Source organism: Aliivibrio sp. 1S128 (assembly GCF_001691065.1).
Lineage (GTDB): Bacteria > Pseudomonadota > Gammaproteobacteria > Enterobacterales > Vibrionaceae > Aliivibrio.
In genome coordinates, this window is the sequence record NZ_MAJV01000102.1 from 1 (window position 1) to 57,671 (window position 57,671).

Here is a 57,671-nt window from a genome sequence, read left to right on the forward strand (position 1 = left end):
AATTCACTATGCCACTACACTAGAAAGCAGATGATCAAGCAACCATTTAGACTATGCTAACAATAATGTGTATATTGTTAGCATTTTTGACTATCGGGCACATGTTTATGAGTTTCTGGTTAAACTTTTAAGTAAAGGTCAGTAGGTACTTTTTTAGTGGATAAGAGAATTTGGTCAGCCACATAGTTGCAATACCAAAAGTAATCCGAAAAGTCAGAATGTTCTATGGCTCGTAACTTGGAATTGTCCAATAACGAGTTAAGCCTAAAAAATAAATAGCACAATTTCACCACCCACAAAAAAGGGATCCAGCCTAAACCAGATCCCCTAACATCAGCCGCATTCCCTGCGGCTTTTTACTGTCTATTATTTAAACCTAAACCAATCCCTTAAGGCTCTTCAGAAATAGGTTTCGGCTTGTAGTGATCCGAGTTCAAACCAAAGTACTCAGGTAAACTTGTACCTACCGAGATAGAAGACCAAGTACCTGTCACGATACCGATGAACATCGCAATCGCAAAGCCTTCTAATGGACCGCCACCTAATAGCCATAAAGAACCAACAGTGATTAGAGTTGTACCAGATGTCACCATAGTACGAGAGAAGGTCGCGGCAACCGCTTGGTTATTAATCTCTTGAATAGATAACTCAGGTTTGGCAATTAATAGCTCACGGATCCTATCTGCAATGATAATAGAGTCATTCAACGAGTAACCTAAAATCGCCAAAATAGCGGCTAGGGTGGTTAAGTTAAACTCCATTTGAGTCGCAGCAAAGAAACCAAGCACAAACACGATATCGTGGGTTAAGGCAAACAGAGAACCAGATGCCAAACGCCATTCAAAGCGGTAGCTCAAGTACGCTAAGATAACCAAAACAGAGACTAATAACGCCATGCCGCCTTGCTCAGTTAGCTCTTCGCCAACTTGTGGACCAACAATACTGGTATTCAATACTTGAATATCAGAATGCAGAGGAGCAAGTACTTCAGTCAATGGTGGAAGCTCAACGCCTTTTGGTGGAATCGCATAACGCAACACCCAACGGCCCGGCTCACCAGAGGCAATAACCGCCACATCTTGTTTAAAGCTAGCATCTAATAACGGCGCAATTTCACTGCTTGTGATTTTGCTATCAATTTGAACTTCACTCACGATACCGCCAGTAAAATCCAAGCCCCAGTTAAGGCCTTTCATTGCTATCATGCTGAGTGCAAAAATCATTAAACCGATAGAAACCACACTCGTCATGTGACGCCATTTTGTTGCATTTTTCATATTTATAAACATAACTTAAATCCTAACATCATGACGAGAATCACGACCCCAAACTAAATTGATAATGGCACGTGACGCGAAGATGCCTGTGAACATACTGGTTAATAGACCTAAGCCCAGAGTTAATGCGAAGCCTTGGATAGGGCCGTTACCGATAGTGTATAGAACCACTGCGGTAATCATTGTGGTGAAGTTGGCATCGAAAATGGTACCAAATGCACTACTAAAGCCTCTATCAATCGCTTGTGCTAATGTTCGACCTTCTTTCTGTTTATCTTTAATACGTTCAAAAATAAGTACGTTAGTATCAACCGCCATACCAACCGTCAGTACTAAACCTGCAATACCGGGAAGGGTAAGAACCGCACCAGGAATAAGCGCAAGTAGACCAAACAGCATGATCATGTTGCCAACAAGGGCAATGTTAGCCACCCAACCTAAACGACGATACCAAAACGCCATAAACAGTAGAGTTAGACCAAGACCAAGACCTAAAGCAGCAAAACCATTTTGAATGTTCTCAGCACCCAATGTTGGGCCAATAGTGCGCTCTTCAACGATAGTCACAGGCGCAGTTAGTGAACCAGCGCGAAGAAGCAGAGCAAGCTCTTGAGATTCTTGAAGTGAGCCAGAACCTGTGATTCTAAAGCGGCTACCAAGTTGACTTTGAATTGTCGCTACACTGATGATTTTGTTACTTTGCGTGGTTTCACCTTTGCTGTTACGACCGTACTCGTTGTACGACGTTGCCATTGGTTTACCAACATTGTGACGAGAGAACTCAGACATGATTTTGCCGCCTGAACTATCAAGAACAATGTTTACTTCTGCCATGCCCATTTCGCCTAAGCTTGCGCGAGCATCAACAATATGGTCACCACTTAGTACGGGTTTTCTACCTACACGTATTGGGCGGCCATTCTCATCAGGAACTTCCATTGTGCTGCCAGTGCCTTGTTCTTTCACGGCATAGAAAGCAAGACTCGCGGTAGCACCGATAACATTTTTTGCAGCAGCAGGATCTTGAACTCCCGGCAGCTCGATACGAATTCGGTTTTCACCTTGACGTTGAACTAAGGCTTCAGTGATACCTAACTCTTCAATACGGCTACGCATGGTTTGTAAGTTTTGTTGAACGGTAAGGTTACGAACTGCAACTTTCTCTGTTTCTTTTAGCGTTAGCTTAAGATCAAAGCCGTCACCGTTTGATACTTGCCAAGTAGGGTAGTTTTTATGGATAAACTCACGAGCCGCGTGACTTGCTTCTTCTGATGGAAGACGAACCACTAAGCTATCACTGCCTTCTTTTTGGAAGCGAACAGAGCGTATGCGTTCATCTCTCAATTCTTGTTTTAGTGAATCAGACAGTTCATTACGTTGTGCTTGGAAAACTTGGTTTACATCAACATCGAGTAAGAATTGCACACCGCCACGTAAATCCAAACCAAGTTTGATTGGCTCAAATCCCATATTTTGTAACCAAGCAGGGGCTGCTGGCGCAAGAGATAAAGCTAACGTTGTGCCTTTTTTACTGTCATCAATAACAGTAGACAGTACATTTTTTGCTGCGGCTTGCTGTGCTTCATCTTGCAAAATAACGATGGTTTTATCGCCTTTTTGTTCGATGCGTTTAACGGTTATTCCTTGGTCGGTTAGCGTATGTTGTAATTGAACAATAGAAGGAATTTGTCCGTCTTTATTGGTAATTTGAACGGCTGCATCTTCGCCATACCAAGTCGGGATAGCGCTTAATAATAAAATAATAAGCGTGGTAATAAGAACAACGTATTTCCATTTTGAATAATGGTTCAGTCGTTGTATCGGTTGTTTTCTTTGCATAATAATTTCACCTCACATACGAAGTTGCGTATGCGAAAAAGTCACAAATCTAGTTAGTTCGTAATAAACGAATAATAACTAAGTGATAAATCAATGGATTTTGAGTGTGAAATTAAGAGTGTGGGTATAACCGCTGGCTGTAGATAAGGTTACTTTCCTTCCAAGCCGAAATTCGAGAAGTAGATGAATAGGTGTTTAATGCCCAATTGACCGTCGGTTTTGGTTTTTCTTGATAACCAATGGCTAATTGTTCAGAGGGAATAGCAGGGATCTCTAATGCCAGTTCATAAACCGGAAAGACTTCTTCAGGATCATGGCGCGCCAAGTTTGCCATGCGAGAAGCGTAGGCGATGCCTAAATTTACATCGTGGCTTTGAGAGGTGCTTTTAGAATGTAGTGTGGTTGAGTCTGTTTGAGCCCCATTGATGTTGCAAGTGACAAAATCAATAGATTGAATAGGAGAGTTATCAACGGAAATCGTTACTGGAACCGCAGAGTGCTGTTCAATTGTCAGTTCTACAAAGTGGCTGTTGTCGTTTTGATGATATGCAGATGCCTGAGCAAGCGAACTTACCCCAAAGCAAAGACAAATTATCAATAATCGAAACAGTTGCACCACGAAAAATCCAGTGATTATATTAATAGACCATCGCATCGTATTCGATGAATGACCTTACTGGCAAGTGAAATTAATAGATTCAGAAAAATTGATGTAATTTTAGTGAATTATTCAATCTTATTTCTTTCAGCTGCTGTTAATTCAAATAGCTCAAGGACATGGTCAATAAACACCCTCAGACGTTTTGGTATTAATTTATTTTGTGGAAAGACTAAGCTAATGGCAGCTTTCGGTAGATCCCAATCTGGAAGAATTTGTATTAATTCTCCATTTTTAATGTGCTTTCGACATAAAAACTCAGGTAAAGAAGCAATCCCTAAACCACTTAAGCAAGCTGATTTACAAGCGGTAATGGTATTTACTTTTAAGCGGTAGGGTAGGTTGACGCGAATGGCTTTATCTAACTGATTAAAATACAGATTAGGAACTTTTACCGCGTTAACCACTTTTATTTGATGATGAGGCGCATACAGATCTTCTGGTGTTTCAATGTTGCCATAAGTCTTTAAGTATTCAGGGCTTGCAACAATCACACGCTCGGAAAAATCAATGGTTCTTGCTACTAAAGAGGAATCATTAATTTCGCCAACTTGTACATAGAGGTCAATACCATCACCAATAATGTCGACTTCTCGATTGGTCATTTCTACGTTAATTGAGACTTCTGGATAACGGATAAGAAAGCTATTGATGTAATCCGACATGACGTTGTGGCCGATCTCTACGGGCATCGCTAAATTAAGGTGTCCACGGATTAAGTTTTGATTTGCGGTCAGTTCTAATTCGGTTTGTTGCATAATATCAAGCACTTTTACGCTAGCTTGATAAAAAATCTCACCCTCTTGGGTTAGCCCTAATTTTCTGGTTGAACGAGTGATAAGCTTCACACCTAGATGTTCTTCAAGTTCAGCGAGCTTTCTGCTTACTGTTGATTTTGTCATTCCTAGATTAATAGCGGCTTGAGTAAAGCTTCCAGAATCAATGACTTGATTTAATATAGTTATGTTATTTAAATCCATCATTAGGTCGTCCCTTATTGATTGGTAAGATTTGTGCAACAGTGTTTCCCTTTTTTCCTATCTAATCAATAAATCTTTTTTGTTTTATACTCCTTCTCTCTTATTTATTACATTCATGTTCAAGTGGGTACGCGCAGTGGCAGAGCAACAAAAGAAAAAAAATAAAGCACCTTTGATTGCGACAATCGTTATTATTTTATGTGGCCTTGCCGGTGGTGGTTATTGGTATGGTTATGGTCAATATTTTCAATCAACAGACAATGCGTATCTGCAAGGTGACATTACGACAATCAGCCCTAAAGTTGGCGGCTACATTGCAAAAACATTTGTTGAAGATAACCAAGTGGTTAAAGCGGGAGATTTATTGGCAACGATAGATAGCCGTGATTTTGTGGCTGAAAAAGAGAAAGCAGAAGCCAATGTATTAGTCAGTGCGGCTGCAATTAAAAATTTAGCGGCAGAGCGTAAGCTACAAGACATTCGTATCCGTCAGGCGGCGAGTGAAATTGAATCTGCTAAAGCTGAATATGAACGTACTCAACAACAAGTTAAACGTACTAAAGCGTTAATTAAAAAGAATTATTCATCACAAGATGAGTTAGATAACAACGTGTCTCACCTTAAAGTCGCATTAGCAAATGTTGACGCAGCAAAAGCGAATTATCAAGCATCGAAAGAGCAAATTAACGTTATTGAAAGCGAAATAGCGCAAGCGGAAGCCGCATTAAATCAAGCAAAAACAGCACTAAAACAAACAGAGCTTAATCTGTCTTATACTAATATTTACGCGCCAATTGATGGTGTGGTTGGTAAACGCAGTTTACGCAGTGGTTTATTAGTTCAAGCGGGTATGCCTTTACTGAGTTTAGTACCAACGACTGAAGTATGGATAGAAGCGAATTTTAAAGAGACACAGCTTGGTGATATTCATAAAGGACAAAAAGTATTTGTCGATTTAGATGCGTACCCAGACCTGCACCTAAAAGGGATTGTTGATAGCTTCTCTCCTGCAACAGGCGCTAAATTTGCGTTGTTACCACCAGAGAATGCGACCGGTAATTTCACTAAAATTGTGCAACGTGTGCCCGTTAAAATCAGTATTTTGAATGCGGACTTATTAGAAGGTAAGTTAATCCCAGGCCTTTCTGTGGTTGCTACGGTTGATACTCGAGGCTAATCATGACTCAAGAATTAACTGTTGTGGATCAAGTAAAAGCTACTGATGTCCCCCTAGAAACTGAGATCCCAAGACGTAATTGGATCGCCTTATTTGGTGGTCTACTTGGTGCCTTTATGGCGATATTGGATATTCAGATCACCAACTCGTCTTTAAAAGACATTCAAGGTGCATTATCGGCTACGATGGATGAAAGTTCGTGGATCTCTACGTCTTATCTTGTGGCTGAAATGATTGCGATACCGCTGAGTGGTTGGTTGTCTGTTGCTATTGGTAAACGTCGTTACTTAACGTGGACAACCATCATTTTTGCTGTGGCATCGGTGCTGTGTTCTTTGTCTTGGAACATGGGGTCAATGATTGTCTTTCGTGCCATTCAAGGGTTTAGTGGTGGGGCGTTAATTCCACTGGCTTTCTCTTTGGTTGTTCAGTTATTACCGTTAAATAAACGTGCGGTTGGGATGGCGTTATTTGGGGTGACAGCGACGTTTGCGCCATCAATTGGTCCTACATTAGGTGGCTGGTTAACTGAAAATTTCTCGTGGCACTATATTTTCTATATTAATATTCCACCAGCTATCGCACTGATCTGTATGGTTAACTACGGCCTTGATGATGAACCGTTAAAATTAGACAGTTTATTAAAAGCGGATTGGTTTGGTATTACGACAATGGCGATTGGTCTTGGTTGCTTAGAAGTCGTACTAGAAGAGGGGAATCGTGAAGAGTGGTTTAGCTCTAGTTTCATCGTTACCTTATCTATTATTTCAGCCGTTAGTTTGATTTATTTTGTCATTAATGAATTGCAGCATAAGAACCCCTTAGTGAATTTACGGCTACTGAAACAAAGCCAGTTTGCAATGTCATGTGTGGCGTATTTGATTTTAGGGATGGCGTTGCTGGGTTCTATTTATGTATTGCCAATGTATATGATCCAAATTCAAGGGTACAACGCATTAGAAATTGGCGAAGTATTAATGTGGATGGGGTTCCCTCAGTTATTAATCTTTCCATTAGTGCCTAAATTAACGCAAATTATTAAAGCTAAGTATTTGGTGTTCTTTGGATTTTCGATGTTCGGCATCAGTTGTTTTGTGAATACGCACATGAGTTATTTATTTGGTGGTGATCAACTGATTTTTTCAATGCTACTGCGTGCTATTGGTAGCCCATTTATTATGGTGCCATTATCATTAGTTGCGATGGAAGAGATTAAACAACATCAAGTATCTGATGCCTCAACCATTACTAATGTGCTGCGTAATTTAGGTGGGGCATTTAGTATTGCTATCATAGCGACAATGCTTGATAACAAAACTCGTGAGCATTTAGGCCATATTAAAGAAACATTAACGACGGTAAGTACTGACGGTTGGTATCAATTACAGCAAAGTGCGGCGATGTTTGTTTCAAAAGGAAGTGATCCTGCTACGGCGATGTTGCAAGCTAAAGCTTCATTAACGATGACCATGCAGCGAGATGCGGCAATTATGGCGTATAACGATGTGTTTTTAATGATGACGTGTTTCTTAGCTTTTGCTGCATTTATGATGTTTTTTGTTAAATCTAATTCTAATCCGGGCTCAATGGCAGGTGGGGCACATTAATTTTTTATGTGCGCTCGCTTCTTTAGGTGGTTTGGGTATAATGCGGCTGAATATTGAAATGAGGTTCTCATGCGTTTAGATAAATTTTTGTGCGAAACATTAGGTGCTACCCGTAGCGAAGCTACTCGAATTGTTAAAAGTGGTAACATCACAGTTAATGGCGTAAAGACAAAAGTTACTTCAGTAAAAGTAACGGATGATTCAACCGTTGAGTTGGATGGCCGCGAGCTTAAATTTCATGGTCCTCGTTATATTATGCTATTTAAGCCAGATGGTTATGTATGTTCTCATGAAGACAGTACGCACCCATCGGCATTAACATTATTAGATGAAGTGAATGTAGAAAAACTGCATTTTGCGGGTCGCCTTGATGTTGATACTACAGGATTAGTCCTAATTACTGATGACGGCCAGTGGTCACATAAGATCACCTCACCAAAACGTAAGTGTCCAAAAACTTATCGTGTATGGTTAGATGAATCGATTGGTGCAGATTATGCTGAGCAATTAGCAGAAGGCATTCAACTTAAAAGTGAAACTGGGTTAACGATGCCAGCAGTGATGGAAATCGTTAATGAAGACGAAAACGAGCTTCTATTAACGATTCAAGAAGGCAAGTACCACCAAGTTAAACGTATGTTCGCAGCGCTTGGTAATAAAGTTGAAGGTTTACACCGTTCTCAAATTGGTGGTCTAGGTTTAGATTACTCACTTGAGCCAGGTGAATACCGTTATTTAACGGCTGAAGAAGTTGAATTGGTATTTAGTAAATAATTCATACTAATTATTAGTGATAATAAAAAGCGGTGTGGCAGCGATGTCACACCGCTTTTTGTGTAAATTCTTGCAAAGAATTCGAATATAAAAAGCATGTTGTAATAGAGCATGATAATATTATCAATCCTATCTTGTTTCTAATTATTGCTTGGTCACTTGCCCTATGCCATCTACTGCTACCGATCAACCTCAACCGCCTACATTAAGTATATTATTGATCATCATTTTAGGTGCTATTTCTGCGCTTACACCTCTTGCTATTGATATGTATGTTCCTGCGATGCCTAGTATAGCGGCCGATCTTGGTGTGTCTGCGGGTTCGGTGCAAATGACATTAACGGCTTACACGGCAGGGTTTGCAATCGCCCAATTAATTCATGGACCACTCGCTGATAGTTATGGCCGACGTCCAATATTAATAATAGGTACGGTCTTATTTGCGATTTGTGCAGTGATCGGCGCGCAAGTCGATGGCATTGAATCTTTAATGTATATTCGTGTATTACAAGGTGTTGCTGGTGCGGCATCTGCGGTGGTGGTTCAAGCCATTGTTCGAGATATGTTTAATAAAGAAGACTTTGCTCGCATGATGGCGTTTATTACGCTTGTGATGACGGTAGCTCCATTGGTTGCGCCTATGATTGGCGGACACATGGCGGTCTGGTTTGGTTGGCGTTCAATTTTTTGGTTATTGGCTATTTTTGCGGTTCTTATTATTTTTGCGATTTTATGGCGCATTCCTGAAACGCTAACAGAAGAAAATCGTTCCCCGTTTAATCTGGTAACCTCATTAAGAAACTACCGTTCATTGTTTAAGAATCCGGTGTCTCTTGGTTTGATTTTTTCTGGTGCTTTTTCTTTTGCTGGGATGTTTTCATTTTTAACCGCAGGCTCTTTTGTCTATATTGATATTTATGGTGTCAGTGTTTCTAACTTTGGCTACCTGTTTGGTTTGAACGTCGTTTTCTTAATTGTAATGACCACGATTAATGGTCGTATGGTTAAGAGAATGGGGTCACATAATATGATTAAATTTGGGCTTTCAATTCAGTTATTCGCTGGTGTCTTAATGATGGTAGGGCAGTTATTGAATTGGGGCTTATGGGGTACGGTTGTTCCTGTTGTTTTATTTGTTGGTTGTATTTCTACAATTGGCAGTAATACCATGGGGCTATTATTAAGCCATTACCCTAAAATGGCAGGAACGGCATCATCATTAGCAGGTACACTCAGATTTGGTACTGGTTCACTTGTCGGTGCGTGTATCGCAATGTTTCCTGCTGATTCTGCTTGGCCTATGGTGAGTTCCATGGCAGCATGTTCAATCTTATCTTTTGGTTTTTATTTTGTTTTTGGACGTAAAGCGTAAATGAGTAAAGAAACAAACACAGTGAATTATTATCAAGAAATTCAAAAAGTAGTGAATGAAGCGTTAACAGACTTACAAGAAAGTAAGGATAGCGGACGTTTACCTAAGAATCCGGTGAGCGCAAATCACTTTTTAATTCGCTGGGTGACAACTGCGATTAAGTCTCAACGTTTTTCACGTTGTGTCGCAAAAGATTTGATGACGTGGCAGAAAGAAGGCCGCACTAAAGGAACTGGCACTCAATTACCAGTTCGTTTTGAGCATTATTCTCGTTTGTATGCAGCATTAGCTCCAGTTGAGACAGTAACGCCGATTACAACATCAGGATTGATGGCGTGGTGTGAGTCACTGGAAGAACAAGATTGGTGTGTAACGACAGATTATGAAGTGTTAGAAAAGGCGTCTTTATTTTCAGACGGTGATCACTCTTTAATTATTTGTGCTACGCAATTGGCTTCTTGTTTTGAAGGTGATGATGAAGAGAACCAATCTCTAGTTAAACCATTAACGTGTTATGTGCGTGGTAATCACCATGAGTTCGTTGAATCGGCTTTTGAGCATGGTTTAATGGTCCATAAACGTTCTGATTATAAATCAAAAGTGAAATATCACGGTGAGTACCTGATTTTCCCGAATAATCATGGTTTACAGTTAGGTGAAACTCCATTTTCATTTAATGTGAAAAAATAGAATTTATTTTTCTGTTTATTTATAAAAGTGAAAAGCGCAGATCTTCTGCGCTTTTTTTATGTTTGATAGTGAGCGTTTCTTAATTGCTTTTTATTCTTCAGCTTCAGCTTTTTTACAAATGGCTTTAACCATACCTTTAAAAATAAATAGGTGAGCAGGAAACATAGCAAACCAATACATTAATCCCCAGAATCCTTTTGGATGCCACCATGCTCGAACATCTAGTTGACGATGGTTACCCTCCAGTTCTTTGATCGAAAATTCTAGTCGCCCTAACCCTGGAGCGGTCATCCCAAAAAGTAGAGATAAGAATTTATTTTCTTCACAGCGGATCACTTTCCATGAATCAATATGGTCGCCTAATTGAACTTTACCTGACTCTGGTCTTCTTCTGATTGGAAATGAACCGCCGAGTAAAGGGTCTAACCATTCTCTGGTTCGCCATAATGCATTAGCAAAGAAATAACCTTCTTTACTGCCTAGGCGCTCAATTACAGTCCAAAGCTGTTGAGCTGAAGCGGTTGTGGTAAAACTTGCGCCAGCTTGTTTTGGGTAAAATCCATAGTCGGATTTCCAGCGCTTTAAAGCACTTGGGTCAAATCCCCATATCTCACTTTTGATGGTTTCATCATTGGTTTCTTGTGCTCTGTTTATGGCGTTAGATAACGAGAGTAACGGTTGGGGGAATTCACGTTGTATGTCTGTATTATCAGCAATAAGGTCATGATCAATTCCGGCTAATAAGGCTCGGCCTAAATCGGAAGGAACAGAAGTAACAATACCAAGCCATAAGCCTGCGAAAGAAGGGCTGATAAAGCGTGTAGGAATAATCTTAATCGAACGGTGATTTCGTGTAGCAATAAGCTGAAATAGGGATTGGTAACTAACCGTTTCAGGTCCACCCGCTTCAAATGTGATGGATTCGGTCAGAGGATAATCAATACATTGGATTAAGTAATAATTGAGGTTTTCTATCGCAATTGGATTGGCTTGCGAGTTAATCCAAACAGGGCAGATCAATACAGGAAAATGATTGACAAAATCGGTCATTATTTCAAAGGCGGCAGATCCCGTACCAATAATGATCCCTGAGTTTATTTCAATCGTGGGTATACCTGTTGAGCGTAATAACTCTCCTGTTTTCTTGCGAGCCAGTAAGTGTTGAGATTGATAGCCTTCAGGTTGTAATGCACTTAAATAAATGATTTTTCTAAGAGAAGATTGCTCAGCAGCGGTTTTGAAATTTTCAGCAAGAGAGACTTCATAATCAATGAAATCATGACCATGTGACATTCCGTGAACCAAAAAATAGGCAATGTCACAACTTTCCATCATAGGAAGAATAGAACCTGCGTCTTCTAAATCAAGGTAATAACATTGCAAATTTGGATGGTCAACAACCCTATCAAGTAGATAGTCAATATTACGAGCACAGGCAATGACTTGGTGCCCTTGTTGTAATAATTGTGGGATTAATTGTGAGCCAACATACCCTGAGGCACCAACGATTAGGATTGTGCTTTTTTTATTCAAGATTGCTCCTTTACCTTGTGAATATAAATATTAATTACGGTTTGATTCTAGTACAATTTGTAGGCATATACCTAATGGATCTTGTGTAGTGCAAATAGTTAATTTGTTGTTTATTTGAGGTTCTTCATGTCTGTTTTTCTTTCTAATGTCATTGGTCACACTCGAGGTGACTTTCTTAAGCGATTAATTATGATCGCAATCCCGATTGCACTGCAAAATATCATGTTCTCAAGTCGAGGACTTGTTGATGTACTCATGCTTGGCCAATTAGGCGAAGCCGAGATTGCGGCTGTTGGCGTTGCCAGCCGAGCGACGTTTGTTACGACTATTATGTTAGTGGGCGTGACTACCGGTGGTGCTTTATTAACCGCTCAATATTGGGGTGCACAAAATAAAGAAGGTGTACGTCAAAGTACAGCATTAACTTGGATGGTTAGTATGGCCATGGCAACGGTTCCTGTTGTGCTGTTTTTGCTTATCCCTCATCAAATAATGTCATTGGCGACCAATTCACAAGAAGTTATCGATTTGGGTGCAGAGTATTTATTTATCACTGCGTTAACCATGTATGTTGTGTCTTGTGGCAGTAGTATGGCTGTTGGCTTGCGATCTATCCATCAGCCAGGAGTAAGTACATTTTTTAGTGGTATTGGTATTGTCTCTAATGTCTTTTTTAACTGGGTATTAATATTTGGTAATTTAGGCGCTCCTGCTATGGGAATTAAAGGGGCAGCATTAGCGACATTGATCAGTGGCGTTATTGAGATTATTTTCCTTTATAGCTATCTCTATAGTCGCTCGCATTTATTAAGCTTTGGTTTAGAAGAAATAAAAGCAGTGTTGAATTGGCCTAAAATTTCTAAGTTCCTTTCCCTTTCTTTGCCAACAACATTTAACTTTTTAGTCTGGGCTGCGGGTATTTTTACTTACCATGCAATTATGGGTCAATCAGGTGTACAAGGTTTAGCGGCGTTATCTGTTATTTCACCTATAGAATCTATTGCGCTGAGTTTCCTTATTGGTGCTGCAGGCGCGGCATCGGTATTGATCGGTAATCAATTGGGTGCAAAAAAATATGAAGCTGTTTATTACCAAAGTTGGGGAGTACTTGCGTTAAGCGTCGCGACCAGTATGGTTATTGCGTTATTTGTTATGGTTTTCCAACACCAGATCCTAGATATGTTCCCGGCGTTAACGGAAGAAACTCGTGCGATTGCTGAGAAATTCATGGCAATTTTGGCGATTATTATTGTGATCCGCAGTGTGCCACTTACGGCTATTGTTGGGGTATTACGTGCCGGTGGAGATGTTAAATATTGCTTATATCAAGACATAGTATCTCAATGGTTTATAGGGATCCCAATAGTAGCAATTGGTGCATTAGTCTTAGGATTTCCTCCTGAGTATGTTTATGCTCTATTTGTTGTGGAAGAAATAGTGAAATGGTTTGCTTCAATTTCTCGAATGAAATCAAAAAAATGGATTAAAAATCTGGTAGATGCGTAACAAAACTTCGGTTTTTGAGTGGTATCGGTGAACCGTCCCCCCCTAAGGTATAAAAAGCTTTATGAAAGAGGGGTTATAGTGTAAGTTCTGTAACCGATATCACAAAACACCGTTTGAGAGGGGACATGTTAAAACTGACAAACCTGAATAAGGGATATTTGGATGGTGGAGAATTTCATCCAATCCTTCAAGGTGCAGAATTAACAATTGAGCAAGGCGCTCAAATTGCTTTAATGGGTGAAAGTGGCTCAGGCAAAAGTACCCTTTTAAATCTTATTGCAGGTTTAGATAGTGTGGACAGTGGAGAGATAGATCTTGCTGGTTTTGCTATGCACTCTCCAAAGCAAAGCTCTCGAACGTCTTATCGTCGAAATAATATTGGACTTGTTTTTCAACAGTTTAATTTACTTCCAACGCTAACTGTTGCTGATAATATTCGGTTTTGTCGTCAACTCAAAAGCTTGAGAGACGATGATGCTTTGTGGCGTCAAATTATTTCAGCGTTAGATCTTATGCCTCTATTAGGCCGTTATCCTGAAGAAATATCTGGTGGTCAGCAACAACGTGCTGCGATTGCTCGTGCCTTGTATATGGAACCAAAGTTATTATTGGCCGATGAACCGACTGGCAGCTTAGACGAAAAAAATGCTGAAGCAGTAATGCGTTTGTTGACTCGATTATCTCGTGATCTTCATTGTACGCTATTGTTAGTGACACACAGTGAGAAAGTGGCAGGTCATATGGATGGGTTAGTGAGGCTTCAGGGAGGACAATTAAATGTTATTTCCGGTAGCTAAAGCTCTCTTTGGACACTACCGTAGACACCCATTACAAATATTTTTAGTGTGGCTTGGTTTAACCCTTGGTGTGGCACTTCTTGTTGGTGTTCTTGCTATTAATCATCACGCTAAAAGTAGTTATAGCGAGGGTGAAAAATTATTTTCAAATCCTTTTCCCCATCGTATTCGTGCGATTCAAGAAAATATCTCTGTTCCTCAGGCGTTTTATATTAACTTGCGCCGTGCAGGTTATACCTCTTGTATGCCAATTCAAACGTTGCATCTAGCAACGAAAAACGACATAGACATCTCATTGATAGGGATAGATCCGGTCGCTTTAATGCAGATATCAGCGAATAACCTGGCAAGTACCACGGATATGTTGGCATTAATGCATCCACCTTTTCCTATCATTGTTAGTCAGCCACTGGCTTCTTATTTTAACCTTGATGATGGCGATTACATTGAACTTGAAAACCAATCAAATGTAGGGCCTGTAGTTGTTGATAAGGACCAACGTTTATCTGGTTCTAACATTTTTTCTGATATAGCGTTAACAAAAATGTTAGGGCATAAACCGGGTTTCGATCTCATACTTTGCGGTGCAATGTCAGAGGCTAAAATAAAACGTCTTGAGAGAATGTTACCTAGAGGGTTGCAATTAGATACCCATAAAGAATCAGGGCTTACTGCATTAACAAGAGCATTCCATACCAATTTATTGGCGATGGGAATGCTGTCTTTTGTGGTTGGTTTATTTATTTTCTATCAAGCTATGTCACTTTCGTTTGTCCAACGACAACCATTGGTCGGCACCCTTAGACAAATTGGTGTATCGACAAAAGAACTTGTTTTTGCGATGAGTATTGAAGTGGGCTTATGGGCTATCATTGGCTGGTTAAGCGGCAATTTCTTCGGTTTACTTTTAGCCAATCAGCTCATACCTGCTGTTTCAAACAGTCTATCTTCACTATACAACGCTAATGTGGACCTTTTGATAACTTGGAGCTGGAGTTGGAGCTACCAAAGTTTATGGATGGCTGTTTTAGGTTGTATTTTAGCGTGTGGCTGGCCACTTTATCGCTTACTCAGTATTGAACCCATTCGTTTGACTGCTCGTTTGTCTTTAGCTCGTTTTGCTGGCAAGGAATTTCAAGTTCAAGCAATCGTTGCATGCGTTTTTTGTGTGGCGGCTTATGTGGTTAATTTATTACCCCAAAATCATGAAAACGGATTTATTTTGATTGGGTTTTTAATGATCAGCGTAGGATTATTAACCCCTTATATTTTATGGACGTTTTTTGATTGGCTATCTTATCGCTTACCTTCAGCTAAAGCGCGATGGTTCTTCTCTGATTCTGCAGCAAGCTTAAGCTATCGTGGTGTTGCTGCAATGGCTTTCATGCTTGCTCTTTCTTCTAATATTGGCGTTGAGACAATGGTTGGGAGTTTTAGATCTACGACTAACAATTGGCTTGAGCAACGTCTTGCTGCTGATGTTTATATTCAGCCAAGTAAAGCATCTGCAAGTAGAATAAGTTATTGGTTAGAAAAACAACCAGAGGTTGAATCGGTTTGGAGACAGTGGACCATCGATTATCCAACCGAATATGGAAAATTAGAAATTTTAAGTACCGGTTCTACATTGGGTGAAAAAAGCGCGTTGACAATGAAGGTCGCCATCCCTGATTTTTGGTATTCACTTCACCACCAACGTAGTGTATTGATTAGTGAATCGATGGCATTAAAATGGGATTTAAAACCGGGTGATTATTTAGATTTACCGGTGCCAATGGGTGACAATTGGCAGATCTCAGGTGTGTATTATGATTATGGTAATCCTTACAATCAGCTATTACTTTCTCACCATGCTTGGCTAAAAGTATTTGGCGGGCAAGGTAAAACAGGGATAGGAATTGTTTTAACGGATAAAGATAAGCGAACAGAGCTTATCGGACGTATTTTGAAGAAGTACAGGCTGCCTATTGAGCAAATTAACGATAATAATAATATCCAAACTCAAGCAATGAAAGTCTTTGACCGTACGTTTATAGTGACTGGAACATTGGGTAATTTAACCTTAGTTATTGCGGTATTTGGTTTGTTTTTTGCTACTTTAGTTGGTGAGGTATCACGACAACGGCAAACTGCATTATTGCGTTGCCTGGGACTCTCTGGAAAAGAATTGATTTTATTGGGAGGCTTACAATTATTGATGATTGGGGTGTTTACGATGCTTATCGCTTTGCCATTAGGCCTTGTTCTTTCTCAGTTATTAATTGATATCGTAATGAAATACGCGTTTGGTTGGACAATGGAAATCAATTATTTCCCTGTAGAATATATCACCACGTTCTTCTGGACGTTACTGGCATTAACTGCTGCTGGCTCTGCAACGGTGTGGAGAGTGACAAAACGACAAGCGATTGTTTCACTTAGGGAATCGTTGTAATGCAATCAAATAATTTAAATAAAAGTAGCATTAAAGTATCGCTTTTTATATTTGTGTTGATTTTGGGGTTTTCTGCTGTTTATTACATTAATTGGAAAGATGCAGATACGAAAGAATATAATGAAATTAATAACATTTTTTCTCAATCGGATTATTCATATTTTGCACCTGTCCTTCCGGATTCACCTTTAAGCTTTCCCAAAGATTTTTATGAACATGCTAATTTCCAACACGAAAAATGGGTAATGACGGTAAATGCCTTTAATCAGAAAGGGGAAAGTGTTGGAATTCAGTGGACGATATTTCGTATATCAAGTGATGATCGAGAAACAAAAGGGTGGTTAGATCCTCGTTTATATATAGCTAAAGTGATTATTACAACAAAGGATAAAAAATGGATAGCTGAGCGTTTAGCTCGTGGAGGAATTGGACAGGCAGGTATTAATCAGAGACCTTACCGGGTTTGGATTGATGACTGGCAGTGGCGAAGTTTAGGTAAGGCTCCTTTCCCTGGGATATTATCAGTTACAGCAAAGGACTTTTCTTTAACGTTATCGATGAATTCAAATAGCAAACCAGTTCCTTTAGGTGATCATGGTTACTCTAAAAAACACGATTTGCTTCCAGTTGCTTCTTATGAGTATATTTTCCCCTTTCTTACTGCTCATGGAAAGATGACCTTAGATAATGAAACGTATACGGTTTCTGGTGACGCAATTTTAGAACATGAATGGGCTAGTGGTTTTCTAGATGAATATCAACAAGGTTGGGATTGGTTTATTATTAATTTAGATAAAAACCGTAAGCTTCTTGTGGCTCAATATAGACATAAAGAACAACTTTCTTACCAGTATGGAGCTTTATTGTATAAAAATGGTAATTCAGTTGCATTAAGTGATGCTGATTTTACGTTACAAACTTTGCCAGTTAGTGAACTGAGTAACGGACGTAAACTACCGCTTCAATGGATAATAAACGCACCAAAATACAAAATTAATCTAACTACGCAAGTGGTTAGAAATGATCAATGGTTAGATACATATATACCTTATTGGCAAGGACCGATAACAACAACAGGTTCTCATCGAGTAACAGGGTTTATGCAACTAACAGGGTATTGATACAAGGATGGCATTATCGATACGAATAAATCTGAGGATATCGGTCAACACTTCGGTATTTCCGATGTTTTAACTCTGAACAAGCGATTATTCTTGGTCTTAAACAACGGTTAGACTTTATTTTTCGTTTTTCCGTAAACTATAATTATAAGTGAAGGACATCTTATGAGTGATGTTATTAAGAATTTTTTTAAACTAGAATCAGCTGGCGGCATCCTTCTTGTGATTGCTGCAGCTATAGCGATGATGATCGCGAACTCTTCTTTTGCTCCAATGTACGATACTTTTTTACATACCTATATTGGTGGTATGTCTGTTTCACATTGGATCAATGATGGCTTGATGGCTGTGTTCTTTTTATTGATTGGCTTAGAAGTAAAACGTGAACTTCTTGAAGGTGCGTTAAAGTCGAAAGAAACGGCAATTTTCCCTGCTATCGCCGCTGTTGGTGGCATGCTTGCTCCAGCTCTGGTTTATGTTGCGTTTAATATGGGTGACCCTGAAGCCTTATCTGGTTGGGCTATTCCTGCGGCAACTGATATTGCGTTTGCTTTAGGTATCATGGCATTACTTGGTAACCGAGTACCTGTAAGCTTAAAAGTATTTTTACTGGCACTTGCAATCATCGATGACTTAGGTGTTGTTGTTATTATTGCTTTCTTCTATACCAGTGATTTATCAGTGTTAGCGCTTGTGATTGGTTTTGTAATGACAGGGATTTTATTCCTACTAAACTCAAAACATGTATCTAAGATCCGTTGGTATTTACTTGTTGGCTTCATTCTATGGGTTAGTGTTTTACAGTCTGGCGTTCATGCTACGTTAGCCGGTGTTGTACTCGGTTTTGCTATTCCACTTAAAGGGAATAAAGGTGAACGTTCTCCGTTGAAACACATGGAACATGCTCTGCACCCATACGTTGCATTTGGTATATTACCGCTGTTTGCATTTGCGAATGCGGGTATCTCATTAGAAGGCGTATCATTTGATAGTTTAACAACAACGTTACCACTAGGTGTTGCGTTAGGCTTGTTCCTTGGTAAACCATTAGGTATCTTTAGTTTTAGTTATATTGCAGTAAAATCAGGAATAGCGAAGCTGCCTACCGGCGTGAACATGAAGCACATCTTCGCGGTTTCAGTTCTTTGTGGTATTGGTTTTACAATGTCGATCTTTATTTCATCACTGGCATTTGGTGGTGCGAATCCAGAGTTTGATAAGTTAGCTCGACTTGGTATCTTAATGGGGTCAACATTAGCCGCTGTTGTTGGTTATATCTTGTTAAGTATTTCACTACCAAAGAAAGCGTAATGTTAGTTTGATTTAGATTAGATACCTCGCTTAGGCGGGGTATTTTTTTGTCGGTATATTTATTTGCTCAGTGATGTTAATTTCTATTAACTTAGGTTTGTTTCAGGTAAAAAAAAGCCCAAACAAATAGATTGGGCAAAGGAATATAGGAATTATGAAAAAGCTATGCAGTTGATGATAGAAAACTTGGCGGCCTGCTAAATTTCAATCATTAATCATCAACGGGTACTTATTCAGACTTGCGATAGTTAAGTTAGTTCAACTTTTTTCTTTTTCTTTTTTATAATGGCTAAAAAAGAAAAACCCGTTATCTATAAGCGCTAAAAGCGAGATAACGGGTTACTTGAATGAATCAAGAAAAAGCAGTGGAATTATGAACATAACATCAGACTTCACTTTATTTAGATAGTTCAAAAAAATGCGAAGAGAATGCTATTTTTTTATTGAAATATATTCTGACACCTCCAACCACTCACTATTTTGACAAAAATTGTCATAAATGGGATGCGAATTGGATAAGAACCTTTTATCCTAGAGGTAATTATTAAAAGGAAAGTTGAACATGATCATCAAACCTAGAATTCGTGGATTCATTTGTACAACCACTCACCCTGTTGGCTGTGAGAACAACGTGAAAGAACAAATTGCCCTAACTAAAGCACAAGGCCCAATTGTTAATGCTCCTAAGCGTGTATTAGTTGTTGGCTCCTCAAGTGGTTATGGTCTTTCTTCTCGCATTACTGCTGCGTTTGGTGGGGGTGCATCAACTATTGGTGTTTTCTTCGAGAAAGCACCGACAGAGAAAAAAACAGGTACTGCGGGTTGGTATAATTCAGCTGCTTTTGACAAATTAGCAAAAGAAGAAGGCCTTTACTCTAAAAGCTTGAATGGCGATGCCTTCTCTAATGAAGCAAAACAAAAAACTATCGACTTAATCAAAGAAGACCTAGGTCAGATTGATATGGTTGTTTACTCTCTGGCTTCTCCAGTACGTAAAATGCCTGAAACAGGTGAAGTGATCCGTTCTACACTAAAACCAATTGGTGAAACGTATACAGCAACAGCAGTTGATACCAATAAAGATGCAATCATTGAAGCATCAGTTGAGCCTGCAACAGAACAAGAGATCCAAGACACGATTACTGTAATGGGTGGCGAAGATTGGGAACTTTGGATGAGTGCATTATCTGATGCTGGCGTTTTAGCTGACGGTTGTAAAACGGTTGCTTATAGCTACATCGGTACTGAGTTAACTTGGCCTATCTATTGGGATGGCGCACTAGGTAAAGCTAAGATGGATTTAGATCGTGCAGCGACAGCGCTAAACGAAAAACTATCAGCGACAGGCGGCACTGCAAACGTAGCTGTTCTTAAATCAGTAGTGACTCAAGCAAGCTCTGCAATTCCGGTTATGCCTCTTTATATCGCAATGGTATTTAAGAAAATGCGTGAAGAAGGCGTACACGAAGGTTGCCAAGAGCAAATCCTGCGTATGTTCAGTCAACGTCTCTATAAAGAAGATGGATCAGTTCCTGAAGTTGATGAGCAAAACCGTCTGCGTTTAGATGATTGGGAATTACGTGAAGACATTCAAAAGCATTGTCGTGAGCTATGGCCACAAGTAACGACTGAGAATCTAAAAGACTTAACTGATTATGTTGAGTATAAAGAAGAGTTCTTGAAATTGTTTGGTTTTGGCGTTGATGGTGTTGATTACGACGCTGACGTGAACCCAATGGTTGAATTTGATGTTGCTGATATCTAATCAATAATAGCGAATAAAAATAAGCCCCAGAGTGAGTGATCATTCTGGGGTTTTTATTTGCCTTTAACAAAGAAAGGCAATAACAAATCTTAATTGATTAGGCTAATAAAATCATAATAGTACCAGCGACGGTCATCAGGATATTTGCAATCGCATAAGTACCAGCATAACCAAGTGCAGGGATGGTACTACGAGCATGCTCATTCACAACATCCATTGCAGGACCACAGGTACGAGCACCAATGATAGCTCCAATCAATAATGCACGGTTCATTTTTAAAATATAAGCACCAACAAGATAAGCAAGTATTACAGGAACCACACTCACGATCAAAGCTGCAACTAATACTTTTAAACCATCTTCAGAGAAGTACTCAGTGATGTTTCCACCAGCACTAAGGCCGATACCGACCATGAACACTAATAAACCCAGGTTCTTAGTCATGTTTAGAGCCCCTTGAGGAACATAACCAAAAGTAGGGTGGTTTGCTCTTAAAAAGCCTAAGGTTATACCTGAGATCAATAAGCCAACCGCATTACCTAAACCAAAAGTAACTTGTCCAAAGCTCATTGTGATCATGCCGAACATAATGCCAAGAATAAAGAAGCTACAGAAAGCTAATAAATCTGAAACTTGACTATGGATAGAGATGAAACCAATCTTGTCGGCAATATGGTGAACTTTACTCTTTTCACCACTGACTTGAAGAATATCCCCTTTCGCTAAAACAATGTCATGTTCAATTGGCATTTCAATTTGAGCTCGAACTACGCGGTTTAAGAAACAACCATATTCAGAAAGGTTTAATTCCGAAAGACGTTTGCCCGCAATATTGTCATTTTTTACAACGATTTCTTCTTCTGCAATGCGTAAATCTAATAGGTTGCGATCAAATACTTCTTTACCGTTTCTGAAGCTTGGGTCCAAACGCGCATGGCTATCAGGATAACCCACTAACGCAATCTCATCACTTTGTTGAAGAATATAATCGCCATCAGGATTAGCAAGAATACCATTACGACGTATACGTTCAATGTGACAGCCTGTTTGACGGTGTATTCCTAGCTCACGCAGGTTTTTACCATCAGTCCAATCAATCAATTCTTGCCCAACACGATAAGCTCGAATAATAGGTAGATAGACTTTACGCTGACCTGCACTGCCAATGCCACGTTCTTGAGCAATTTGCATTGCACTGTCTTGTAGGTTTTGTTTTTGTAGCTGCGGTAGTAATCGAGCCAATAAAATTAAGCTAGTTAGACCAATCAGATAAGAGAAGGCATAACCGACACTGAGGTTATCAATGACTTTACTGAAATCGACACCTTCAGGTAAAACCGCCAGACCAGAGTTTAAGGCATCTTTTGCACCAACTAATACGGGTGTTGCAGTAAGAGCGCCAGCCATCATTCCGGTTGAAAGACCATAATCTAACTCGAAGTAATAACCAGTTAAGAAACTGAGGGAAATAGCAGAAATTAACACAACCAATACGAGTAATAAGTAGTGCTTACCATCACGAAGGAATATGCCAAAGAAGTTTGGACCGGCTTCTATGCCGACACAAAAAATAAAAAGCATAAAGCCAATATTGAGAGAATCAGCAGTAAAGGTATAGCCGAGGCTTCCCATAAAGAGGGCGGTGATAAGAACACCAATAGAACTGCCTAATTGAAAGCTACCGATTTTAACTTTAGCGATAAATAAGCCAAGAGCGAGAACAACGAATAAAAGTAATATATCGTTTTGCGATAACAAGGTCGCAACATCAATGTTCACTGTATTTTGCCTGAAATATGGAAGAAGGAAATGTGATGCAAGTCTAACTTAAAAATGGCGAATGTATAACCATATTTATAAATAAAATGAAAAAAAATCACCGCTAAAGAGCAGTGATTTAGAATACATCGGTATAGGCTATAGATTAATCAAAAAGGCCTAGGTTTTCTTTTGCATATGCTTCAAATTCTGTGCAGCCACCAATATGGTCTTGGTCGATGAAAATTTGAGGAACGGTATCAACAGGCTTACCTACGGTTTTTTCTAAATCTGCTTTTGAGATCCCTTCTGCATGAATATCTACATAACGGTAGTTAAAATCTTCACGTTTTTCTTTTAGTGTTTCAGCATGCTCTTTTGCACGAACACAGAATGGACAACCAGGACGACCAAAAATCACAACAAACATAGCTTTACTCCAAATAGTAAGGGATGCGCATTACTCGCAATCAATAGGTACACTATGCCTACTGTAAAAAATAAAGTAAAGAGGGTTTTACCTTTTTGATTAATAGTTAAAACCTATTGGTTATGTTAATTATATCTAAGGAAGTAAAATAGATGGGATGACTTGGATTTATAAAAAAAGAACCGGAAATAAAACCGGTTCTTAATATAAATTAAAGAGTTAAAAATAGATTAAAGTGAATTATCTTTTTCATAACGAGAATCTTTGAGTGCGTCTTTTACTCGTTTTAAATTATCTCTAAATCCAGCACCGCGACGTAATGTAAATCCAGTCGCTAAGACGTCAATAACGGTCATTTGTACTACACGGCTTGCCATTGGCATGTAAACGTCCGTGTCTTCTGGAACATCTAAACAAATTGCTAGTGATGCCATTCTTTCAAGAGGTGAGTCTTTTGCTGTAATAGCGATAACTGTCGCGCCGTTTGATCGAGCAAGTTCTGCTACTTCAACTAAGCTTTTTGTTCTTCCAGTGTGAGAAATTAATACGACAACATCATTTTCTGTACTGTTAATACAGCTCATTCGTTGCATAACAATGTCATCAAAACATGTGATTGGAATATTGAAGCGGAAGAATTTATTCATTGCATCATGAGCAACAGAAGCGGACGCTCCAAGGCCAAAAAATGAAATCTTTTTTGCTTGCGTTAGTAGGTCAACAGCCCGATTTATTTGCATAGGATCTAAGCTGTTCTTAGCGACATCCAAACAAGCCATTGTTGATTCGAAAATTTTATGCGTATAAGCATCTGGGCCATCATTCTCTTCAACATTACGGTTCACATAAGGTGTACCATTTGCCAAGCTTTGTGCTAGATGAAGTTTAAAATCAGGGAAACCTTTGGTATCTAATCGACGACAGAAGCGGTTAACGGTAGGTTCACTCACATCTGCCATTTTAGCTAAGGTAGCAATACTAGAGTGAATGGCTGTTTGTGGTGAAGCCATAATAACTTCAGCGACTTTGCGCTCTGACTTACTGAAGTTGTCTAAATTGTTTTGTATCTTCTCAATGGTATTCATATGCGCTCTTCATAGATTCTATTTGCAATAACCTTAACCAGAATAATTAATCGGTTACTCTGGTTAACGCTATCAATATTTAACATAAACTAAGTATATACGTTTGTGTTGCTTGCCTCTAACAAACGGCTGTTTTGATTGTATTTTTATAACAATAGTATGACAGAACTCTAAAAAAACTTTCTAAATTGAAAGTGTTTGTATTTATAAATATAAGAATATTGTCATTTTGCTTGAAATTCTGTGATTAAGTTTCAGATTTTAAGGAAAATAATTACAGAAAAGCAGATTGTTTATTTTATAAAACAATCTGCTTTAGAAGAGAAGTACGTTATTTTAGAATTGAGTCGATGAGTTTTAGAAGCTGAGGCAACGAAATTTCACTACTTGTCGCTATCTCTCTTTGTTCAATAAGAACATTGTGTAAGATTTCTTTGGTAGTAAGCGGGTTGGCTAACACTACTCTAAAAACAATCGTTGGTTGAGACTGATAGGCATCAGGCGTTAAACGAGTACGAGATACGAAGGATTTACCTGTTTCACGTTGTGTTTTTTGAATGTATTTAGTGAGGTTATCGAGATGTTCATATAATTCATCTCGTTGCTCTGGTGTGGCTAGCAATAAAGCGGCTTTTACGTTACTTGGAACGTATCGATAGGTCAGCAAGCAGAGCTCTGGTTCAGAGATTAATTCAAAGTCATCTTGTTGCTTAATTAACTCTGAAAAATATTTAGCTTTCTCAATACTTTGATTTATTAGTAGTTCATAACCTGGGCGGCTAATCACATTAAAGCAAGAGTAAAGTAGCATTGCCATACCACTACGAGAGCCTTCAAGTGTATGACGACCTAAATCTTTAGACCCTTTACGTAGAATATATTCAGCATGATGTTGAATCGATGACATTAATTCAGGATCTTTGAAGATAACCATCCCTGCACCCATCGGAACATAGAGTTGTTTATGTGCATCAATAGTGACTGAATCAGCTAAATCAATACCATCAAGCAAATGTCGATAGGTATTAGACATTAATGTCGCACCACCCCAAGCTGCATCAACATGGAAGTGACAGCCTTCGCGCTGCGCGACTTGAGCCAGTTTGCGCAGTGGATCTATCGTGCCTGTTTCTGTTGTACCAGCAACACCTATAATAGCTAATGGTTTAATGTTTTTTACTTTTACTGCGGCAATTTTTTTGTTCAAATCAGCCAAGCAAATACGATTGTTGTTGTCAGTTTTTACCGCAATAACACCGTCTTGACCGATGCCTAATACATCAGCTGCTTTTTTAACAGAATAATGGCCACGCTCAGAAACAAAGATGGCAAGTCCATTATATTTATAATGATTTAGTGCCGCAAAAAGACCTTGCTTAGCAATGCCTTCAAAATCACCTTGTGGCTGTAATAGGCGGTTTCGTGCTACCCATAATGCGGTGATGTTTGCAATTGTCCCACCAGAACAAAAAGCACCAAGAGAATGATCGGCGCTGTGCATCCAATGCGCATAAAAATGGTCTTTTTTGTCATAAATAAGGCGGTGTAACATACCTAAAACTTGGCGCTCTAATGGTGTAAAAGCCTTAGAGGTTTCAATTTTTACCAAGTTTTGGTTTAAAGCGATCATTATCTTTGATAACGGCATTAAAAAGTAAGGCAATGCCGATGTCATGTGACCAATAAAGCTGGGAGCCGAAGTATGGACAGATTGAGAGACTACCGTATCTAATAAATGCTCAGTATGTTCTGAAACATAAGTCGGATGCTCTGGCATTGAAGAATCAGTAAAATCTTTTTCAATTTCAGTGAGTGGCTTCTCTTCAGCGACGATATGTTCTCTTAAGAATTTATTCAGATTTTGAGAGAGTTCTTGTTCAATTTTACCAAGAGTCGAATCGGGAGCTTCCGGAACAGTAAAAATTCGCAACATGCTTTCTAGGTTGGCATCTGCTGTTTTGTTGTCTGTTACCATGGTATCTGTTCTATTCTGTTGATGATTGAAAAGCAAAGTGGGCGTTCTCTTTACCTGTGAATAAGGGCACAATTTAGAACAAAATCACGTAAATGTCTCGTCTAAAATGTACCACATCTATTTTTGAGAGGGGAAATAGCTATAAAACACGCAGGGCTGGTTAAATATCAGACAGCTTACAGGCAGTTTATTTCGCTAATTCCACTCATCTTTTGATTATATGCATTTAATGGAGCATCAATTTCTTTTGGATGACTTAAAATATCTGCGAATGCTGAACGTAGTTCATAATTTTGTTTGTGAGGTTGAGATTGGCGATCATCAAAAGTCACTTTTGCTACTTTTCCTAAGGCATCATTATTTGAAGCGAGTGTTTTTATTTCTTTTTGGTCTAACTGTAACCACGATTCAATAGATTGGTTCGTTTTTACTTTTGATGGGTCGTTTTTAAGGTAGAAATCTACAGCGGCACGGTTAAATTCAAAATGATGTTTACGCCCTTCTAAAAACCAATTACCAACACTTTTTAAATTTGGATCTTTTTTAACTGTAATAGAAATTAGTTCTTTATACCATGTTAAAGAAGCATCAACGTATTGGCTATATTGATTGCTTAAGCACTCTGTATTTGCGGCGTGAGCAGACGCTGTGAACAAAGTGAAAGGCAAAAGAAGGGCAGCTAGTTTCATTACAAATCCTTAGGAATGAATCATTATTATTGAATGTGATTGTAGGCATCAGATAACTAAATGCAATTGAAACAACTCACAATGTGATGTTTCCCCTTTTATCGTATTATAAGGATACAAAAAAGAGCATTAAAAAAGGAACCAACAAACTTAAAATAAAACCACTAACTATCGCGATCGGAACACAACGAATACCGCCACAGTTTTGAATTACGGGTAATGTAAAATCCATCGCTGTTGCGCCAGCATAGCCTATAGAGGTCACTGGGTAACGGTGAATAAGGGTTGGGATTAATAAAAGAGCAACCAGTTCACGCATTAATTCGTTTAAAAAAGCAGCGCCGCCATAAACAGGACCAAGAGCGTCGCCCATTAAGATCCCTGCAAGGGAATACCAACCAAATCCAGAGGCCATTGCCAAACCATGATTAAGAGGGATATCTAAAAATAGGGCAGCAATAAGCCCGCCAATTAATGATGTCGATAAAATAACACCCGCAATTATTATTCCATGCTTATTTAGAAGGATTTGGCGCAGGGACAATCCACTGTTTCGTAATTGAATACCAATAAGAAAAAGAAGAGCTAATAGAATAATTTCGCTAGCGCTTTCAACCCAAGTGAGGTCTATCCCACTAAGTAAACCAAAAGCGAGGCCAGCAGCCACGGCAAGTAATAATTTTGCCGACTCTAAGATCATTTTAAACAGAGGCAGTGTATTTTTGTTTCCTTCTGAATTTAGAGGGAAAAGTTTATCGATAATAGGAAGAACCGATAAGTTACATACACTAATTGAAATAAAGAAAACCGCAGTGATAGTTACGATCTGATTTAAATTTTGAGCGAGATTATCTAGGGCTGCGAGGCTTAGTCCCATTAGCGCAAGAATAATGGTAACCAAATGACTCGTTGCCGCATTGATATGTTGAAGAGGCTTTTGAGAATGAAGTGGAATTAAGTAGCCAAAAAGTAGCGGTAAAAAAACAAATAACATTCCAGAAAGCATGATGTAAACCTCATCCATGAAGAAGACCCAGAGAATATCAAGGCTTAGGAATGACATCAATATAAGTTATTCGTTTTACTGTAATTAAATTACAGACCACTACTTCTGAGTGTGCCTTTAATACGATTGTTAAATTGGCTATTAGACAAATTAGTCAATGTATAGAGAGCTCCAGCACCTTCAAGTGTAATTTCTATGTCATGTTCATCAATCGCATCGTCTTTATTTCTAAACATTAAAAGGTGACTAGCGATACGTGCAATATTTAAATAATCAATTGGATGGTCAGTATTTCTATATGTGTGTTCATTCTTTGCAACGGCTAAGAAATCCACATCAAATTGCCATTGATTTAACACATGGTAGCTTGTTGCATTACATTCATGATTAAAGATATAGGTGGCTAATTCGAGATCAAGGTAATTACCTTTTTCAAGATAATCATAATATTCTTTAATAAGGCAAAAAAGGCCTATGTCTGCAAGTAACCCTGTTAATAATGCCTTTTCTGGTTCAAGGTAATCGAGTGAGTTATCCTGACATTCTACAATTAACTCTTCACAGATCATTGTCATAACGGCTGCGAATTCACGTGACTTTGCCGCACTTTTACGAAGAAGTGTATTGCACTCCTTGTTTAAGTTACTTGAATGCTTTAGTTGTTCAATTGCTTGAGCAGTTACTATATCTCGAACACGGAAAATCCCTAATCGGGAAACCGCAGTAAGTACATCAGTGCAAGTTATGTTCCTACGATTAAATACAACGGAGTTTGCCATTCGTATAACAATAGCAGTTAGGCTAGGGTCTTCTAATAAAGTATCTGAGATATCTTTGATTATAGTGCCTTCAAGAGTACATAACTTCTGAATTTTAAGTACCACATCAGGGATAGGAGGCAATTGAATCTTGCCAGATGAGATGCTTTTCGAAGTTAATTGGCTAAATTCAGTTCTTAATGCAGCCAGTACTTTGTCTTTATCGTGGGATAGCCAAAAGAACGATAAATGATTCATTGTTAATTCATACTTTTAAATAATGCATTAATCATACAGCGTTTTTCTATTTTCTAAGAAAAAAGTCAAAAAAATGAGATCATTTTCGGAAAAAATACGATTTTTTAACCATAATTGTCAAAAAAGTTATTACGGATAGATAAATAAGAGTCAAATTATTGGTGTGCTAAATGATTCTTGTGAGCGTGGTCAATAAATCAATGAGTGAGTTTGTGAGACTATAATGTGATAGAAACCTGAAGAAAAACTTCGTTCGTTACATAAAACAATACTTAAAGGTGTGATCGAACTTAAGAAAAAGGTTGTAGATTCAGGAGTTAATGTAAAAAGGCTAGAAACTTATTTATTGTGTGTTTAATATTCAATTGCTTGATGTCAATTTTCTGACAGGGACGGGGGTCGTAAGTTTAAGATCAAGGAGATCAAGATGAACCATTTAGAGGAACGCTTTTTTAATTTTGTAAAAAAACTAGGTAAATTTAACAAACGCTCTATGTTTGGTGGCGTCGGTTTATTTACTGAAGATGCGATGTTTTCATTAGTTACTGAGGGACGATTATACGTTCGAGGTGGTAGATTCGTCGATCAACAGTTTGAAAAATTAGGATGCGAACGCTATAAGCACGTGAAAAAAACGACAATCGCGACCGTTAATTATTTCGACATCAGTGAGTTATTTGAGAAGCAACCAACGTTATTGAGCGATATCATTAAAGATGTGATGGAAAATTCACGTGTAGAACGAGAATTTAAAAAATCAAAAGAGAATCGTCGATTACGTGATTTGCCAAATATGCAATTAACATTAGAGAGAATGGTAAAGAAAGCTGGAGTTCCGGATGTCGATTCTTTTCTAGAGATCGGGGCTGTTGATGTATTTAAAAAAGTAAATACTACCTATGGCGGTGATGTTGATGTGAAACTTCTGTGGAAATTTGCAGGAGCGGAGTCAGGTGTTCATTGGACGTTATTACAAGAACCAATGAAAAGAGCCTTACTTCAACAAGTGTAGAGTAAATAAAAAAACCTCGTTATTCCTTGAGTTGTCTAAGGTATAACGAGGTTTTTTTTTACTAAATCTAATTAGTATTTAAAGCGAGCAGTTAATAGTAGTTGGTCGCCATAGATACCGTTAAAACGGCCTTCAGCACCGATAGAGAACAACTCTGTTGAGTGGAATCGACCGTAAACAGAGAAAAGTGTGTCGTCATTATCTTCAATAGATAAGTAACCCACTTTACCACCAACTTCTAGCTGAGGACCTAACCATTGACGCACGCCTAAGTTAAGTTCCATACCGGTGTCATTTTTGTAGTGTTTGTTATCATCAACAACACGAACTAGCATTTCACCAGTAATGTCAGCCCAGTTATTTACTGGAGCATGAAAGCCTAGACCAGCCGCTAAATCGTAGTCACCATCCAATTCTGAATCAACAGAAACAATAGCGTGAGCATTAGGGTGGATTGATGTACTAAATCCAGCACCAAATGTTGAAGGGCTGAAGCCAATGCGAGCTTCAACATAGTCATAGCTGAAGTTGCTCATGATGGCATTATTTGAATCATTATCTGCAGCCATTGATGCTGTTGAAATAAACATTAGGCTTGAAGCTAAAAGTGTCTTACGGATCATGATATTTGAAACCTATCAAATTGAGTGCTGTACCAAAATATGCTTAAATTCTAACAGAAATGTGTATTTTTGCTAGAAGGGAGTCTACAAAATTTGGAGCAGCAACTATTAGTCAAAAAATTAGCGTGCAATTTATATCTTTTTTATTAAGCAAAATATAAGCCAAGTTAAGTTATTGTATTGGTTTAAAGTTCGTTTATCTTATAAATAGAGTTGTATTGATCTTACTGTCTTAGGTAAACTGATTTAAATCGTTAATAATGGATAATGAAATGAATGAATTAAGAAAATATGCTGCTATTGGTGGTGCAATTGCCGTTGTAGCTTGTTGGCCATTTGCTACAGGGAAGATAGGCGAAGCTATTTTTAAAGATGGAATTGCATCATACAGTAATTCTATTATTGAGGTTGAATCGGTTTCTTATGATCGTGGTTATTTAAGTTCTACCGCAGAGAGCCGCATTCATGTTATTGATAAAGGTTTGAGTGCTGAGCTTAAACAAGCGGGTTACCCAACAGAACTTATTGTAGATCACGATATTTCTCATGGTTTATTTTCTATTTCTTCTACTTCAACATTTAGTAGTACCGAAGAAATATCAGAATTTGTTAAAGGGTTAACCTTAACAACAGAAAGTCAATTAACGGGCACGACGAATTTATTGTTGACCAGTAAGGATACTGATTTTGTAACAGAAGACTTAAAAGCTCAAGGCGTAGAAAAGCTATTTTTAGCGGCAAGCCAAGTTTCGGCGACAGTAGAAAAAGATGGGCAGTTTAGATTGTCTTATCAGTTACCTAAAGCAGAATTACGTCTAGATAACCAGTCTGAAATGGTTATTGATAAAGTATCAGGCCAAAGTGTTGGACATTATACTGATGATATCTTTATTGGAGAGGCAATTGTTGGTTTTGGTAATTTAGTATTGAAAGACAGTGAGAGCCAACTTAATAATGAAGTTAAAGGGTTCAAATACACAAGTACTAACCACATTAATGAAGTAAAAGATAAAGCGGAAGAAAATACGCTTTCATCTAAAAATACGGTTGAACTTGCAGAAGTAATAACAAGTTCTGGTGTGTTAAAAGATGGTGTTTTTGATATTAGCTTTGAAGATTTAAATTATGACGCACTTATTAAACTAGTTCCTTTGCTTCAAGAGCAAGAGTTAACAAATGAAAACATGGAGCAATTAATGCTGTCGTTTGATTTGTTGGCAGCAAAAGGTTTTTCATTGAATATTAATAAATTCAGTGCAAATGTGTTAGGCAGTAAAATTGATAGTAAAGTGCTGATGACATTACCTGCTGGAACAGCAAGAGCGTCACAAAATGCAGATAAATTAATTCAAACCTTACAAGGTAACAGTGAATTAGTTATAGCGAAAAAATTAGTTGATGAAACACCAGAACTTCGTATGCAAATGGATGAGCTATTAGTCAATGAGTTTGCCGTAGAAGATGGTGATAATTACCGCTTGTCGGCTAAGATTGCTGATGGACAAATTGAATTACTTAATGGACAGAAAATGCCGCTATTTATGTTACTAGGTTTTTTAAGTTACCTAGGTTAATACCGGACACATTAAGTTAAAATAGCTCACTAAGGTGAGCTATTTTTTTATTTAGTGAATTAGATCACTTTCTGATTTATTTGTAAGAGAAAAGGTGGTATTAATTTCTACACAATATTTACTGATAGCAACCTAGATAGATATTTAATCAGTGATTTATCTAGGTTGATATGATTGATTTTTATAAATAGCAGGAGCCTTTGAGAAACATGGAAAAAGTATTTAACTTTTGTGCTGGTCCAGCAATGCTGCCAGCAGACGTTCTAGCCCAAGCTCAAAAGGAATTGGTGAATTGGAACGGTTTAGGCACATCCGTAATGGAGATTAGCCACCGTAGTAAAGAATTTATTAAAGTTGCGGAGGAATCTGAACAAGATTTACGTGATTTATTATCGATTCCAGATAATTATAAAGTGTTGTTTTGCCAAGGTGGTGCTCGTGCTCAATTTGCTGCAGTACCATTAAATTTATTGGGCAATAATACTAAGGCTGATTATATTGATGCGGGTTATTGGGCTCAAAGCTCAGTGACTGAAGCAAAAAAATATTGCCAACCAAATGTTATTGATGCAATTACTGAGCTTGATGGCAAGCGAGCGGTAAAACCCGCTTCAGAATGGCCATTGAGTGACGATGCTGCTTATGTACATTTTTGTCCAAATGAAACCATTGATGGTATTGAAATTAATGATTTACCAGTAACAGATAAACCTATTGTTGCAGATATGTCTTCGACGATTTTGTCTCGTCAAATTGACGTATCTAAATATGGCGTTATTTATGCTGGTGCCCAAAAGAACATTGGTCCAGCAGGGTTAACGATTGTTATTGTACGTGATGATTTACTCGATCTCGCTGCTGAAGCACTTCCAAGTGTATTAAGCTATGGTGTGTTAGCAAATCAAGAGTCGATGTTTAATACTCCCCCTACGTATGCTTGGTATTTAGCGGGTTTGGTTTTTAAGTGGTTAAAACTAAATGGTGGTATTGAAGCGATGGAGGCGCGTAATCGCAAGAAAGCGTCTGCACTATACGATTATATCGATCAGTCTGATTTTTATCGTAACGAGGTTCATACGAATAACCGCTCTTTAATGAATGTTCCATTCCAATTAGCGAATTCAGAGCTAGATGCTCAGTTTCTTACATTAGCAGATGAAGCGGGTTTAAAAGCATTGAAAGGACATCGAGTTGTGGGTGGGATGCGAGCGTCTATCTATAATGCAATGCCACTAGAAGGTGTTCAAGCGCTAGTTGATTTTATGAAAGCATTTGAAGCGCAATACGCGTAACCTTATATTTGTCGATAAACGAAGACTAAAAAGCCGATACTGAATAAACAGTATCGGCTTTTTTATATCAATCTAAATAAGATTTTATTTAGGCTGATTATTGATTAAAAACGTTGCCATAATTGATGGTAAGCACCATTCACCGCAAGTAATTCTTCGTGCGTACCTTGCTCTACAATTTCACCATGGTCCATCAAACAGATTTGATCCATTGCTTCTAAATTTACTAAGCGATGAGTAATAAATACCACGGTTTTGTTTTGAATATGTTCATTCAATACCGACATGATCTGTTGTTCTGTTTTTTGATCTAACCCTTCAGTGGGTTCATCTAATAAAACAATAGGGGCATCGTGTAGTAGAGCTCTAGCAATACCTATTCGGCGACGTTCACCACCAGAAAGTTGGCGTCCACCATCGCCAAGCCATGCACTTAATCCGTCATCAGCGAGGAGATCATGTAAGCCTACTTTCTCAAGTATTTGGGTTAATACGTCATCGGAGGCTGAATCATTTGCAAGCTTCAAGTTATCGCGCAAAGACCCATTAAGTATATCGACTCGCTGGCTAACAACAGACATTGAACTACGTAAGCTTGATTCTTTCCATTTTGGTAATTGAACGCCATCAATAGAAATTGTTCCTGATTTTGGGTCCCATTGGCGAGTAATAAGTTGCAGTAATGTGGATTTACCCGAGCCAGTTTGCCCAACGATCGCCATTTTTTGACCAGCCACTAAATCTAATGAAATATGCTTTACGGCATCAGTTTCTGCGTCCATGTATTGGTAGCTAACATCTGAAATTGTTAGGTTACCTTTTACCTCTTGAGTCACTCCGTTTTCATCAAAGAGAGTATCAGGTTCTGCGGTAATGATTTCATTTAAGCGACGAGCTGAGCTTAATGTTTGACCGAGATACTGGAAAGCACCTGCAATAGGCATTAATAACTCAAAACTTGCCATTGTGGCAAAAGCAACCATAGCGACCATTGGGTCGGGGGTCATTCCTGCAATGCCATCGGCAGAAATCCATAACATTAATAGTAATGTCCAACCGTTAGCCAACAATAGTAAGCCATTAGCTAAACCTGTTAATGTTGCCATGTGGCGTTGATTGGAAAGTAGGGCTACTTGAGCATCAAGAATACGCTGTTGGTATTGTTCTTCTGCACCAAAGATACGTAGTTCAGCATTACCTTGTAACCAATCTAATGTTTTTATGCGTAAAGTGGCTTTATTTTGAGTTAATTCAGCACCATTTTTTTTACCAAGCTTATAGAAAAGCGTAGGCCAAATTAATAATAGAGAAAATAAAATCGCACCAAGCGTTAAACCAACTGCGACGTCAAACCACGCAAGGAAAGCGGTTAATCCGATAATGCCTAATGTACCAACAATTATTGGGCTGATAAGACGTAAATATACGTGGTCCATTGCATCAACATCAGCGACAAGACGGTTTAATAAATCGGCGTCACGCAGTTTTGAAAAACGTCCAGGGATTAACGGTATTAACTTTTTAAAGAAGAAAATACGCAGTTCAGTTAATAGCTTAAATGTTGCGTTATGACTTACAACACGCTCTCCCCATCGTCCAGCAGTGCGGCCAATAGAAAAACCTCGTACCGCACCCGCTGGAAGCATGTAGTTAAAGGTTTCTCGCGCTATTGTTAATCCAGCAATGGCAGAGGCTGAAATAAACCAACCAGAAATGGTCAGTAATCCAATAGAAGCAAACAAGGTTGCGAAGCTTAATATCATGCCTAATGTTAAGCCAAACCAATGTTTCTTATATAATTTAATATACGGTAATAAATCACGCATCAAGATCACCTTGCTTTGGTTGTTTTGCAGTCAGCATGGTTGAAAATAAACCAGAGTCTTTAATTTCTTCAAACGAACCAGACTGAACGACTTGGCCTTTGTCCATGACAAGAATCGTATCCATAGCATGGAGTTGATCCAAGCGATGACTGATCATTAATGTCGTTAGACCTTGAGTTGCTTCATTAAGGCTTTTCATTACCAGACGTTCACTTTTTGCATCTAGGCTGGCTGTTGGTTCATCTAAGATCCACAAGCGACCTTGCTGCAATAATGCTCTTGCTAACGCCAATCGCTGTGCTTGCCCTACGGACAGTCCGCCAGAACGATCAGACACTTGGTGTTGATAACCCAGTTCATCAATAAACTCATTAGCAAAGGCTTGTTGGCTAACTAACTTTAATTGTTCTTGAGATATCCCTTGTTTGCCAAGAGTTATATTCTCTTCAATGGTTCCATGAACCAATGTTGGGTTTTGTCCAACCCAATTGATATCTTGATACCAGAGTTTTTTATCTAACTCAGAGAGTTCAGAGCCATTGATCTTAATGCTGCCTTGATAAGGTAAAAAACCAAGAATGGCATTAATTAAACTGGTTTTACCTGCACCACTAGGCCCCACCAGTGCGGTTTGGGAACCTTCGTGAAGATGAAAACTAACTGGTCCAAGTAATGTTTTGCCATCATGGCTTGTCACGATGAGGTCGGTGACTTCAATATCAAGCGTGGTGGATTGAGATACTTTTTGACTTTGAACTTTATCATTGTCTTGAGTGTTGCTATCAATAGCTAAGAACTCAACAATAGATTCAGCAGCACCAACGGCTTGAGCCTTTGCGTGGTAAAAAGTACCTAAATCACGTAATGGTTGATAAAACTCAGGCGCTAAAATAAGGATAAATAAACCAGTAAATAGCGTTACTGTTGTACCGTAATGACCAAAATCAAGCTCACCGATAAAAGTAAAACCAAAATACACAGCAACAATAGCAATTGAGATCGAAGTGAAGAATTCCAATACTGCAGAGGATAGGAAAGCCAATCGCAAAACTTCCATTGTACGCTTACGGAAAATCTCTGAAGCGCCATGAAGATGTTCTGTTTCTTGTGCCGTTTTATTAAATAAACGAATGGTGGTCATTGATTGTAAACGGTCATAGAAGTGGCCAGATAAACGTTGCAATGCTTTAAAATTACGACGGTTAGCATCAGCGGCTCCCATTCCTACTAGTGCCATGAACAATGGCACTAACGGTGCGGTAAGTAAAAATACTAAACCTGCTGCCCAGTTTTGAGGGAACACAACGATAAGAATGACAAATGGAATTAATACGGATAGTGACATTTGGGGCAGATAGCGAGAAAAGAAATCCTGCATATCTTCAACTTGTTCTAATAACAAGGTTGCCCAAGTACCGGCTGGCTTGCCTTTAATGTAAGCAGGGCCTAATTCTTGGAGTTTATTTAATATTAATTGGCGTATATGAATACGGATATGCTCACCGCATCGATAGCCTGCAATTTCACGGCCCCAACTGCAAGCAGCTCGGATCCCGACAATAACGAAAATGGCAATGAAATGCGAAAGAAGATCGTATTTATCAACTTGCTCAATAATTAATTGATGCAAGATATCAGCAAGCAATGCCGCTTGTATAATAAGGAAAATACTAGAAAGGAAACCAAGCCCAATAGAAAGGGTTAGCCATTTTTTTGCAAGCTTACTTTGACTCTTGAGCCATTGTCCTAACTCGCGTTGTTGTTTTTTATCCATAATATGAAGGCTTACGTTTTGTATTATTTTGCACGCACTAGAGTTTCTCTTTTTATTATCAGAATATAAGAAATCATAGGCACATCAACAAAATAAGATGAGCAAAAGAAACCCGAAGGCTGACCTCGGGTTTAACGTTAACGACAGACAGTTTAACTTTCTTTTGCTTCTAACGCATCTAAAAAGCGTTCAGCATCTAATGCAGCCATACAACCCGTGCCCGCAGAGGTGATTGCTTGACGATAATTGTGGTCCATTACATCACCTGCGGCAAAAATACCCTCAATACTTGTTTGAGTAGCATTACCTTCCAGTCCCGATTTTACTTTGATATAACCATTTTCCATATCAAGTTGATCATTGAAGATTGCCGTATTTGGTTGGTGTCCAATAGCAATGAATGCGCCCATTACTTCTAAATCTTCAGTCGCATCAGATTTTGTGTCTTTTAATCGAACACCGGTAACACCCATTTCATCACCTAGTACTTCATCTAGCGTACGGTCGGTATGAAGGATGATATTGCCGTTTTCAACTTTATCCATTAAACGGTCAATTAGGATTTTTTCAGAACGGAAGGTGTCACGACGGTGAATCAAATGCACTTCAGCCGCGATGTTTGATAAATACAATGCTTCTTCAACAGCAGTATTACCACCACCAACAATCGCTACTTTTTGATTACGATAAAAGAAACCATCACAGGTAGCACAAGCAGAAACGCCACGGCCTTTAAATGCTTCTTCAGATTCTAAACCTAAGTATTTTGCAGAAGCGCCGGTAGAAATGATTAACGCATCACAAGTATATTCCGCAGAGTCGCCTTTTAAGCGGAAAGGACGCTGGCTGAAATCAGTTTCATTGATATGGTCAAAAATCATTTCAGTATTGAAGCGTTCAGCGTGTGCTTTCATTTCTTCCATTAAGCCAGGGCCTGTCATATCTGCAGCGCCGCCAGGCCAGTTTTCAACGTCAGTTGTCGTTGTTAATTGTCCACCTTGCTGCATACCAGTGATCATCACTGGATTTAAATTTGCTCGTGCAGCATACACGGCAGCAGTATATCCAGCAGGACCTGAACCAAGGATCAATAATTTAGAATGCTTAACGTTGCTCATAGGATCTCCGAGCTAAAATCAAAAAAACAGAAGTAGGGTGGGAACAAGAAGCGTTCGTCATCCTTAGTATGGGATGATTGTAGGGAATTTATTAACGTAAAGAAAGGGCACCGCAATGGGTGCCCTCAAATGATTTTGTTATAGGATATGTATTTTACGCGCTTAGTGCAGTTTCTGGAGCAACATATTCTAAATCAAAGCTTTCTGCGACTTCTTTGCACGTTACTTTTCCGTGAATCACATTTAAGCCACCAAGAAAACCGTTGTCTTCAAGAAGTGCAGCTTTATAGCCTTTATCGGCCAATTTAATAATGTACGGTAGTGTTGCATTATTAAGAGCAAAAGTAGATGTACGAGCAACCGCACCGGGCATATTAGCGACACAGTAGTGAACCACGTCATCGACGATGTAAGTAGGGTCAGCGTGTGTTGTTGCATGAGAGGTTTCAAAACAACCGCCTTGGTCGATGGCAACATCAACAACGGCAGCGCCTGGTTTCATGCGTTTAATGTGGTCAGCGGTAACGAGTTTAGGTGCAGCGGCACCCGGAATAAGAACGGCGCCAATAACAAGGTCTGCTTCTAATACATGTTTTTCTATCGCATCTACCGTTGAATAAACGACTTTTGCACGGCCTTGAAATTCTTCATCAAGAGATCGTAGAGTATCGAGGTTACGGTCTAAAATAGTGACGTCAGCTCGCATGCCAACAGCCATACGAGCAGCATTAGCACCAACAACACCACCACCAACAATAACGACTTTTGCCGGTTCAACACCGGGTACACCACCAAGAAGTAAGCCACGACCCCCGTTTGATTTTTCAAGAGTTTGAGCGCCTGCTTGTATAGACATACGGCCTGCAACTTCAGACATTGGTGCTAATAGTGGCAGACGACCCATATAATCTGTTACAGTCTCATATGCGATGCAGACAGCTTTACTCTTGATTAGGTCTTCTGTTTGTGGAAAATCTGGTGCAAGATGTAAATACGTGAATAAAATTTGCCCTTCACGGAGCATTGCACGCTCAACTGCTTGCGGCTCTTTAACTTTAACAATCATATCAGCTTGAGCAAAAACGTCTTTAGCTGTAGGAAGAATGGATGCGCCTACCGCGATATAATCATCGTCGGTAAAACCAATGCCTGAACCCGCTTTTGTTTCGACAAAAACGTTATGGCCATGAGATATTAATTCTCGAACGCTTGCTGGGATCATACCAACGCGGTATTCGTGATTCTTTATTTCTTTAGGTACTCCAATGATCATCCTGATTTCCTTCTATGTTATAGTTATTTTGACTGCTTGTAGGGTTTTTGTTTCGAATTTTTATCTAGTATAGATTGTAATTGGCAAAATTTGATGCTAAATATTAAAAAGTTGTAGTATATTTTTTTGCAAGGAAGTAATAAGGTGGAATAAAAAATGGTAGATAATAAGAAACCATCCAAGGAACTGGATCGTATCGATCGCAATATTTTGAATGAGCTCCAAAAAGACGGACGAATTTCGAATGTTGAATTATCTAAAAGAGTAGGCTTATCGCCAACTCCATGTTTAGAACGTGTTCGTCGTTTAGAACGTCAAGGGTACATCAATGGCTATACTGCCTTGTTGAATCCGCAATATCTTGATGCATCACTCCTCGTTTTTGTTGAGATCACTCTTAATCGTGGTGCACCAGATGTATTTGAGCAATTTAATACAGCGGTACAACTATTAGACGATATTCAAGAGTGTCACCTTGTTTCAGGTGATTTTGATTATCTTTTAAAGACACGGGTATCAGATATGAGTGCTTATCGCCGATTACTTGGTGATACACTACTACGTCTTCCTGGAGTTAATGACACTCGTACATATGTCGTAATGGAAGAAGTAAAACAGACCAATCATTTAGTGATTAAAACTCGCTAATTGGATAAAGGTTTAAATTAGAGAATTTTCATTCTTTAATTTACAAAACCTTGAAGAGCTTAAAGGCTATTAGGTATATTCTATCTATAATACGCATTTGAGCATTGACGAGCGGCGTTATGCCGCTCGACTTGTTTTTAATTTTCATAAATTTAGTGATCCTTACTTCTTTTCTCTTCGAATGCATTCATATTAAGAGGGATGACTAAATCTAAGCACTGTAATATTGGATAGTATTTTGTTTACAAAGATTAAAGAAAAAATTGCTGAACGAAAGATGCAGCTAACAACATTAAAAGTAGAATCGGTTGCAGAGCCAGAGAAGGCACGACTGAATGGTAATCAACGTTTACAAGAGGCATTGTTTATTGTTGGTTTACTTGCCACTATTTTCATTACTATGTCTATATTTAGCTTTGATCCTGCCGATCCATCATGGACACAAACCTCTTGGGCTGGAACCGTCCAAAACGCAGGAGGTTCTTTTGGTGCATGGATAGCCGATACTCTTTTCTTTGTTTTTGGTTCATTGGCTTATTTATTACCCGTGGTTCTTCTAGGTTGTACATGGATTGCTTTTCGTAAAAAAGACGAAGACCAAGATAAAGAACTTGATTTGATGATGATTGGGACACGTATTCTTGGTTTGTTAATCTTATTCCTAACAAGCTGCGCCTTGGCTGATATTAATTTCGATGATCTTTGGTACTTCTCATCTGGTGGGGTTGTTGGTGATGTACTCACTAGCATTACAACACCTGTTTTGAATTTACTGGGCTCAACACTTATCTTTATGTTTTTATGGGGCGCAGGATTTACGCTTTTTACTGGGGTATCTTGGCTGACAATTGTTGATAATTTGGGTGACTTTACTTTAGAAACAGTCAGAAAATTAGTTAATAAACTCAGAAAAACAGAAGATGAAACATACCAAGTAGAACATAAAAGTGTCTCTAGTGATCCGGCGACTTCTTTTGAAACGGTTGTAAGTGAGCATCAAGATATAGCGGTAGATATAGATGTCGACCCGTTTGCAACGCCAAAAATTTCTTCTCGTGAACTGTCAATGTTTGCTAATTCGCCAAATGCAGCGAAAGAACGTCACATTAATACGTTTGAAGTGAATGAGCATTATGATAATGATCCTTTGTTTTCAATGTCTAGTCTAGATACTGTTGAACCGCAAGTGACAGAGCCTCAATTAAATCAATTTGCACCTATACAAGAAGATCCGCTAGTAGAAATACGAGACCAATCTGAGGTGATTAACAAACCAACGGTTTCTGAATTACTTAAAGAAATAGATGAACCTGAAGAATTAGAAGATGGCCTTGATTTGGCGATGCGTAGCAATGCAACAATTTCAGAGTTAGATACAGAAGCATTGGACCAAGACCCGTTATTGAACCAAATTGATGCAGAACAAGCTTTTGTTCATACCTCCACTATTGCCACAGTCGCAGTAGGTGCTGAAGATATTGGTATTATTGATTTACCTGAATTTGAAGCGCCTTCAGAGACCACATTAGAGGCTCAGAATCTTGAATCACTAAGTGCGCAATATAATGAACAACAAAATGACCAGTATGAAGACCTAGGTTCTGATATTTTATCTGAAGATACCTTGCCTTCAATTGGTGATGAGGAAAAAGCGTATTTATCTCCAGAGCTTGAGTCATTAACTGAGAGCTCAGAACAAGAAATGGCAATTCAATCGACAGAAGAGCCTATATTACCAACGTTTAATGCCATTGAAGAAACCGTTGAACTTGCAGATGCCGAAGAGTTACACATGAGTGCGGTTGACGTTTCTTTTGAGGATGATGAAACAGCTCAAGATATAAAAGAGATACCTTTCAACCGTGAGGTTGTGATTGAAGAGGTTTTTGCAGAAGATGAACCAACGCATTCAGATGCAGATATAGCGGCATTCCAAGCGTTAGTCGCAAAAGAGAAAGCGACACAAGCGGCATTGCAAAATCCATTTTTAGTTAACTCTGAACCTAATTTACCAAAACCAACGTCACCAATGCCGACTCTGGAGCTATTGTATTCTCCAAACACTCGCGCTGAAATGGAATCTCGTGAATCACTAGAGCATACTGCTCGCTTAGTTGAAGCAAAATTAGCTGATTATAAGATCAAAGCTCGCGTGGTAGATATTTTCCCTGGTCCTGTAATCACTCGTTTTGAATTGGATTTAGCGCCGGGTGTTAAAGTTAGCCGTATCTCAGGCCTTGCAACCGATTTAGCGCGTTCTTTATCGGCAATGGCGGTACGTGTTGTTGAAGTTATTCCGGGTAAACCTTATGTAGGTTTAGAGCTTCCTAACTTTAATCGTCAAACTGTTTTCTTCTCTGACGTTGTTGGCAGTGAAATATTTCAAAATGCTAAATCGCCAACCACGGTAGTGATGGGGCTTGATATTGCTGGTGAAGCGGTTATTGCTGATTTAGCTAAAATGCCTCATGTATTAGTTGCTGGTACGACGGGTTCTGGTAAATCGGTTGGTGTAAACGTCATGATTTTGAGTGTGTTGTATAAAGCGACCCCAGAAGATGTACGTTTTATCATGATTGATCCAAAAATGTTGGAACTTTCTATCTATGAAGGAATCCCACATCTATTAACTGAAGTTGTAACTGACATGAAAGATGCGGGTAATGCATTGCGTTGGTGTGTTGGTGAAATGGAACGTCGTTATAAATTAATGTCAGCGTTAGGGGTTCGTAACCTGCAAGGCTTTAATGATAAGTTAAAAATGGCAGCAGCAGCAGGTCACCCAATCCATGATCCGTTATGGAAACCGGGTGACAGTATGGATGAGATGCCGCCGTTGCTAGAAAAATTACCCTCTATTATTGTTATCGTTGATGAATTTGCCGATCTAATGATGGTGGTGGGTAAAAAAGTAGAAGAGTTGATTGCTCGTTTGGCTCAAAAAGCCCGTGCGGCAGGTATTCACTTAATTCTTGCAACACAGCGTCCTTCTGTTGATGTTATTACTGGCTTGATAAAAGCAAACATCCCAACACGTGTTGCATTTACGGTATCAACGAAAGTCGATTCTAGAACCATTCTTGATCAAGGTGGTGCAGAGTCACTACTTGGTATGGGTGACATGCTTTACTTAGCTCCGGGTTCTAATCATACGGTTCGTGTTCATGGTGCGTTTGCATCTGATGATGATGTACATGCAGTTGTAAATGATTGGAAAGCACGAGGTCGTCCAAATTATATTGAGGCAATTACGAAAAGTGAACAAGGTGCTGAATCATTACTGCCGGGAGAAAAATCGGACAGCGAAGAAGAGCTTGATCAATTGTTTGACCAAGTGGTTGAGTTTGTAACGACGTCTCGAAGAGGCTCAGTATCTGGGGTTCAACGTCAATTTAGAATTGGTTATAACCGTGCCGCTCGTATTGTTGAGCAATTAGAAGCGCATGGAATCGTAAGTACTCCGGGCCATAATGGTAACCGTGAAGTGATAGCCCCACCTCCAGTAGGCAGTGGCGATTAATCGAATTGGCATTATTTCTATTTAGATAAGTGAAAATTATTGATGAAAAAGTTTTTAGTTTCTATGTGTTTGTTAAGTTCTGGCGTATTTAGCGCAGCAGCGTTGGCGTCTCCTCAAAGTGAATTGACTGAGCGTTTGAATCAAAATGCTGGCTTTGAAGCGGTATTTACTCAAAAAGTAGTGAGCCCTGAAGGGGATGTATTAATGCAAGGCGAAGGGGATGTGAAAATTCTACGTCCTAATTTGTTTCGTTGGCATACACAGACTCCCGATGAGAATTTGTTAGTCACTGATGGCGAAACACTATGGTATTACAATCCATTTGTTGAACAAGTTACCTTGATGGGACTTGAAAAAGCGACGACACAGACCCCATTTGTATTATTAACACGTAATAAGTCTTCTGATTGGGATGATTATTCTGTGACACAAAACGGTGATGCGTTTACGGTGTCTCCAAAGTCTGATTCAGCAGTAAAAAGCGACTTTATTGTGAATATACAGTCATCAGGCAGTGTCACTGGCTTCTCTGTTGTAGAGCAAGATGGACAACGTAGTGACTTTAGCTTTACGAAATTTGAAGCGAAAAAACCAGCACAAAGTAATTTTAGTTTTACTGTGCCAGCGGGTGTTGATATTGATGATCAACGCTAATGATAGATAAAGGATAAACGTGAGTAACTTCAGTTTAGATTTTTCAGCAGGGGACGATTTTCGTCCCCTTGCTGCTAGAATGCGCCCTCAAAATATTGAGCAATACATTGGTCAGCAACATCTATTAGGTGTTGGTAAACCGCTACGTCGTGCGCTAGAAGCTGGTCAAATCCACTCAATGATTTTATGGGGGCCTCCAGGTACCGGTAAAACAACATTAGCGGAAGTGGCTGCTAATTACACCAACGCAGAAGTGGAACGAGTATCGGCGGTCACTTCTGGCGTAAAAGACATCCGTGCTGCAATCGAAAAAGCGAAAGAGAATCAAACCACAGGCCGCAGAACTATCCTGTTTGTGGATGAGGTCCATCGCTTTAATAAAAGCCAACAAGATGCTTTTTTACCGCATATTGAAGATGGCACGATTACTTTTATTGGCGCAACGACGGAAAATCCTTCTTTTGAGCTCAATAACGCATTGCTATCGCGAGCGCGAGTATACAAATTAAAATCATTAGAAAAACAAGATATCGTTCAGATAATAGACCAAGCGCTTTTAGATAAAGATCGTGGCTTAAATGATGATAATTTTGTACTTCCTGATGATGTGAAGTCACAACTGGCAGGCTTAGTGTCAGGTGATGCTCGTATGTCACTCAATTACCTTGAGCTTTTGCATGATATGGCAGAAGAAAATCACGAAGGTAAAAAAGTGGTGGGTTTACCTTTATTAGCGGAAGTTGCGGGTGAAAAGCTAGCGCGTTTCGATAATAAAGGGGACATGTGGTATGACTTAATCTCTGCCGTTCATAAATCAATTCGTGGTTCAAATCCAGATGCAGCACTGTATTGGACTGCTCGTATAATCGCGGCTGGTGGCGATCCACTGTATGTCGTTCGTCGTTTACTAGCGATAGCCTCCGAAGATATTGGTAATGCTGACCCGCGAGCAATGGAAGTCGCTTTGAATGCATGGGATTGTTTTACTCGAATTGGTCCTGCCGAAGGCGAAAGGGCAATAGCTCAAGCGGTCGTCTATTTAGCCTGTGCCCCGAAAAGTAATGCAGTGTATACGGCATGGAAACAAGCACAAATGGATGCGATTAACTCGCCAGATTACGATGTGCCGAATCACCTGCGCAATGCACCAACGTCATTAATGAAAGATATGGGCTATGGCGCTGACTATCGTTACGCGCATGACGAACCTAACGCGTATGCATCAGGAGAGAATTATTTTCCGCCTGAAATGCAGGATCGTAAGTACTACTTTCCAACAAAACGTGGTCTAGAAACCAAAATTAGCGAAAAGCTAGAGTATTTAGCCAAATTAGATCAAAACAGTACCTTAAAACGCTACCAATAAAAGGGCATTTTCGGTATCTTATTCAAATCGCAGTTTAGAATTAAAAACTGCACAAAATTTTATTATTAAGTGAGTTCGTTTACTTTGAACGCACAATGACCATAAGGCATAGGATTACAAATGCTTGATTCAAAATTACTTCGTACAGAGCTGGATGAAACAGCAGAGAAACTGGCACGTCGTGGCTTTAAGCTAGACGTAGAGACACTTCGCAATCTTGAAGAACAACGTAAGTCCCTTCAGGTAAAAACTGAAGAGCTTCAAGCGCAGCGTAATTCCCGTTCGAAGTCCATTGGTCAAGCAAAAGCGAAGGGCGATCACGAGGAAGCCGATCGCATTATGGCTGACGTTGCAACACTTGGTTCTGATCTAGATGAAGCAAAAGCAGCTCTTACTGATCTTCAACAACAAATCGAAACTATCGCTTTGTCTGTACCAAACCTTCCAGATGATTCTGTACCTTACGGTAAAGATGAAGAAGAAAACGTTGAAGTATTGCGTTGGGGTAATCCTCTAGCGTATGACTTTGAAGTGAAAGATCACGTTGAGCTGGGTGAAATGGCTGATGGTCTTGATTTTGCAAGCGCAGTTAAAATCTCAGGCTCTCGCTTTATCGTAATGAAAGGTCAATTTGCTCGTCTTCACCGTGCTTTATCACAATTCATGCTTGATCTTCATACTGAAGAGCACGGTTACATGGAAATGTATGTACCGTACTTAGTAAACCACGATAGCTTATATGGCACAGGTCAATTACCAAAATTTGGTGAAGATCTATTCCACACAAGCCCATTAACAGAGCAAGTAAGTGATGTTCCTCTTAAGATGCTATCACTTATCCCAACAGCTGAAGTTCCAGTAACAAACATGGTGCGTGATACCATTACTGAAGAAGCTGATCTACCTCTGAAAATGACAGCTCACACACCATGTTTCCGTTCTGAAGCGGGTTCTTACGGTCGTGATACTCGTGGTCTTATTCGTATGCACCAATTCGACAAAGTTGAATTAGTTCAAATTACGAAACCAGAAGATTCAATGGCAGCACTTGAAGAACTAACAGGTCATGCTGAGAAAGTACTTCAACTACTAGAACTTCCATACCGTAAAGTGGTACTTTGTACTGGTGATATGGGCTTCGGTTCTCGTAAAACTTACGATTTAGAAGTGTGGGTTCCAGCACAAGAAACGTACCGTGAAATTTCTTCTTGTTCAAACATGTGGGATTTCCAAGCTCGTCGTATGCAAGCGCGTTTCCGTCGTCAAGGCGAGAAGAAACCAGAATTGGTTCACACACTGAACGGTTCAGGTCTTGCTGTAGGTCGTACAATGGTTGCTATCCTAGAGAACTTCCAACAAGCTGATGGTAAGATTGCTATCCCTGAAGTACTACGTAAGTACATGAACGGTGTAGAATTCATCGGTTAATCTGTTCTATAACATAGACTAGATAAACACTAAAAAGCCGCTTTATGCTAAGTCATAAAGCGGCTTTTGTTTGTCTGCTGTTTAAGTTTTATATTGGCTATTTAAGCAGTGCTTGATTTAGCCACTGATCAAATTGACCTTTTGGTAATGCACCATTAATCATATCTACACGTTGGCCGTTCTTAAAGACCATAATCGTAGGGATAGAGCGGATCTGATATTGTGCAGCAATTTGTTGTTGAGCTTCCGTATTTACTTTTACACAACGAACTTGGCCATTGCGTTCAGCTGCAACGTCTTCAAATACCGGAGAGAATCCAACACATGGATTACACCACGGGGCCCAAAAATCAATAACAACAGGTTTATCACTGTTCATTAAAGCGGCGAGATTATCAGACGTACCCTCTAATGGTTTTCCATCTAATAGTTGTTCTTTACAACGACCACATGTAGCTGTGTCATTAATACGTTCAATAGGAAGGCGATTGAGTCCATTACACGATGGGCATCGAGATTGAAATTGAGACATGGTATTCCTTTATTATTTTCTGCTATCAGCAGTTTGTGAGCATAAAGAAATAATGGGGGTGCTAAGTGAGATATTCAATTAGAAAGAGTAATAAAAAAGGAGCAAATAAATGCTCCTTAGTATGAAATGCTAAGCTTGGTGAGATTAATCACGCTTCCATAACATGTGGCAGAACTTGTGTTCAGGATCACGACTTACTAGCATACGAGCAAATACATCATCCAATACGTCAGACTCTTCATTGACTAAGCCAATTAGAACTTCTGCGTATACTTCGCCATCAACATCAAAGCCAACGTGCTCAGCCCAATCATCACGAGTATCTACAACTTCAGCGGCACCGCGGTCATCAAATTGAAGAGTGAATAGTGCAACATCTGCAGGTTCAAGATTGTCTTGAGCCATTTCAAGGAAAATATCGTAAGCGACTTCAATTACATCATCGTAGCTAATTAGTTCAGTTGTCATGGTGGTTACCTTTAAAAAATACGCTCATAAATTATCACGAATGTCCTCTATAAGGCTAGAGCTATCAACAAATAGAAAGAGCAAACGTTTGCCTTTCGTTGAGGCTAATATCAGTAGTTGCGGCAGAGTTATTCAGCGGCTAAACTTCGCACTTCTTCCATTAGCCAGTTGAATGATTATTTTATGAAATTTCCAGGTCAGCGTAAATCCAAGCATTATTTCCCAGTTCACGCTCGTGATCCATTAGTTAGCCAAGCTCAAGAAACCAAAAAAATGTCGCGTACGCACATTATCGGTATTGATCAAACGTTAGTGGATATTGAAGCTCGAATTGACGATGCTTTTATTGAAAAGTATGGCTTGAGTAAAGGACACTCACTGGTTATCGATAATGATAAAGCGGAAATGCTTTATAACGAGCTTAAAGATAACAACATGATCACCAATGAATTTGCTGGTGGTACAATTGGTAACACACTTCACAACTATTCAGTATTAGCGGATGATAAATCGACACTGTTAGGTGTGATGAGTGAAGACATTCATATTGGTAGCTATTCATACCGTTACCTATGTAATACGTCTAGCCGAATGGATCTGAACTATCTTCAACCCGTTCCTGGTGCAATTGGTCGTTGCTTTGCGCTTATTAGCCAAGACGGTGAGCGTACGTTTGCGATCAGCGAAGGTGACATGAACCAACTTCGTGCAGAAAGCATTCCAGAGAAAATCTTTAAAAATGCGTCTGCATTAGTACTGACTGCTTATTTAGTTCGTTGTAAAGATGGCGACCCAATGCCAGCTGCTACGATGCAAGCTATTGAGTACGCGAAAAAGCATGACGTACCAGTAGTATTGACTATGGGCACTAAGTTTGTTGTTCAAGATGACCCACAATACTGGCGTGACTTTCTAAAAAATCATGTATCAGTGGTTGCTATGAATGAAGAGGAAGGAGAGGCGCTTACTGGCGCTTCAGATCCTCTAGAAGCAGCAGATAAGGCTCTTGAATGGGTTGATCTTGTATTGTGCACAGCAGGCCCTGTAGGGCTGTATATGGCGGGTTATACTGAAGACGAAGCAAAGCGTGAAACTTCTTTGCCATTGCTTCCTGGTACGATTGCGGAATTCAACCAATATGAATTTAGTCGTCCTGCGATTAAAGAAAGCTGTGAAAATCCAATGAAGGTGTATTCTCATATTTCACCATACATGGGTGGCCCAGAAAAAATCAAGAATACCAATGGGGCAGGTGATGGGGCATTGTCGGCTTTATTACACGATATGGCAGCAAACCATTATCACCGTAATAATGTACCTAACTCAAGTAAGCATCAGCACTCATACCTAACATACTCTTCGTTCTCTCAGGTATGTAAGTACTCAAACCGCGTAAGTTTTGAAGTATTAGCTCAGCATTCACCACGTTTATCTCGTGGTTTACCAGAGCGTGAAGATTCGTTAGAAGAGTCGTACTGGGAAAGATAATTTCAGCATCGACTTATTATTAAAATAGATGATATAAAAAACGGAAGCCAAGTGCTTCCGTTTTTGTTTCTGGCGTCTAAGTATATTATCTTAAGCTTTAATTTTAGTTGTTAATATAAACGACTCATTAGGCGGGATAACTTTAGCGGTTTCAAGACTTGTTGCATGATAGGTTGATTCCACACACACCATAGTTTGATAACCATCATTGTTCATGTCACCCATAGATTCAGCGCCTTCAATCCATGGATTCCAGATAACCGCTGCATTGTGCCCTGAATTAGTAACAGACAATGTACGTTGTGTATCAGAGACTAGGACTGTGTTTTCTGGCTGAGTGTAAACACGGTCAACAGCCGCATCAATCGATAATATATCACCGCCCGAACATACTTTTCCTTCCAGTAAGCCATCAATATAGCTTGATCCCATACCGGTAATTGTTGTCGTGTTAATATCAGCAACATTTAAATAAGTATGAAGTGCACCAGAACAATTCCATGCTTTATCATCTGTATTTTTTGCATCTAGAGTAATAAGTAATTCATCGCTAATTTCGATAGTTAAGCGTGCTTCAAACTCAAAAGGCCAAATAGCTTTAGTTTCTTCTGATGCTTTTAAACCAAGAACCACAATAACACCGTGTTCATTCTCACGATGTTCGATTAATGCCCAAGCACTATTACGAGCAAAACCATGAGCTGGATTTTCAATACGGCCAAACCAAGGCCAACATACTGGAACGCCGCCACGGATCGCTTTATCAGGATTAAAAATAGCGTCTTTACTCATCCAAATCAGGTCATCTTGACCTTTTGGTGTGAAAGATAATACGTGCCCACCGTGTAATGAAATAGCGGCTTCTGCTTTATTGTGAATGATGCGTACGATCTTTACATCATCAAGTTGGGCAATCGTAACGCTATCAGATAATACACTGATGGTTGGAAGGTGAGTAAGGTTCATAGGTAACTCCTAAAATAATAAATACATATTCTTTTTTAGATAGTTTATACAAGCTAATTGTAAACATTAGTGATAGTCGATTATCGAAAAGGAATAGATACTTAGTTCAAGGTAATAATGCACAGGTAATTATGGCATTGGTACAAATTACAGATACAAAAAAGGCGACAATTAAGTCGCCTTTCATTCTTAAAAGATGTTGAAACCTTTTAAGTTAGCTTTCAAAGAAAGTCTAAACTAATGCTTACTTAGAAACGTGAGCGATTAGGTCAAGAACTTTGTTTGAGTAACCGATTTCGTTGTCGTACCAAGATACAAGCTTAACGAATTTGTCAGTTAGAGCAACACCAGCAGCAGCATCAAATACTGAAGTTTGTGTTTCGCCGATGAAGTCTTGAGAAACAACAGCTTCTTCTGTGTAACCTAGAACGCCAGCGTATTCGTTTTCAGAAGCACGCTTCATTTCAGCACAGATTTCTGCGTAAGTTGCAGCAGTTTTTAGGTTAACTGTAAGGTCAACAACAGAAACGTTTGCAGTTGGTACGCGGAAAGCCATACCAGTTAGAAGACCGTCAAGCTCAGGAATTACTTTACCTACTGCTTTAGCTGCACCAGTTGAAGATGGGATGATGTTTTGAGAAGCACCACGACCACCACGCCAGTCTTTCGCAGAAGGACCATCTACAGTTTTTTGAGTTGCTGTAGTTGCGTGAACTGTAGTCATAAGACCAGACTCAATGCCCCACTTGTCGTTAAGAACTTTAGCCATTGGTGCAAGACAGTTAGTAGTACAAGAAGCGTTAGAAACGATATCTTGACCAGCGTATTCTGCAGCGTTAACACCCATAACGAACATTGGAACGTCACCAGAAGGGCCAGTAAGAACTACTTTCTTAGCGCCAGCTGTGATGTGTTTACGAGCAGTTTCGTCAGTAAGGAAAAGACCAGTAGCTTCAGCAACAACGTCAACGTTGATTGCATCCCACTTAAGATCTTCTGGATTACGTTCAGCAGTTACACGTACTGTGTTACCGTTTACTACTAGGTTACCGTCAACTACTTCAACAGTACCGTTGAAACGACCGTGAGTTGAGTCGTACTTAAGCATGTAAGCCATGTATTCAACGTCGATAAGATCGTTAATACCAACAACTTCGATGTCGTTGCGCTCTACAGATGCACGGAAAACAAAACGTCCAATACGGCCAAAACCGTTAATACCTACTTTGATAGTCATTATATGTTGCTCCACAACTTAATTTGATTTTCAGGTTTAAATTAACTGGTAGTAAAATTACAAAATCCTGAGCCAACCTGCAAGCAAAAATGCCATTTATCTTGTTTAAAATCAAAAAAAACACCATATTCTGTTAACATAAAGAAAAAATCTTACGTAATTAATAGAAAAGTCGGTTATTTAATGACCTTAATGACATGTTATGAAAAAAAGCTACATAACTATTAATGTTATTTTGCACGGCTGCTGTAAAATTACTTCAGCAAATTATGTGCTACAAAGGTGATCGTTAGCAAGGTTTAATTTAAATAAGTATTAAGGGGTAGATGGACAGATGGATAAATCAAAATCGTTTTCTGATCTGACAGAAGCAGATTGGCGAGATAAATTGACTCAAGAAGAGTTTGATATTTGCAGAAAACAAGGCACAGAAGCCCCTTTTTCTGGCAAGCTATTGCATAATAAATCGACAGGTACTTATGCATGTACCTGCTGTCAGGCTGTTTTATTTGAATCTGATAATAAATATGATTCAGGGTGTGGTTGGCCAAGTTTTGATGCACCAGCGAATGATCAGGCTATTTTATATATAGAAGATAATAGTCATGGTATGCAAAGAACAGAGATCCGTTGTCGTCAGTGCGGTAGTCATTTAGGTCATGTATTTAATGATGGTCCTAAAACGACAGGCGAACGTTTTTGTGTGAATTCAATTTCATTACGCTTCAGTGATGAACAATAATGAACATTTAAAATAGTATAAAGGAGTAATTGTGCTCCTTTATACTGTATGTAAATGAATGCCTTTAAATTGAATTGTTTATTTCAAATTTGGTAGTAATGAGGATTTGAATGTTTGTTTTTCAATATTCTCTGTTATTACCTCACTGATTAGTTTTAGTTGTGTTTTTTCGGTATCAGAAAATTGATATAACAAATCCAGTTGTTTTTTAGAGGCAACTTGTAACTTGAAATCTTTACCAACTAAAGCCCACACATAAGCAAGTTTCTTATTCTCTTGTCTATGGTTAATACTAGCCAATGATTTTATTATCATGGTATGTAATCCATCTTTGAAATTTTGGTCAGTTAATAATTCTAATGAGTGATTCAAAATTAAAATGGTTTTATTACCATCACGCTGCGCATAAAAGGTCGCAAGCGCATATTGCATTTCGGTTGATTCGAGATCTTTACTGCCTTCTAATTGCAAAAACTCACGTAAGGCATTTTTATCACCAGTAGTCCAAAGGTAGAAAAGCACTTTAGGTTCTTTAGAATGTTGTAGATCTAACGATAGGGCATCAATAGCATCGTAAGAGTGAAGTAATGCTTCGCTGCGTTTAGATTTAATTTCTTTTGCTGTGATAGGTTCAATTTGTGCCGCAGACGTTAAGCAAATTTGATACACATGAGTTGCTTTAATTGTATTAAGTTTATTTAAATCACTGTCATTTTTTAATTGATCAAAACGGCTGAAAATAAGAGCATCACGCTGGTGTCGGCATTGACCATCTCGCATATTTAATTGATTACATTCTAATCCTGTATGTGCTTCACACAATTTTTCTGTTGTTGGTGTTGAATCAAAACATGCTGATAGTAAAAGAGTGGAAATAATAAGCAGAGAAAGTCTTTGAATAATTAAAAACATGATGATCCTATAGATTGAAAAAAGTAAACGTGATCCATTACTCCTATTTATCGGCACTTTGTTGACTAACATTAATGAAAAGATATCGTTTGAGAGTAGCCAACACTGAGAGAGAATAATGGACATTAATAAATTATTAGAATCAATGACACCTGAAGTCTTCGAAAACTTGCAATATGCCGTCGAGACAGGGAAATGGCATAACGGCACTCCATTGTCTACTGAGCAGAGAAGTACTTGCATGCAAGCAATGATGTTATACCAATCAAAGCATAATAAAGAAGCTCAGCATATGACAGTAGCAGAAGGTGGAGAGATTAGTTTTAAATCAAAAACTGAATTAAAAAAGCAATTTACTAAAGGGCAAGAAGATATTGTTCGTGTAAATGTATCATCTGACTGATTTAATCTTTTTTAGTTTAATATCTCAATAATAAGATTTTTAATGCCACATTGATCCCAAAAAGAATCTATAAAATTGTCGATAAGGCTTTACTCGCGTAAATTATCGACAATTTGATAAATTAAGAAAACGATAATGAAAATGAAGAAGACTAAAGGACAAGTCCTTACTAAATTTGCAGCCGTTGCTGCGGTATTTGTATTACTTGCTGTCATTGCAGCACCAAAGTTTCTTGGAAACGGTACTGAAAACACGACAGCACAAGGTTCGTTAACGCTCTATTCAGAATAAGTATTCTCTCTTATTCCTAATAAATTAATGCGGACTTGTGTTTACAATTCTTTTATCTGGTTCTGGAAGTTCGCCACCACAATACTTGCAATGTATTGCATCTGATTCATGCCCGCCTTTTGCACAATTTGGACAAAGTACTAAATCTCTGTGCGCGCTCATTTCTTGACTTAATTCCGCGGTAATAATCCCTGTTGGAACCGCTAAAATTGAATAACCAAGTAGCATAGTCAAAGAAGCAACTGCTTTTCCTAATGCAGTATGAGGTACCAAATCCCCATATCCAACCGTTGTGATTGTCACAATTGCCCAATAAATACTTTGTGGGATACTAGTAAACCCATTATCTGGCCCTTCTATTACAAACATCATAGAACCAAATACGCAAACAAGAATAGCAACGGTGCTAAAAAAGATAAGAATTTTTCTTTTTGCCATTAATAAGGATCGTAAAAGTATGTTTGAATCTTGTAGGTAGCGAACGAGTTTCAATACTCTAAAAATTCTCATTACACGAAGTAATCGAATGATAGCGATGTAGCTGGCACTAGGGAAAAACAAAGCGAGGTAAGTCGGTAGTATTGCTAATAAATCAATAACACCATAAAAACTTTTTGCATACGAGCTTGGTCTTGGTGAGCAATAAAGTCGCAACAAATACTCAAGAGTAAAAATTGCAGTAAAAATATATTCTAAGCGCCACAATAAATCCCCATATTCGGCTTTGACAGAACTCATGGAGTCTAAAATTAATGTCGCTTGTGAGGTAAGGATTAATGCGATTAATGCGATATCAAATCTCTTACCACCTTTGGTATGTGTTCCAAAAATAGTGGTATACAAGTAATGTTTTAAACGTTTTGTTTTCATGGCTATCGTTACACTGTCAACTTATTGGTCTTAAATAAGAATAATGAAAAAAAGGATGACTCTCCACTATATATTTACAATTTGGCTCATCTCTTTTTTATGAAACACGAAAAGAATAATAATAAAGTGATCTAGAGCAGGTTATTTTAATGATAAAAGATGTAAATATGATTCGAGTTATACTACTCTTTAGTGGCACGATTATTTCGCCACAATTTGTCATTTTTAGCCTCGCTTGTGTAACTTTATTACAACTTTTATTTAGTGTGGTTATGGTTATATTATTGCTAGTGATTTTGAACTAGATCATAACTTGATATAACTATGTGATTTAAATCACATTTATATTGAGGTGTTTATGCAGTGTAAGACGAAAGTGGTAAATAAATTATCATAACTGATCTGAATCAATACTTTTCAAATTGTGAAAGAATATAATCAGTTTTGAAAGCAATTTACTAAGAAAGTAAAGCAAGGTAACCAAGGAAATGGTTAAGCTTAACTGCCAATAAGGATATAAAGCAGAGTCCTTACTAAATAGTTTTTAATGAATTTTATAATTTTTATTTTTAGGAGAAACAATATGCCTGTAACGAATTTAGCTGAACTTGATGCTCTAGTAGCACGTGTTAAAGCGGCGCAAAAAGAATTTGCAAGCTTTTCACAAGAACAAGTTGATACAATATTTCGTGCTGCGTCTCTAGCTGCTTCAACTGCTCGTATCGAACTTGCAAAAATGGCTGCAGAAGAGTCTGGTATGGGTATCATGGAAGACAAAGTAATCAAAAACCACTTTGCTTCTGAGTTCATTTACAATAAATACAAAGACGAACTAACGTGTGGCATCATCGATCGTAACGATGAAGGCGGCACGATCACAATCGCTGAACCTCTAGGTATTGTTTGTGCAATCGTTCCAACAACAAACCCTACTTCAACAGCAATCTTTAAAGCACTAATCTGTCTTAAAACACGTAATGGTTGTATCTTCTCGCCGCACCCACGTGCTAAAAATGCAACTAACTACGCCGCTAAAGTCGTATTAGAAGCTGCAATTAAAGCTGGCGCACCAAAAGACATCATTGGTTGGATTGACCAACCATCTGTTGAACTATCAAATGCACTAATGAAACATGAACACATCAACATGATCCTTGCTACTGGTGGTCCAGGCATGGTGAAAGCGGCTTATTCATCAGGTAAACCAGCAATCGGTGTTGGTGCGGGTAATACGCCTGTAGTTATCGACGAAACTGCTGATATCAAACGTGCTGTTTCTTCTATCTTAATGTCTAAAACATTCGATAACGGTGTTATCTGTGCTTCTGAGCAAGCTGCAATTGTTGTTGAGTCAATCTACGACGAAGTTAAAGCACGTTTCGCTAAATATGGCGCTGTTGTTTTAAGCAAAGAAGACGCAAATAAAGTACGTAAAGTACTGCTTATTGATGGCGCACTTAACGCTAACATCGTTGGCCAACCAGCATACAAAATCGCTGAGCTAGCAAATGTTAAAGTACCTACTTCTACTAAGATTCTTATCGGTGAAGGCTTAGAAGCTTCATGGGATGACGAATTTGCTCATGAAAAACTATCTCCTACATTAGGTCTATTCAAAGCGAAAGACTTTGAAGATGCAGTGCGTCAAGCTGGTATCGTATTAGACATAGGCGGTGTTGGTCATACGTCAGTACTTTACACAGACCAAGATAACAACGAAGAGCGTATTGCGTACTTCGGTGACAAAATGAAAACCGCTCGTATTCTTGTAAACACGCCAGCATCTCAAGGTGGTATTGGCGACCTTTACAACTTCGAATTGGCTCCTTCATTAACATTAGGTTGTGGTTCTTGGGGTGGTAACGCTATCTCTGAAAACGTAGGTCCTAAGCACCTTATCAACAAGAAAATTGTAGCTAAGCGAGCAGAAAATATGTTGTGGCATAAACTACCAAAATCTATCTACTTCCGTCGCGGCTGTTTGCCAATCGCAATGAGCGATCTTGAAGGTAAAAAACGTGCACTAATCGTGACTGACCGTTTCTTATTCAACAACGGTTACATCGACGACCTACGTTCAATCTTGAAAGAGAAAGGCATGGAAGTTGAAGTGTTCCATGAAGTAGAAGCGGATCCAACATTAGCAGTAGTTAAAGCGGGTGCAGAAGCATGTGCAAGCTACCAACCTGATGTTATCTTAGCGGTTGGTGGTGGTTCACCAATGGATGCTGCGAAAATTATGTGGGTGATGTACGAACATCCAGAAACTGATTTCGAAGATCTATCTATGCGCTTTATGGATATCCGTAAACGTATTTACAAGTTCCCTAAAATGGGTTCAAAAGCTGAGCTAGTATGTATTACAACTACTTCAGGTACTGGTTCTGAAGTTACACCATTCGCTGTTGTAACCGATGAAAAAACAGGTCAAAAATACCCATTAGCAGATTACGAGCTAACGCCAAACATGGCTGTTGTTGATGCTAACTTAGTAATGGATATGCCTAAGTCTTTATGTGCATTCGGTGGTTACGATGCAGTAACGCACGCATTAGAAGCTTATGTTTCTGTACTTGCAAACGAATACTCAGACGGCCACGCTCTGCAATCACTTAAGATGCTTAAAGAGTACTTACCAAGCTCTTACGCTAACGGTAAGAAAGATCCAATTGCTCGTGAGAAAGTTCACAATGCAGCAACTATCGCTGGTATGTCTTTTGCGCAGTCTTTCCTTGGTGTGTGTCACTCAATGGCGCATAAATTAGGCGCAGAATTCCACATTCCACACGGTCTTGCGAATGCGTTATTAATCTCGAATACTGTTCGTTTTAATGCGACTAACAACCCAACTAA

46 protein-coding genes and 1 pseudogene (1 of these 47 running past the window's edge) are annotated in these 57,671 nt (G+C 38.9%); 24 read left to right on the forward strand and 23 right to left on the reverse strand.

Translation table 11 applies throughout. From position 1 onward, the window contains the following. Positions 1-389: 389 nt before the first annotated feature. The 4 genes from secF to A6E03_RS11895 form a co-directional block, all read right to left on the reverse strand. Positions 390-1,289 carry a protein translocase subunit SecF gene (secF, locus tag A6E03_RS11880; RefSeq protein ID WP_065600934.1) on the reverse strand — a complete coding sequence of 300 codons (900 nt, stop codon included), beginning with the start codon at positions 1,287-1,289 and terminating at the stop codon, positions 390-392. 3 nt (positions 1,290-1,292) lie between these two features. Next, positions 1,293-3,116 carry a protein translocase subunit SecD gene (gene secD, locus A6E03_RS11885; protein ID WP_065600935.1) on the reverse strand — a complete coding sequence of 608 codons (1,824 nt, stop codon included), beginning with the start codon at positions 3,114-3,116 and terminating at the stop codon, positions 1,293-1,295. Between the two features lie 112 nt (positions 3,117-3,228). Beyond that, positions 3,229-3,735 carry a hypothetical protein gene (locus A6E03_RS11890; RefSeq protein WP_065600936.1) on the reverse strand — a complete coding sequence of 169 codons (507 nt, stop codon included), beginning with the start codon at positions 3,733-3,735 and terminating at the stop codon, positions 3,229-3,231. A gap of 107 nt (positions 3,736-3,842) precedes the next feature. Then, positions 3,843-4,757 (reverse strand): LysR family transcriptional regulator, encoded by a 915-nt coding sequence (locus A6E03_RS11895; protein ID WP_065591498.1) that lies wholly within the window; start codon positions 4,755-4,757, stop codon positions 3,843-3,845. A gap of 133 nt (positions 4,758-4,890) precedes the next feature. Between A6E03_RS11895 and A6E03_RS11900 the strand changes: the two genes are divergently transcribed. The 5 genes from A6E03_RS11900 (at position 4,891) to A6E03_RS11920 (ending at position 10,374) form a co-directional block, all read left to right on the forward strand. After that, the gene (locus tag A6E03_RS11900; protein ID WP_083201860.1) at positions 4,891-5,931 is read left to right on the forward strand and encodes an HlyD family secretion protein; all 1,041 of its coding nucleotides are present in this window, start codon (positions 4,891-4,893) and stop codon (positions 5,929-5,931) included. Between the two features lie 2 nt (positions 5,932-5,933). Then, positions 5,934-7,538 (forward strand): DHA2 family efflux MFS transporter permease subunit, encoded by a 1,605-nt coding sequence (locus A6E03_RS11905; protein ID WP_065591500.1) that lies wholly within the window; start codon positions 5,934-5,936, stop codon positions 7,536-7,538. Between the two features lie 69 nt (positions 7,539-7,607). Further along, the gene (gene rsuA, locus A6E03_RS11910; RefSeq protein ID WP_065591501.1) at positions 7,608-8,312 is read left to right on the forward strand and encodes a 16S rRNA pseudouridine(516) synthase RsuA; all 705 of its coding nucleotides are present in this window, start codon (positions 7,608-7,610) and stop codon (positions 8,310-8,312) included. A 166-nt stretch (positions 8,313-8,478) separates the two neighbouring features. Next, a complete protein-coding gene (locus tag A6E03_RS11915; protein ID WP_065591502.1) occupies positions 8,479-9,684 on the forward strand; it encodes a Bcr/CflA family multidrug efflux MFS transporter in 1,206 nt (401 codons plus the stop codon). Continuing rightward, the gene (locus A6E03_RS11920) at positions 9,685-10,374 is read left to right on the forward strand and encodes a DUF2913 family protein (RefSeq protein ID WP_065591503.1); all 690 of its coding nucleotides are present in this window, start codon (positions 9,685-9,687) and stop codon (positions 10,372-10,374) included. Positions 10,375-10,464: 90 nt separating this feature from the next. Here the strand turns inward: A6E03_RS11920 and A6E03_RS11925 are convergent, their stop codons facing one another. After that, entirely contained in the window at positions 10,465-11,907 is a 1,443-nt protein-coding gene (locus tag A6E03_RS11925; protein ID WP_065600938.1) for a DUF2867 domain-containing protein, read from the reverse strand. Positions 11,908-12,033: 126 nt separating this feature from the next. On the opposite strand from A6E03_RS11925, the gene A6E03_RS11930 reads away from it, so the two are divergent. The 6 genes from A6E03_RS11930 (at position 12,034) to fabV (ending at position 20,841) form a co-directional block, all read left to right on the forward strand. Next, positions 12,034-13,413: an MATE family efflux transporter gene (locus A6E03_RS11930; RefSeq protein ID WP_065600939.1), complete on the forward strand. Its 1,380-nt coding sequence runs from the start codon at positions 12,034-12,036 to the stop codon at positions 13,411-13,413. Positions 13,414-13,538: 125 nt separating this feature from the next. Further along, positions 13,539-14,210 (forward strand): ABC transporter ATP-binding protein, encoded by a 672-nt coding sequence (locus A6E03_RS11935; RefSeq protein ID WP_065591506.1) that lies wholly within the window; start codon positions 13,539-13,541, stop codon positions 14,208-14,210. Next, positions 14,191-16,644, forward strand: a complete 2,454-nt coding sequence (locus A6E03_RS11940; protein WP_065591507.1) for an FtsX-like permease family protein — start codon at positions 14,191-14,193, stop codon at positions 16,642-16,644. The genes A6E03_RS11935 and A6E03_RS11940 overlap by 20 nt, the downstream gene beginning before the upstream one ends. After that, positions 16,644-17,765 (forward strand): lipocalin-like domain-containing protein, encoded by a 1,122-nt coding sequence (locus A6E03_RS11945; RefSeq protein ID WP_065600940.1) that lies wholly within the window; start codon positions 16,644-16,646, stop codon positions 17,763-17,765. The genes A6E03_RS11940 and A6E03_RS11945 overlap by 1 nt, the downstream gene beginning before the upstream one ends. Before the next feature lie 165 nt (positions 17,766-17,930). Next, a complete protein-coding gene (nhaA, locus tag A6E03_RS11950) occupies positions 17,931-19,076 on the forward strand; it encodes a Na+/H+ antiporter NhaA (protein ID WP_065591509.1) in 1,146 nt (381 codons plus the stop codon). Positions 19,077-19,638: 562 nt separating this feature from the next. Continuing rightward, positions 19,639-20,841, forward strand: a complete 1,203-nt coding sequence (fabV, locus tag A6E03_RS11955) for an enoyl-ACP reductase FabV (RefSeq protein ID WP_065591510.1) — start codon at positions 19,639-19,641, stop codon at positions 20,839-20,841. A gap of 97 nt (positions 20,842-20,938) precedes the next feature. Here fabV and A6E03_RS11960 read toward each other — a convergent pair whose 3' ends face one another. The 7 genes from A6E03_RS11960 to A6E03_RS11990 form a co-directional block, all read right to left on the reverse strand. After that, the gene (locus tag A6E03_RS11960; protein ID WP_065591511.1) at positions 20,939-22,621 is read right to left on the reverse strand and encodes an aspartate:alanine antiporter; all 1,683 of its coding nucleotides are present in this window, start codon (positions 22,619-22,621) and stop codon (positions 20,939-20,941) included. Between the two features lie 145 nt (positions 22,622-22,766). Beyond that, a complete protein-coding gene (locus tag A6E03_RS11965) occupies positions 22,767-23,030 on the reverse strand; it encodes a GrxA family glutaredoxin (protein WP_060990515.1) in 264 nt (87 codons plus the stop codon). 230 nt (positions 23,031-23,260) lie between these two features. Beyond that, positions 23,261-24,115, reverse strand: coding sequence for a MurR/RpiR family transcriptional regulator (locus tag A6E03_RS11970; protein WP_065591512.1), 855 nt, complete (start codon positions 24,113-24,115; stop codon positions 23,261-23,263). Positions 24,116-24,446: 331 nt separating this feature from the next. Further along, positions 24,447-26,090 carry a pyridoxal-dependent aspartate 1-decarboxylase PanP gene (gene panP / locus A6E03_RS11975; RefSeq protein ID WP_065591513.1) on the reverse strand — a complete coding sequence of 548 codons (1,644 nt, stop codon included), beginning with the start codon at positions 26,088-26,090 and terminating at the stop codon, positions 24,447-24,449. A gap of 176 nt (positions 26,091-26,266) precedes the next feature. Then, positions 26,267-26,779 (reverse strand): hypothetical protein, encoded by a 513-nt coding sequence (locus tag A6E03_RS11980; protein ID WP_065591514.1) that lies wholly within the window; start codon positions 26,777-26,779, stop codon positions 26,267-26,269. Between the two features lie 106 nt (positions 26,780-26,885). After that, positions 26,886-27,785, reverse strand: coding sequence for a lysine exporter LysO family protein (locus A6E03_RS11985; RefSeq protein ID WP_065591815.1), 900 nt, complete (start codon positions 27,783-27,785; stop codon positions 26,886-26,888). A gap of 89 nt (positions 27,786-27,874) precedes the next feature. Next, entirely contained in the window at positions 27,875-28,801 is a 927-nt protein-coding gene (locus A6E03_RS11990; protein WP_065600941.1) for an HDOD domain-containing protein, read from the reverse strand. A 427-nt stretch (positions 28,802-29,228) separates the two neighbouring features. Between A6E03_RS11990 and A6E03_RS11995 the strand changes: the two genes are divergently transcribed. After that, entirely contained in the window at positions 29,229-29,813 is a 585-nt protein-coding gene (locus A6E03_RS11995; protein WP_065591516.1) for a TfoX/Sxy family DNA transformation protein, read from the forward strand. 71 nt (positions 29,814-29,884) lie between these two features. Here the strand turns inward: A6E03_RS11995 and A6E03_RS12000 are convergent, their stop codons facing one another. Next, positions 29,885-30,433: a hypothetical protein gene (locus A6E03_RS12000; protein ID WP_176703482.1), complete on the reverse strand. Its 549-nt coding sequence runs from the start codon at positions 30,431-30,433 to the stop codon at positions 29,885-29,887. A 275-nt stretch (positions 30,434-30,708) separates the two neighbouring features. On the opposite strand from A6E03_RS12000, the gene A6E03_RS12005 reads away from it, so the two are divergent. Both A6E03_RS12005 and serC read left to right on the forward strand, forming a co-directional pair. Next, positions 30,709-32,010 (forward strand): DUF945 family protein, encoded by a 1,302-nt coding sequence (locus A6E03_RS12005; protein WP_065591518.1) that lies wholly within the window; start codon positions 30,709-30,711, stop codon positions 32,008-32,010. Positions 32,011-32,219: 209 nt separating this feature from the next. After that, positions 32,220-33,302: a 3-phosphoserine/phosphohydroxythreonine transaminase gene (gene serC, locus A6E03_RS12010; RefSeq protein WP_065591519.1), complete on the forward strand. Its 1,083-nt coding sequence runs from the start codon at positions 32,220-32,222 to the stop codon at positions 33,300-33,302. A 104-nt stretch (positions 33,303-33,406) separates the two neighbouring features. Here serC and cydC read toward each other — a convergent pair whose 3' ends face one another. The 4 genes from cydC to ald all read right to left on the reverse strand — a co-directional run bounded on the left by cydC (position 33,407) and on the right by ald (position 39,293). Further along, positions 33,407-35,128 carry a cysteine/glutathione ABC transporter ATP-binding protein/permease CydC gene (cydC, locus tag A6E03_RS12015; protein ID WP_065591520.1) on the reverse strand — a complete coding sequence of 574 codons (1,722 nt, stop codon included), beginning with the start codon at positions 35,126-35,128 and terminating at the stop codon, positions 33,407-33,409. Next, a complete protein-coding gene (cydD, locus tag A6E03_RS12020) occupies positions 35,121-36,902 on the reverse strand; it encodes a cysteine/glutathione ABC transporter permease/ATP-binding protein CydD (protein ID WP_065591521.1) in 1,782 nt (593 codons plus the stop codon). The genes cydC and cydD overlap by 8 nt, the downstream gene beginning before the upstream one ends. 152 nt (positions 36,903-37,054) lie before the next feature. After that, on the reverse strand, positions 37,055-38,020 hold the full coding sequence (gene trxB, locus A6E03_RS12025; RefSeq protein ID WP_065600942.1) for a thioredoxin-disulfide reductase: 966 nt from the start codon (positions 38,018-38,020) through the stop codon (positions 37,055-37,057). A 154-nt stretch (positions 38,021-38,174) separates the two neighbouring features. Next, positions 38,175-39,293 (reverse strand): alanine dehydrogenase, encoded by a 1,119-nt coding sequence (gene ald / locus A6E03_RS12030; protein ID WP_065591523.1) that lies wholly within the window; start codon positions 39,291-39,293, stop codon positions 38,175-38,177. A 156-nt stretch (positions 39,294-39,449) separates the two neighbouring features. On the opposite strand from ald, the gene lrp reads away from it, so the two are divergent. The 5 genes from lrp to serS all read left to right on the forward strand — a co-directional run bounded on the left by lrp (position 39,450) and on the right by serS (position 46,909). Further along, entirely contained in the window at positions 39,450-39,941 is a 492-nt protein-coding gene (gene lrp / locus A6E03_RS12035) for a leucine-responsive transcriptional regulator Lrp (protein WP_045101653.1), read from the forward strand. 277 nt (positions 39,942-40,218) lie between these two features. Next, a complete protein-coding gene (locus tag A6E03_RS12040; protein WP_176703483.1) occupies positions 40,219-43,461 on the forward strand; it encodes a DNA translocase FtsK 4TM domain-containing protein in 3,243 nt (1,080 codons plus the stop codon). 42 nt (positions 43,462-43,503) lie between these two features. After that, positions 43,504-44,115: an outer membrane lipoprotein chaperone LolA gene (lolA, locus tag A6E03_RS12045; protein WP_065591525.1), complete on the forward strand. Its 612-nt coding sequence runs from the start codon at positions 43,504-43,506 to the stop codon at positions 44,113-44,115. 13 nt (positions 44,116-44,128) lie between these two features. Further along, positions 44,129-45,481, forward strand: a complete 1,353-nt coding sequence (locus tag A6E03_RS12050) for a replication-associated recombination protein A (protein ID WP_304362657.1) — start codon at positions 44,129-44,131, stop codon at positions 45,479-45,481. 120 nt (positions 45,482-45,601) lie between these two features. Continuing rightward, positions 45,602-46,909 (forward strand): serine--tRNA ligase, encoded by a 1,308-nt coding sequence (serS, locus tag A6E03_RS12055; protein ID WP_065591527.1) that lies wholly within the window; start codon positions 45,602-45,604, stop codon positions 46,907-46,909. Between the two features lie 97 nt (positions 46,910-47,006). Here serS and trxC read toward each other — a convergent pair whose 3' ends face one another. Both trxC and A6E03_RS12065 read right to left on the reverse strand, forming a co-directional pair. After that, complete coding sequence (trxC, locus tag A6E03_RS12060) at positions 47,007-47,441, reverse strand: thioredoxin TrxC (protein ID WP_045101658.1); 435 nt, start codon at positions 47,439-47,441, stop codon at positions 47,007-47,009. 144 nt (positions 47,442-47,585) lie between these two features. After that, a complete protein-coding gene (locus A6E03_RS12065; RefSeq protein WP_065591528.1) occupies positions 47,586-47,909 on the reverse strand; it encodes an HI1450 family dsDNA-mimic protein in 324 nt (107 codons plus the stop codon). A 183-nt stretch (positions 47,910-48,092) separates the two neighbouring features. On the opposite strand from A6E03_RS12065, the gene A6E03_RS12070 reads away from it, so the two are divergent. Continuing rightward, on the forward strand, positions 48,093-49,397 hold the full coding sequence (locus A6E03_RS12070) for an inosine/guanosine kinase (protein ID WP_065591529.1): 1,305 nt from the start codon (positions 48,093-48,095) through the stop codon (positions 49,395-49,397). Between the two features lie 90 nt (positions 49,398-49,487). Here A6E03_RS12070 and A6E03_RS12075 read toward each other — a convergent pair whose 3' ends face one another. Further along, a complete protein-coding gene (locus tag A6E03_RS12075) occupies positions 49,488-50,363 on the reverse strand; it encodes a D-hexose-6-phosphate mutarotase (RefSeq protein WP_065591530.1) in 876 nt (291 codons plus the stop codon). 244 nt (positions 50,364-50,607) lie between these two features. Further along, on the reverse strand, positions 50,608-51,600 hold the full coding sequence (gene gap / locus A6E03_RS12080) for a type I glyceraldehyde-3-phosphate dehydrogenase (RefSeq protein WP_065591531.1): 993 nt from the start codon (positions 51,598-51,600) through the stop codon (positions 50,608-50,610). A gap of 334 nt (positions 51,601-51,934) precedes the next feature. On the opposite strand from gap, the gene msrB reads away from it, so the two are divergent. Beyond that, complete coding sequence (gene msrB, locus A6E03_RS12085) at positions 51,935-52,342, forward strand: peptide-methionine (R)-S-oxide reductase MsrB (RefSeq protein ID WP_065591532.1); 408 nt, start codon at positions 51,935-51,937, stop codon at positions 52,340-52,342. 78 nt (positions 52,343-52,420) lie between these two features. Here msrB and A6E03_RS12090 read toward each other — a convergent pair whose 3' ends face one another. Continuing rightward, on the reverse strand, positions 52,421-53,254 hold the full coding sequence (locus A6E03_RS12090) for a DUF2989 domain-containing protein (RefSeq protein WP_065591533.1): 834 nt from the start codon (positions 53,252-53,254) through the stop codon (positions 52,421-52,423). Positions 53,255-53,372: 118 nt separating this feature from the next. Between A6E03_RS12090 and A6E03_RS12095 the strand changes: the two genes are divergently transcribed. Together A6E03_RS12095 and A6E03_RS20280 are read left to right on the forward strand one after the other, a co-directional pair. Further along, positions 53,373-53,657, forward strand: coding sequence for a YeaC family protein (locus A6E03_RS12095; RefSeq protein WP_065591534.1), 285 nt, complete (start codon positions 53,373-53,375; stop codon positions 53,655-53,657). 141 nt (positions 53,658-53,798) lie between these two features. Continuing rightward, positions 53,799-53,948, forward strand: a complete 150-nt coding sequence (locus tag A6E03_RS20280; protein ID WP_176703479.1) for a hypothetical protein — start codon at positions 53,799-53,801, stop codon at positions 53,946-53,948. Between the two features lie 24 nt (positions 53,949-53,972). Here A6E03_RS20280 and A6E03_RS12100 read toward each other — a convergent pair whose 3' ends face one another. Next, positions 53,973-54,818, reverse strand: coding sequence for an ion transporter (locus A6E03_RS12100; protein WP_065591535.1), 846 nt, complete (start codon positions 54,816-54,818; stop codon positions 53,973-53,975). 583 nt (positions 54,819-55,401) lie between these two features. Between A6E03_RS12100 and adhE the strand changes: the two are divergent. Continuing rightward, a pseudogene (gene adhE, locus A6E03_RS12105) lies at positions 55,402-57,671 on the forward strand (bifunctional acetaldehyde-CoA/alcohol dehydrogenase); its annotated part runs 331 nt beyond the window's last position; the annotation flags it as partial.

Bases quoted from the DNA above. Each gene is read 5' to 3' on its own strand.
- secF (WP_065600934.1), bottom strand. From the start codon at position 1,289: ATGTTTATAAATATGAAAAATGCAACAAAATGGCGTCACATGACGAGT.
- secD (WP_065600935.1), bottom strand. From the start codon at position 3,116: ATGCAAAGAAAACAACCGATACAACGACTGAACCATTATTCAAAATGG.
- A6E03_RS11895 (WP_065591498.1), bottom strand. From the start codon at position 4,757: ATGATGGATTTAAATAACATAACTATATTAAATCAAGTCATTGATTCT.
- A6E03_RS11905 (WP_065591500.1), top strand. From the start codon at position 5,934: ATGACTCAAGAATTAACTGTTGTGGATCAAGTAAAAGCTACTGATGTC.
- rsuA (WP_065591501.1), top strand. From the start codon at position 7,608: ATGCGTTTAGATAAATTTTTGTGCGAAACATTAGGTGCTACCCGTAGC.
- A6E03_RS11915 (WP_065591502.1), top strand. From the start codon at position 8,479: ATGCCATCTACTGCTACCGATCAACCTCAACCGCCTACATTAAGTATA.
- A6E03_RS11920 (WP_065591503.1), top strand. From the start codon at position 9,685: ATGAGTAAAGAAACAAACACAGTGAATTATTATCAAGAAATTCAAAAA.
- A6E03_RS11930 (WP_065600939.1), top strand. From the start codon at position 12,034: ATGTCTGTTTTTCTTTCTAATGTCATTGGTCACACTCGAGGTGACTTT.
- A6E03_RS11935 (WP_065591506.1), top strand. From the start codon at position 13,539: ATGTTAAAACTGACAAACCTGAATAAGGGATATTTGGATGGTGGAGAA.
- A6E03_RS11940 (WP_065591507.1), top strand. From the start codon at position 14,191: ATGTTATTTCCGGTAGCTAAAGCTCTCTTTGGACACTACCGTAGACAC.
- A6E03_RS11945 (WP_065600940.1), top strand. From the start codon at position 16,644: ATGCAATCAAATAATTTAAATAAAAGTAGCATTAAAGTATCGCTTTTT.
- nhaA (WP_065591509.1), top strand. From the start codon at position 17,931: ATGAGTGATGTTATTAAGAATTTTTTTAAACTAGAATCAGCTGGCGGC.
- fabV (WP_065591510.1), top strand. From the start codon at position 19,639: ATGATCATCAAACCTAGAATTCGTGGATTCATTTGTACAACCACTCAC.
- A6E03_RS11965 (WP_060990515.1), bottom strand. From the start codon at position 23,030: ATGTTTGTTGTGATTTTTGGTCGTCCTGGTTGTCCATTCTGTGTTCGT.
- A6E03_RS11970 (WP_065591512.1), bottom strand. From the start codon at position 24,115: ATGAATACCATTGAGAAGATACAAAACAATTTAGACAACTTCAGTAAG.
- panP (WP_065591513.1), bottom strand. From the start codon at position 26,090: ATGGTAACAGACAACAAAACAGCAGATGCCAACCTAGAAAGCATGTTG.
- A6E03_RS11980 (WP_065591514.1), bottom strand. From the start codon at position 26,779: ATGAAACTAGCTGCCCTTCTTTTGCCTTTCACTTTGTTCACAGCGTCT.
- A6E03_RS11985 (WP_065591815.1), bottom strand. From the start codon at position 27,785: ATGCTTTCTGGAATGTTATTTGTTTTTTTACCGCTACTTTTTGGCTAC.
- A6E03_RS11990 (WP_065600941.1), bottom strand. From the start codon at position 28,801: ATGAATCATTTATCGTTCTTTTGGCTATCCCACGATAAAGACAAAGTA.
- A6E03_RS11995 (WP_065591516.1), top strand. From the start codon at position 29,229: ATGAACCATTTAGAGGAACGCTTTTTTAATTTTGTAAAAAAACTAGGT.
- A6E03_RS12005 (WP_065591518.1), top strand. From the start codon at position 30,709: ATGAATGAATTAAGAAAATATGCTGCTATTGGTGGTGCAATTGCCGTT.
- serC (WP_065591519.1), top strand. From the start codon at position 32,220: ATGGAAAAAGTATTTAACTTTTGTGCTGGTCCAGCAATGCTGCCAGCA.
- cydC (WP_065591520.1), bottom strand. From the start codon at position 35,128: ATGCGTGATTTATTACCGTATATTAAATTATATAAGAAACATTGGTTT.
- cydD (WP_065591521.1), bottom strand. From the start codon at position 36,902: ATGGATAAAAAACAACAACGCGAGTTAGGACAATGGCTCAAGAGTCAA.
- trxB (WP_065600942.1), bottom strand. From the start codon at position 38,020: ATGAGCAACGTTAAGCATTCTAAATTATTGATCCTTGGTTCAGGTCCT.
- ald (WP_065591523.1), bottom strand. From the start codon at position 39,293: ATGATCATTGGAGTACCTAAAGAAATAAAGAATCACGAATACCGCGTT.
- lrp (WP_045101653.1), top strand. From the start codon at position 39,450: ATGGTAGATAATAAGAAACCATCCAAGGAACTGGATCGTATCGATCGC.
- A6E03_RS12040 (WP_176703483.1), top strand. From the start codon at position 40,219: ATGCAGCTAACAACATTAAAAGTAGAATCGGTTGCAGAGCCAGAGAAG.
- lolA (WP_065591525.1), top strand. From the start codon at position 43,504: ATGAAAAAGTTTTTAGTTTCTATGTGTTTGTTAAGTTCTGGCGTATTT.
- serS (WP_065591527.1), top strand. From the start codon at position 45,602: ATGCTTGATTCAAAATTACTTCGTACAGAGCTGGATGAAACAGCAGAG.
- trxC (WP_045101658.1), bottom strand. From the start codon at position 47,441: ATGTCTCAATTTCAATCTCGATGCCCATCGTGTAATGGACTCAATCGC.
- A6E03_RS12065 (WP_065591528.1), bottom strand. From the start codon at position 47,909: ATGACAACTGAACTAATTAGCTACGATGATGTAATTGAAGTCGCTTAC.
- A6E03_RS12070 (WP_065591529.1), top strand. From the start codon at position 48,093: ATGAAATTTCCAGGTCAGCGTAAATCCAAGCATTATTTCCCAGTTCAC.
- A6E03_RS12075 (WP_065591530.1), bottom strand. From the start codon at position 50,363: ATGAACCTTACTCACCTTCCAACCATCAGTGTATTATCTGATAGCGTT.
- gap (WP_065591531.1), bottom strand. From the start codon at position 51,600: ATGACTATCAAAGTAGGTATTAACGGTTTTGGCCGTATTGGACGTTTT.
- msrB (WP_065591532.1), top strand. From the start codon at position 51,935: ATGGATAAATCAAAATCGTTTTCTGATCTGACAGAAGCAGATTGGCGA.
- A6E03_RS12090 (WP_065591533.1), bottom strand. From the start codon at position 53,254: ATGTTTTTAATTATTCAAAGACTTTCTCTGCTTATTATTTCCACTCTT.
- A6E03_RS12095 (WP_065591534.1), top strand. From the start codon at position 53,373: ATGGACATTAATAAATTATTAGAATCAATGACACCTGAAGTCTTCGAA.
- A6E03_RS20280 (WP_176703479.1), top strand. From the start codon at position 53,799: ATGAAGAAGACTAAAGGACAAGTCCTTACTAAATTTGCAGCCGTTGCT.
- A6E03_RS12100 (WP_065591535.1), bottom strand. From the start codon at position 54,818: ATGAAAACAAAACGTTTAAAACATTACTTGTATACCACTATTTTTGGA.